Source organism: Massilia aurea, from assembly GCF_040790145.1.
Taxonomy (GTDB): domain Bacteria; phylum Pseudomonadota; class Gammaproteobacteria; order Burkholderiales; family Burkholderiaceae_D; genus Telluria; species Telluria aurea_C.
Map to the genome: position 1 here is coordinate 55,383 of NZ_JBFMMP010000013.1, position 57,671 is coordinate 113,053.

44 protein-coding genes (2 of these 44 cut by a window edge) are annotated in these 57,671 nt (G+C 65.3%); 24 read left to right on the plus strand and 20 right to left on the minus strand.

Going from position 1 to position 57,671, the window contains the following annotated elements:
- Window positions 1-667, minus strand: the 5' portion of a protein-coding gene (locus AB2N08_RS17150; protein WP_367612094.1) for a LysR family transcriptional regulator. The gene continues 230 nt to the left of window position 1, outside the view; the window shows 667 of its 897 coding nt (coding positions 1-667); it begins with the start codon at window positions 665-667; its stop codon lies off the left edge, out of view.
- A gap of 1 nt (window position 668) precedes the next feature.
- On the minus strand, window positions 669-2,432 hold the full coding sequence (locus AB2N08_RS17155) for a monovalent cation:proton antiporter-2 (CPA2) family protein (RefSeq protein ID WP_367612096.1): 1,764 nt from the start codon (window positions 2,430-2,432) through the stop codon (window positions 669-671).
- A gap of 248 nt (window positions 2,433-2,680) precedes the next feature.
- Between AB2N08_RS17155 and AB2N08_RS17160 the strand changes: the two genes are divergently transcribed.
- Entirely contained in the window at window positions 2,681-3,325 is a 645-nt protein-coding gene (locus tag AB2N08_RS17160) for a hydrolase (protein ID WP_367612098.1), read from the plus strand.
- On the opposite strand, the gene AB2N08_RS17165 is transcribed toward AB2N08_RS17160, so the two are convergent.
- Window positions 3,322-4,908 (minus strand): MutS-related protein, encoded by a 1,587-nt coding sequence (locus AB2N08_RS17165; protein ID WP_367612100.1) that lies wholly within the window; start codon window positions 4,906-4,908, stop codon window positions 3,322-3,324. The genes AB2N08_RS17160 and AB2N08_RS17165 overlap by 4 nt on opposite strands.
- A 221-nt stretch (window positions 4,909-5,129) precedes the next feature.
- On the opposite strand from AB2N08_RS17165, the gene AB2N08_RS17170 reads away from it, so the two are divergent.
- The 8 genes from AB2N08_RS17170 to AB2N08_RS17205 all read left to right on the plus strand — a co-directional run bounded on the left by AB2N08_RS17170 (window position 5,130) and on the right by AB2N08_RS17205 (window position 15,260).
- Window positions 5,130-6,902, plus strand: coding sequence for a YbhB/YbcL family Raf kinase inhibitor-like protein (locus AB2N08_RS17170; protein ID WP_367612102.1), 1,773 nt, complete (start codon window positions 5,130-5,132; stop codon window positions 6,900-6,902).
- Window positions 6,903-7,176: 274 nt separating this feature from the next.
- Complete coding sequence (locus tag AB2N08_RS17175) at window positions 7,177-8,442, plus strand: efflux RND transporter periplasmic adaptor subunit (RefSeq protein ID WP_367612104.1); 1,266 nt, start codon at window positions 7,177-7,179, stop codon at window positions 8,440-8,442.
- Between the two features lie 19 nt (window positions 8,443-8,461).
- Window positions 8,462-9,175, plus strand: a complete 714-nt coding sequence (locus AB2N08_RS17180) for an ABC transporter ATP-binding protein (RefSeq protein WP_367612106.1) — start codon at window positions 8,462-8,464, stop codon at window positions 9,173-9,175.
- A 9-nt stretch (window positions 9,176-9,184) separates the two neighbouring features.
- Window positions 9,185-10,492, plus strand: coding sequence for an ABC transporter permease (locus tag AB2N08_RS17185; protein WP_367612108.1), 1,308 nt, complete (start codon window positions 9,185-9,187; stop codon window positions 10,490-10,492).
- Between the two features lie 31 nt (window positions 10,493-10,523).
- Window positions 10,524-11,756, plus strand: a complete 1,233-nt coding sequence (locus AB2N08_RS17190) for an ABC transporter permease (RefSeq protein ID WP_367612110.1) — start codon at window positions 10,524-10,526, stop codon at window positions 11,754-11,756.
- A 29-nt stretch (window positions 11,757-11,785) separates the two neighbouring features.
- Window positions 11,786-13,117: a sigma-54-dependent transcriptional regulator gene (locus tag AB2N08_RS17195; protein WP_367612112.1), complete on the plus strand. Its 1,332-nt coding sequence runs from the start codon at window positions 11,786-11,788 to the stop codon at window positions 13,115-13,117.
- Window positions 13,114-14,454 (plus strand): sensor histidine kinase, encoded by a 1,341-nt coding sequence (locus tag AB2N08_RS17200; protein ID WP_367612116.1) that lies wholly within the window; start codon window positions 13,114-13,116, stop codon window positions 14,452-14,454. Before AB2N08_RS17195 ends, AB2N08_RS17200 begins: the two co-directional genes overlap by 4 nt.
- 32 nt (window positions 14,455-14,486) lie before the next feature.
- Window positions 14,487-15,260, plus strand: a complete 774-nt coding sequence (locus AB2N08_RS17205) for a spermidine synthase (RefSeq protein ID WP_367612118.1) — start codon at window positions 14,487-14,489, stop codon at window positions 15,258-15,260.
- Here AB2N08_RS17205 and AB2N08_RS17210 read toward each other — a convergent pair.
- Together AB2N08_RS17210 and AB2N08_RS17215 are read right to left on the minus strand one after the other, a co-directional pair.
- A complete protein-coding gene (locus tag AB2N08_RS17210) occupies window positions 15,229-15,714 on the minus strand; it encodes a hypothetical protein (protein WP_367612120.1) in 486 nt (161 codons plus the stop codon). The two genes, AB2N08_RS17205 and AB2N08_RS17210, sit on opposite strands and share 32 nt — an antisense overlap.
- A 1-nt stretch (window position 15,715) precedes the next feature.
- Window positions 15,716-15,913 (minus strand): hypothetical protein, encoded by a 198-nt coding sequence (locus AB2N08_RS17215; RefSeq protein WP_367612121.1) that lies wholly within the window; start codon window positions 15,911-15,913, stop codon window positions 15,716-15,718.
- Between the two features lie 376 nt (window positions 15,914-16,289).
- Between AB2N08_RS17215 and AB2N08_RS17220 the strand changes: the two genes are divergently transcribed.
- Entirely contained in the window at window positions 16,290-18,713 is a 2,424-nt protein-coding gene (locus AB2N08_RS17220) for a TonB-dependent receptor plug domain-containing protein (RefSeq protein WP_367612122.1), read from the plus strand.
- Here the strand turns inward: AB2N08_RS17220 and AB2N08_RS17225 are convergent.
- Window positions 18,701-19,789: a substrate-binding domain-containing protein gene (locus AB2N08_RS17225; protein ID WP_367612123.1), complete on the minus strand. Its 1,089-nt coding sequence runs from the start codon at window positions 19,787-19,789 to the stop codon at window positions 18,701-18,703. The two genes, AB2N08_RS17220 and AB2N08_RS17225, sit on opposite strands and share 13 nt — an antisense overlap.
- Window positions 19,790-19,917: 128 nt before the next feature.
- Here AB2N08_RS17225 and AB2N08_RS17230 point away from each other — a divergent pair, with 128 nt between their 5' ends.
- The 5 genes from AB2N08_RS17230 to AB2N08_RS17250 are packed head-to-tail and all read left to right on the plus strand — an operon-like array spanning window position 19,918 to window position 25,869.
- Entirely contained in the window at window positions 19,918-20,388 is a 471-nt protein-coding gene (locus AB2N08_RS17230; RefSeq protein ID WP_367612124.1) for a formate dehydrogenase subunit gamma, read from the plus strand.
- Window positions 20,385-21,944 carry a formate dehydrogenase beta subunit gene (locus tag AB2N08_RS17235; protein WP_367612125.1) on the plus strand — a complete coding sequence of 520 codons (1,560 nt, stop codon included), beginning with the start codon at window positions 20,385-20,387 and terminating at the stop codon, window positions 21,942-21,944. The genes AB2N08_RS17230 and AB2N08_RS17235 overlap by 4 nt, the downstream gene beginning before the upstream one ends.
- Window positions 21,945-21,953: 9 nt before the next feature.
- Window positions 21,954-24,791, plus strand: coding sequence for a formate dehydrogenase subunit alpha (gene fdhF / locus AB2N08_RS17240; protein WP_367612126.1), 2,838 nt, complete (start codon window positions 21,954-21,956; stop codon window positions 24,789-24,791).
- The gene (gene fdhD, locus AB2N08_RS17245) at window positions 24,788-25,618 is read left to right on the plus strand and encodes a formate dehydrogenase accessory sulfurtransferase FdhD (protein ID WP_367612127.1); all 831 of its coding nucleotides are present in this window, start codon (window positions 24,788-24,790) and stop codon (window positions 25,616-25,618) included. Before fdhF ends, fdhD begins: the two co-directional genes overlap by 4 nt.
- Window positions 25,615-25,869 (plus strand): formate dehydrogenase subunit delta, encoded by a 255-nt coding sequence (locus AB2N08_RS17250; RefSeq protein WP_367612128.1) that lies wholly within the window; start codon window positions 25,615-25,617, stop codon window positions 25,867-25,869. The genes fdhD and AB2N08_RS17250 overlap by 4 nt, the downstream gene beginning before the upstream one ends.
- A 277-nt stretch (window positions 25,870-26,146) precedes the next feature.
- On the opposite strand, the gene AB2N08_RS17255 is transcribed toward AB2N08_RS17250, so the two are convergent.
- The 10 genes from AB2N08_RS17255 to AB2N08_RS17300 form a co-directional block, all read right to left on the minus strand.
- Complete coding sequence (locus tag AB2N08_RS17255; protein ID WP_367612129.1) at window positions 26,147-27,682, minus strand: hypothetical protein; 1,536 nt, start codon at window positions 27,680-27,682, stop codon at window positions 26,147-26,149.
- On the minus strand, window positions 27,679-29,763 hold the full coding sequence (locus AB2N08_RS17260) for a hypothetical protein (protein ID WP_367612130.1): 2,085 nt from the start codon (window positions 29,761-29,763) through the stop codon (window positions 27,679-27,681). The genes AB2N08_RS17255 and AB2N08_RS17260 overlap by 4 nt, the downstream gene beginning before the upstream one ends.
- Window positions 29,747-30,730 carry a BatA domain-containing protein gene (locus AB2N08_RS17265; RefSeq protein ID WP_367612131.1) on the minus strand — a complete coding sequence of 328 codons (984 nt, stop codon included), beginning with the start codon at window positions 30,728-30,730 and terminating at the stop codon, window positions 29,747-29,749. Before AB2N08_RS17265 ends, AB2N08_RS17260 begins: the two co-directional genes overlap by 17 nt.
- 7 nt (window positions 30,731-30,737) lie before the next feature.
- Window positions 30,738-31,622, minus strand: coding sequence for a DUF58 domain-containing protein (locus AB2N08_RS17270; protein WP_367612132.1), 885 nt, complete (start codon window positions 31,620-31,622; stop codon window positions 30,738-30,740).
- Between the two features lie 14 nt (window positions 31,623-31,636).
- Window positions 31,637-32,641, minus strand: coding sequence for an AAA family ATPase (locus AB2N08_RS17275; protein ID WP_367612133.1), 1,005 nt, complete (start codon window positions 32,639-32,641; stop codon window positions 31,637-31,639).
- A 3-nt stretch (window positions 32,642-32,644) separates the two neighbouring features.
- The gene (locus AB2N08_RS17280; RefSeq protein ID WP_367612134.1) at window positions 32,645-33,268 is read right to left on the minus strand and encodes a DUF4159 domain-containing protein; all 624 of its coding nucleotides are present in this window, start codon (window positions 33,266-33,268) and stop codon (window positions 32,645-32,647) included.
- A gap of 15 nt (window positions 33,269-33,283) precedes the next feature.
- Window positions 33,284-34,621 carry a TldD/PmbA family protein gene (locus AB2N08_RS17285; RefSeq protein ID WP_367612135.1) on the minus strand — a complete coding sequence of 446 codons (1,338 nt, stop codon included), beginning with the start codon at window positions 34,619-34,621 and terminating at the stop codon, window positions 33,284-33,286.
- A gap of 10 nt (window positions 34,622-34,631) precedes the next feature.
- On the minus strand, window positions 34,632-36,269 hold the full coding sequence (locus tag AB2N08_RS17290) for a TldD/PmbA family protein (RefSeq protein WP_367612136.1): 1,638 nt from the start codon (window positions 36,267-36,269) through the stop codon (window positions 34,632-34,634).
- 158 nt (window positions 36,270-36,427) lie between these two features.
- Window positions 36,428-37,762: a TldD/PmbA family protein gene (locus AB2N08_RS17295; RefSeq protein WP_367612137.1), complete on the minus strand. Its 1,335-nt coding sequence runs from the start codon at window positions 37,760-37,762 to the stop codon at window positions 36,428-36,430.
- Window positions 37,763-37,775: 13 nt separating this feature from the next.
- The gene (locus AB2N08_RS17300) at window positions 37,776-39,410 is read right to left on the minus strand and encodes a TldD/PmbA family protein (RefSeq protein WP_367612138.1); all 1,635 of its coding nucleotides are present in this window, start codon (window positions 39,408-39,410) and stop codon (window positions 37,776-37,778) included.
- A 351-nt stretch (window positions 39,411-39,761) separates the two neighbouring features.
- On the opposite strand from AB2N08_RS17300, the gene AB2N08_RS17305 reads away from it, so the two are divergent.
- Both AB2N08_RS17305 and AB2N08_RS17310 read left to right on the plus strand, forming a co-directional pair.
- Window positions 39,762-40,547: a class I SAM-dependent methyltransferase gene (locus tag AB2N08_RS17305; protein WP_367612139.1), complete on the plus strand. Its 786-nt coding sequence runs from the start codon at window positions 39,762-39,764 to the stop codon at window positions 40,545-40,547.
- A gap of 105 nt (window positions 40,548-40,652) precedes the next feature.
- Complete coding sequence (locus tag AB2N08_RS17310; protein ID WP_367612140.1) at window positions 40,653-42,224, plus strand: S1C family serine protease; 1,572 nt, start codon at window positions 40,653-40,655, stop codon at window positions 42,222-42,224.
- A gap of 166 nt (window positions 42,225-42,390) precedes the next feature.
- Here the strand turns inward: AB2N08_RS17310 and AB2N08_RS17315 are convergent, their stop codons facing one another.
- From AB2N08_RS17315 to AB2N08_RS17325, 3 genes are all read right to left on the minus strand, one after another.
- Window positions 42,391-44,022 (minus strand): serine hydrolase, encoded by a 1,632-nt coding sequence (locus AB2N08_RS17315; protein ID WP_370662433.1) that lies wholly within the window; start codon window positions 44,020-44,022, stop codon window positions 42,391-42,393.
- Window positions 44,019-45,875 carry a M1 family metallopeptidase gene (locus AB2N08_RS17320; RefSeq protein WP_367612141.1) on the minus strand — a complete coding sequence of 619 codons (1,857 nt, stop codon included), beginning with the start codon at window positions 45,873-45,875 and terminating at the stop codon, window positions 44,019-44,021. Before AB2N08_RS17320 ends, AB2N08_RS17315 begins: the two co-directional genes overlap by 4 nt.
- 101 nt (window positions 45,876-45,976) lie before the next feature.
- A complete protein-coding gene (locus AB2N08_RS17325; protein ID WP_367612142.1) occupies window positions 45,977-47,587 on the minus strand; it encodes a CehA/McbA family metallohydrolase in 1,611 nt (536 codons plus the stop codon).
- Window positions 47,588-47,721: 134 nt separating this feature from the next.
- Here AB2N08_RS17325 and AB2N08_RS17330 point away from each other — a divergent pair, with 134 nt between their 5' ends.
- The 7 genes from AB2N08_RS17330 to AB2N08_RS17360 all read left to right on the plus strand — a co-directional run bounded on the left by AB2N08_RS17330 (window position 47,722) and on the right by AB2N08_RS17360 (window position 57,098).
- Window positions 47,722-48,663, plus strand: a complete 942-nt coding sequence (locus AB2N08_RS17330) for a LysR family transcriptional regulator (protein ID WP_367612143.1) — start codon at window positions 47,722-47,724, stop codon at window positions 48,661-48,663.
- A gap of 21 nt (window positions 48,664-48,684) precedes the next feature.
- The gene (locus AB2N08_RS17335) at window positions 48,685-49,089 is read left to right on the plus strand and encodes a RidA family protein (protein WP_367612144.1); all 405 of its coding nucleotides are present in this window, start codon (window positions 48,685-48,687) and stop codon (window positions 49,087-49,089) included.
- Window positions 49,090-49,288: 199 nt separating this feature from the next.
- Window positions 49,289-51,622, plus strand: coding sequence for a GH92 family glycosyl hydrolase (locus AB2N08_RS17340; protein ID WP_367612145.1), 2,334 nt, complete (start codon window positions 49,289-49,291; stop codon window positions 51,620-51,622).
- Window positions 51,623-51,635: 13 nt separating this feature from the next.
- Window positions 51,636-53,939 carry a GH92 family glycosyl hydrolase gene (locus tag AB2N08_RS17345; protein WP_367612146.1) on the plus strand — a complete coding sequence of 768 codons (2,304 nt, stop codon included), beginning with the start codon at window positions 51,636-51,638 and terminating at the stop codon, window positions 53,937-53,939.
- Window positions 53,940-53,941: 2 nt separating this feature from the next.
- Window positions 53,942-54,925 carry a LacI family DNA-binding transcriptional regulator gene (locus tag AB2N08_RS17350; protein WP_367612147.1) on the plus strand — a complete coding sequence of 328 codons (984 nt, stop codon included), beginning with the start codon at window positions 53,942-53,944 and terminating at the stop codon, window positions 54,923-54,925.
- Window positions 54,926-54,961: 36 nt separating this feature from the next.
- The gene (locus tag AB2N08_RS17355) at window positions 54,962-56,185 is read left to right on the plus strand and encodes an AGE family epimerase/isomerase (protein WP_367612148.1); all 1,224 of its coding nucleotides are present in this window, start codon (window positions 54,962-54,964) and stop codon (window positions 56,183-56,185) included.
- Window positions 56,178-57,098, plus strand: a complete 921-nt coding sequence (locus AB2N08_RS17360) for a carbohydrate kinase family protein (protein ID WP_367612149.1) — start codon at window positions 56,178-56,180, stop codon at window positions 57,096-57,098. The genes AB2N08_RS17355 and AB2N08_RS17360 overlap by 8 nt, the downstream gene beginning before the upstream one ends.
- A 1-nt stretch (window position 57,099) precedes the next feature.
- Here AB2N08_RS17360 and AB2N08_RS17365 read toward each other — a convergent pair whose 3' ends face one another.
- Window positions 57,100-57,671, minus strand: the 3' portion of a protein-coding gene (locus AB2N08_RS17365) for a GH36-type glycosyl hydrolase domain-containing protein (protein ID WP_367612150.1). Its footprint extends 7,678 nt past the window's final position; the window shows 572 of its 8,250 coding nt (coding positions 7,679-8,250); its start codon lies off the right edge, out of view — the gene reads right to left on this strand; the stop codon is at window positions 57,100-57,102.

The window sequence follows — 57,671 nt, forward strand, 5'->3', positions numbered from 1 at the left end:
CCGACACCAAGGCGGTGCCGTTGTCGGCCTTGAAGCGCCCGTGCGGGTGCAGCCAGGTGATGTTGTCGCCATCCATGAACGGCCAGGTTTCCGTGCCCTGCATCAGGGCCTCGTGGGTGAGGAATTCTTCCAGCGTTTCGGGCGTCCCGTTCGTTGCGATGTAGTCGGGGCTGGCCACCGCCGTTGCCGTCATCGGGCACACGCAGCGCGCCACCAAGTTGGAGTCCTGCAGGTAGCCGACCCGGATCGCGCAGTCGTAGCCTTCGGCGATCAGGTCGACGATATGGTCGCTGTAGCAGGTGTGGATGTGCAGCTTCGGATGGCGGCGCGCCATTTCGGCCAGCACCGGCGCAAAGTGCGTCGGGCCGAACGACAGCGGCGCCGCGATGCGCAGGCGCCCGCGCAGCGCGCCCTCGGGCAGCAGCATCTCCTTGGCCTGGTCGATTTCGGCGCAGACCCGGGCGGCATAGTCGCGAAACGTCACGCCGGCCTCGGTCAGCGCCGCGCCGCGCGTGGTGCGCGAGAGCAGCTGGACGCCCAGGTCGGCTTCCAGCCGGCCCAGGCGCCGGCTGACGATCGACTTCGATACGCCAAGGCGCAGGGCGGCAGGCGAGATGCCACCGGCATCGGCCACTTCGACGAACGTCTCGAGTTCTTCGATGTCCACGTCAAGCCCCCTTGCTTTTGACGTTCAGCGGTTCGGGAATCACGTGGCTGTACAGGCGGTCGCGCCCCGACATCTCGTCGCCCTGCACCTGCTCGGACAGCCGCTCGGCGTCGCGCTGGCGAATATCCTGCGCCGCTTCTTCGATGTCGACTTCCGCGACACCCACTGCGCGCAAGCCCTGTGCGCCCATCAGGTATGCCGATTCGACCGTCTCGCGGATCTGGAACTCGACACCGGCGCGGATCAGTTCCACCGAATGCCGGCGATCGAAGCTGCGTACCAGCAGCTTCGCCTGCGGGAATTCGTGCTGCGCCAGTTCGACGATGCGCAGCGCGGCCTTGGGGTCGTCGATGCAGATCATGATCGCATCGGCCTCGCCGGCGCCCGAGTGGCGCAGCGTGTCGAGCCGCGTGCCATCGCCAAAGTGCACCTTGAACCCATAGCGCTCGGCGTCGCGGATGCGGTCCGGATTCTCGTCGATGACGGCCAGCTTGATGCCGCTGGAGAGCAGCACCTGCGTCGCCATCTGGCCAAAGCGGCCGAAGCCGATCACCAGGATGCGGCCCTTGAGCTCGAGCGCCGCATCGACGCCGTCCATCGAGGCCTCGATGTGCAGGAAGCGGTCGGCGACGATCGTCAGGAACGGCGACGCCGTCATCGACAGGATGACCACGGTGGCGAACAAGGCGTTTTCGCGCGCATCGAGCACGCCGGCCGTGAGGGCCGCGGCGTACAGCACGAAGGCGAACTCGCCGCCCTGCAGGAACATCGACGTGCGGTGCAGGGCCGGGTGATTTGCGCTGCCGAACAGGCGCGCCACTGCATACACCATCACGCCCTTGGCGAGCATGAACGCGAGCAGCAGCGCCAGCAGCAACTGCCATTCGGCGGCCACGATGGCCAGGTCGAGCGACATGCCGACGGCCAAAAAGAACAGACCCATGAGCAGGCCGCGAAACGGCTCGATATCGCTTTCGATCTGGTGCCGGTAGCTCGAATTGGACAGCATCACGCCGGCCAAAAACGCGCCCATCGCCATCGACAGGCCGGCGTACGCCATCAAGAGCGCCGCGCACAGCACGACCAGCAGGGCGCCGGCGGTGAGCACTTCGCGGGTGCGGGCTTTGGCCAGCAGGGCGAAGAACGTGTTCAGGCCCCAGCGCGATACGGCCAGCAGCACGCTCAGCGCACCAAGGGCGATGAGCACCTTCGTCCAGCTGAACGCCTCTTGCGAGAGCGGCGACAAAAAGGCGACCACCGCCAGCAGCGGCACGATCATCAGGTCTTCGAACAGCAGGATGGCGACCGACTTCTGCCCTTCGGCGCCGGAGATTTCGCCGCGCTCCTGCAGCACCATCATGATGACGGCGGTGGACGACAGCACGAAGCCCGCCCCGGCCACGAAGGCGGCGGGCAGCGAGAAGCCGAAGCCGAGATACGCGGTCAGTGTCAGGGCGACGGTGGCCGCCGCAACCTGCGCCAGGCCCAGGCCGAAGATCTGGCCGCGCATGGCCCACAGCTTGGGCGGGCGCAGCTCGAGGCCGATCACGAACAGGAACATCACCACGCCCAGCTCGGAGATATGCAGGATGGACTCGGGATTTGTCAGCAGGCCCAGCGCCGATGGGCCGACCAGGATGCCGGCGGCGAAATAGCCGAGCACCGAGCCCAGGCCCAGTTTGCGGAACAACGGCACCGCAATGACGGCCACCCCCATCAGGATGACCATCGGTCCGATCATCTGCCCCATGCTCGTGTCAGCCATCAGTTTGTCTCTCTTTTTGCGTGTAAGCGTTCCGGCATGGTAGCCCCATCGTTGTCATTCTTGGTAGAAAGAGAATAACGCCACCGACGTCACCCTGGCTACCCCCGGATATACCGATCTGTGTTGCAAGAAGTGGAACGAGCGCCGTTGCCAATAGCGCGACACTGCCGGACGGGCGCCGCGACTACCGCTGCGAATGTGACGGGCGCAGACTCGTGATTCCACAACCACACCGGAGTATCCAGACCATGACCATTCGTAACGGCCTCAACTCACTGCTTCGCCCCGAAGACTCGGTACTCGTCCTGATCGACCATCAACCGTTCCAGCTCGCGAACCTGAACAGCCATGAGCCGCACATGGTCATCAACAACACGGTGGCCCTGGCCAAGATGGCCAAGGCCTTCAATGTGCCAACCATCCTGACGACCGTGGTCGCTGGCCGTGGCGGCAACCTGTTCCAGCAGATTATCGACGTCTTCCCGGACCAGGAAATCATCGACCGTACCTTCATCAATACCTGGGAAGACCCGAAGGTGGTGGACCTGGTCAAGGCCACCGGCCGCAAGCAGCTGGTCATGGCCGGCCTGTGGACCGAAATCTGCGTCGCCATGCCGGCGATCCAGGCCCTGGGCGAAGGCTGGGACGTCACCGTCATCACCGATGCCTGCGGTGGCGTGTCGGTCGAAGCGCACCAGGTAGCCATCCAGCGCATGATCGCCGCCGGCGCGAACATGATGACCTGGATGGCGCTGGCCGGCGAATGGCAACGCGACTGGGCCCGTGCGGATACCGCGACGCGCTTCACCGAAGTGCTCACGCAACACGGCGGCGGCAGCGGCATCGCCTATCTGTGGGAGCAGCAGCTGCTCAATACGCCGGTGGCAGGCTAAGGCGCACGCCGAGCCGGTGGCGCGCCTGCCGCCGGCTCCAGCATATGACTGCTCAACCAGCGCGCGACCTCCGCCGCCCGGCCCTCGATCTGCGCCCCGAAGCCCTGTGTCGCCAGCAGCGCGATCCCATTCGGGTTGCGCAGCACGCCCTGCTGCAGCACCGGCTGGCCGCTGGTCGTGTCGATGAAAACGGGGTCGAACCCCTCCTGCAGCAGCGGCGCGAGCACCAGATTGTGCGACGACACCAGCACCAGGTCGCGGCTTGACAACTGCTCGAGCACCGCCGCCGCAGCCGACACCGACTCGAGGTGATTCGTACCGCGAAACACTTCATCGATCAGGCACACGCCCGCCGGCTGGCCCGCCGCGTCGAGCAGTTCGCGCGCACGCCGCAACTCCGCCATGTACAGGCTCTCGCCACCGAGCAGAGAATCCTCGTTCTGCATGCTCGCGCGCACCGGCACCGCGGGCAGGCGCGCCCGCGTGGCATAACAAAAGCCGAACGCGCGCGCTGTGATCAGGTTCAGGCCGACCATGCGCAGGAAGGTGCTCTTGCCCGACGCGTTCTGGCCCGAGATGAACGCGCCGCGCCCCTGCAGCGCCAGCGACAGCGGCGCCGGCTGCGCCATCAGCGGATGCACGCCGCCATCGAGCAGCAGCTCGCGCGCCTCGCCCCGCTCGGTCCAGCACCAGCGCGGCATCGCGTTCAGGTGCCGCGCCAACGCCACGTCGGCTTCCAGGTCGGCGCACGCCAGGTAGCACTCGCGCAGAATAGCGCGCTGCTCGTGCACGATGCGCGCCGTCCGGAAATAATGCGCGATATTCCCGGCGGCGAACCAGTCGGCGTACTGCCTGCCACCCGGGATCATGCGCAGGGTGAATGGCCGGTCGAGGCGCACGTGCAAGCGCCCGGCGGCCGCGCGGGCGGCCACGAACGGTTCGGTCAGGGCCCCGCCGCTCTTGCCGAGCAAGCCAACAACCGCCAGCAGCGCACCGAGCGAACGGATGGTGGCGATCCAGCCCTCGACCTGCTGGTGATAGCGGATCTGCAGCGCCATCAGCGGCGCGAGCGCGGCCAGCGTCAGCACCCAGCCGAACGGCAGCGTGACCAGCGCGGCGACCGACGCCACCAGCAGCACCGGCAGCATCCACAGCCAGCGCGACCACCAGGGCGTGACGGGCGGCGCTTCACTGAACAGCAGCGCTGTCACGTCGACGTCGGCGTGGCGCAGCAGGCGCATGTGCGCGGCCAGCGCAGTCAGGTGCGCCGGGTCGTCGATCAGGGTTTGCAGGCGGGTGCGCTGGACGGCGCATGCGGCATCAATCACGCCCGCGCGCAGGCGTCGGTGCAGCATCTGGCGGCCGAAGATGCTGGTGTCGGGCGCCAGCTTGTCTTCGAACGATGGGAGCAGCAGATCGTCCCAGGTCTGGGTGTCGATGCTGGCCGGGTTGATCCCGTCCTGGTCGTGCAGACGCCGGATGTCCTGCGACGTGAAGAAGTGGTTCGGCGCCGGCGCGGTCGATGGCAACAGCGTGGAGACGGCGGAACGCCAAAGGTGATGCAGATGGTCGAACGACGACAAGGTCAGTCCTGAAAGAGCCGGCGGCGCCGGTTGCCAATCGAATATGCAGACGCCATGGCGAACTTGCAAGATAGAAAATATTCCGAGCGTGAAATTATGTCTTTTGCATAATCAAACGACGCTACCGTGAATGTTCGTTTCCCAACATACCGCCCCTGTAAACACTGGCACGATGCCCTTCGACCCTCTCGATAACAATGACCAAGAAAGGCAGGCCACTCATGAAACGCGCTTCGCTCGCCGCTGCACTGTGTCTGGTGTTCGGCGCCGCCGCCGCCCAGCAAGGCGACGGCACCCAGTTCTCCACCAAGATCAACGTCTGGAAGCCCAACAAGGTCGAAGCGACACCCGAACGCATCCGCGCCCTGAAGGCGCCGCCGGGCTTCACGGTGAGCGCGTTCGCCACCGGCCTGAAAAACGCGCGCATCATCGCGGTGGCGCCGAGCGGCGACATCTATGTGAGCCGGCGCGACCAGGGCGATGTGCTGCTGCTGCGCGACGCCGACAATGACGGCCGCGCCGACGGCGCACCGGTCACCGTGGCCAACCGCGCCGGCGCGCACGGCCTGGCGATCCGCGACAACAAGCTGTATCTGGTGACGGTGAAAGAGCTGTTCGTCGCCGACATCCAGAAGGATGGCCGCCTGGGCGAACTCAAGATGCTCATTGGCGACCTGCCCGACTCGGGCCAGCACCCGAACCGCACCATGGCCTTCGGCCCGGACGGCATGCTGTACCTCTCCGTGGGCAGCACCTGCAACACCTGCAACGAGAGCAATCCCGAAAACGCCACGCTGCTGCGCATTTCGCCCGACGGTAAATCGCGCACCATCTTCGCCAGCGGCCTGCGCAACCTGATCGGCTACGCCTGGCATCCAACCACGGGCGAACTATGGGGCTTCGACCATGGCATCGACTTCCTCGGCGACGACGTGCAGCCGGAAGAAATCAACAAGATCGAACTGGGTAAACAATATGGCTGGCCGCACGTCTACGGCGCCGGCGAGATCTACCCGCAAAGCACACCGGTGGGCGAGATCACCAAACAAGAGTGGAAGAAGCGCAGCACGCCGATGGTGCTGGGCTACACGGCCCACGCAGCGCCGATGCAGTGGGTGTTTGGCGCCGGCAGCGCGTTCCCGGCCGAATACCAGGGCGACGCGTTCGTGACGATGCGCGGCTCGTGGAACCGGGTGCCGGCGTCCGGTTACGAGATCGTGCGCGTGCGCTACCAGAACGGGCAGCCAACGAAGGTCGAACCGTTCGTCACGGGCTTTTTAACGGATGGCGGCAAGACCCATATCGCGCGGCCGGTCGGGCTGGCGATGGCAAAGGATGGTGCGCTCTTGATGGCCGACGATGCGAATGGCGTGATTTATCGGGTGGCCTATACGGGTGGCAAGGCGGGCATGCCGGCCAAAGCGCCTGCTGGCCCGATGGAAGCACAGGCCAGCAAGGGCAGCAATGTGCCGCTGGCGCTCAAGCGCCCCGAAACCGACACTAAGGGTCAGCTGACAGTGTCGTCACCCAGCTTTGCCGCCAACGGCACGATGCACGAGCGCTACACCGAATACGCCGACGGCATCTCGCCGGCGCTGTCGTGGCCAGCGGTGGCGGGTGCGAAGTCGTACGCGGTCATCATGGAAGACCCGGACGCCAAGCCGGCCTTGCCGTTCGTGCACTGGGTGATGTGGAACATCCCGGCGACGATCACCAGTGTGCCCGAAGGCGTGCAGGAACAGGCGCGCCTGTCGGATCCGGACGGCGTGCTGCAGGGCCGTACGACGCGCGGCTCGACCGGCTACTACGGACCCAAGCCGCCGGTGGGCGAGCCTGCGCACCGCTACCACTTCCAGGTCGTGGCGCTCGACACGATGCTGGACGTGCCGTTCGGCGCCGACCGCGATCAGGTGCTGGCCGCGATGAAGGGGCATGTACTGGCCAAGGGGGAGATCGTTGGCAAGTACGGGCAGAAGCAGAAGCCGCAGAAGTGAGGCAGAGTAATCAGCATCGTTAGCTTAAGCACGTCGTTCCCGCGGAAGCGGGAACCCAAGTTTGCACGCGTATCTGCTACGTTAAACGCTACAGGTACGCTGAGGACTTGGATTCCCGCCTCCGCGGGAATGACGTGCCAGCGACCTGTCCGCGGCCGCCCGGACGGACACTGCGGACAGCGGTGTCCGTCATTGCCTTGCTTATGAATCAATAACTTAACCCCTGGCACGGATCGTGCAATAACGACCATCACACCGTCGTTACTGGACCACCATGATCCGCGAACCATCCCAGCAGGACACCATCCTGACGCCGCCCCCGGCGCACAAACTCAAACGCCGCGCCTTGATGATCGGCGCGGCCGCCGCACTGGTCGCCGTCAGCGCCACCCTGTACGCCGCCTGGAACAACAGCGAACACTCGGTCTCGGCCAGCCGCATCCGCATTGCCGAAGTCGGGCGCGGCACGCTGGTGCGCGATGCCGCCGTCAACGGCCGCGTGGTCGCCGCCGTCAGCCCCACCCTGTATGCCACTGCCCCCGCCACCGTCAACCTGAAGGTCGCTGCCGGCGACACCGTCAAGAAGGGCGACGTGCTGGCGCTGCTCGAGTCGCCCGACCTGACCGACGCCCTCAAGCGCGAAGTGTCGACCTACGAGCAGCTCAAGGCCGAAGTGGCGCGCCAGCAGATCCTGTCGCGCAAGCAGAAACTGCTGGCGCAGCGCGAAGCCGACACCGCCGAGATCGACCGCCTGTCGGCCCAGCGCACGCTGGAACGCTACGACAGCGTGGGCACGGTCGGTATCATCGCCAAGATCGACTACCAGAAGGCCAAGGACGCCGTCAACTCGGCCGGCATCCGCGCCAGCCATGCCAAGCAGGCGGCGGTGCTCGAAGGCGACGACGTCGAACTGGCCATCAAGACCAAGACCAACGAACTCGAACGCCAGCGCCTGTCGATGGCCAACGCCCAGCGCCGCGTCGACGAGCTGACCGTGCGCGCGCCGGTCGATGGCTTCATCGGCACGCTCAATGTCCAGAACCGCATGGTGGTCGCCACCAACGCGCCGTTGATGACGCTGGTCGATCTGTCGCGCCTGGAAGTCGAACTCGAGGTGCCCGAAACCTACGCCGGCGACATGGGCCTGGGCATGAGCGCCGAGATCACCCTGCCCTCGGGCCGCGCCACCGGCAAGCTGTCGGCGCTGTCGCCCGAAGTGGTCAAGAACCAGGTGCTGGCGCGGGTGCGCTTCGATGGGGCGCAACCGAAAGGCCTGCGCCAGAGCCAGCGCATCAGCGCGCGCCTGTTGATCGAAGAAAAACCGAATGTGCTGATGGTGCAGCGTGGCCCGTTCGTCGAGAACGAGGGCGGGCGCCATGCCTACGTGATGCAGGACGGCGTCGCCGTGCGCACACCGATCCGGATCGGCGCCACCAGCATCTCGGCCGTCGAAATCATCGACGGCCTGAAGGCCGGCGACAAGGTGGTGGTCTCGGGCACCGATGCCTTCGACAATGCTGCGCGCGTTTCAATCAACTAATCACCCCAAGGAGCCCAATATGCTGCGCATGAATAATCTGAGCAAGGTGTACCGTACCCACATGATCGAAACGCACGCGCTGCGCGGCTTCGAAATCCACGTCAACCAGGGCGAATTCGTGACCGTGACCGGCCCGTCCGGCTCGGGCAAGACCAGCTTTCTGAACATCGCCGGCCTGCTCGAAGAATTCACGTCGGGCGAATTCATTCTCGACGGGGTCAACGTCAAAGGGCTGGACGACACCGCGCGCTCACGCCTGCGCAACGAAAAGCTCGGCTTCATCTTCCAGGGCTTCAACCTAATCCCCGACCTGAACCTGTTCGACAACGTGGACGTGCCTCTGCGCTACCGCGGCTTCAATGCGCGCGAGCGCAAGGAGCGCATCGAGGACGCCCTGACCAAGGTCGGCCTGGCCTCGCGCATGAAGCACTATCCAGCCGAATTGTCGGGCGGCCAGCAGCAGCGCGTGGCGATCGCACGCGCGCTGGCCGGCAGCCCAAAACTGCTGCTGGCCGATGAACCGACCGGTAACCTCGATACGCAGATGGCGCGCGGCGTGATGGAACTGCTCGAAGAAATCAACGCGGCCGGCACCACGATCCTGATGGTGACCCACGACCCCGAGCTGGCCGTGCGCACCCACCGCAACGTGCACATCATCGACGGCCAGGTCTCGGATCTGGTGCGGCGCGCGCCGTCGCTGGCGGATGCCGACACCGTCGTTTCGGCATAAGGAGCGAACATGTTCGGCTATTACTTCATGCTTGGCGTGCGCAGCCTGCGCCGCAATCCGTATCTCACCGCGCTGATGGTGCTCACGCTGGCGATCGGCGTGGCGGCCAGCGTGTCGACGCTGACGATCCTGCACATGATGTCGGGCGATCCGATTCCGGGCAAGAGCGCGCGCCTGTTCGTGCCGTTCATCGACAACGGCGGGCGTGACAGCTACGTCGCGGGGTCGGCGCCGGTCGACATGCAATCGACCTACCAGGATGCGATGAACCTGCTGCGCAACCCGCCGGCCGAACGCGGCGCCGCCATGTTCGGCACCGGCATTCCGGTCGAGCCGCCGCGCGCCGGCATGCCGGCGTTCCAGGCCTATGGCCTGGCGCCGACACGTGATTTCTTCGCCATGTTCGATGTGCCGTTCCGGCACGGCCAGCCGTGGAGCGTGGAGGACGAGGCGCGCGGCGCCAATGTGGTGGTCCTGAACCGCACCGTGGCCGAAAAACTGTTCGGCGACGCCAACCCGGTCGGGCAACGCCTGCGCATGGGCGGCGAACCGTTCACCGTGGTGGGCGTACTTGGTGACTGGAATCCGATGCCGCGCTACTACAAACTGATCGGAAGCGGCCCGGCCACCGGCGAAGAATTCATGATCCCGCTGGCCACGGCGGTGCGCAAGGAGCTGCAGCCTTACGGCAGCGTCAATTGCAGCCAGACCCGCGATCCGGGCTATGCCAGCCTACTGGCTTCGGAGTGCACCTGGATCCAGCTCTGGTTCGAGACCCGGTCTGGGGCCGAACGCGCAGACCTGCACGGCGCCCTCGAGAATTACGCCAGCGAGCAGCGCAAGCTGGGCCGCCTGCCGCGCCCCGCGCCCGTCGAGCTGTACGACGTGATGGCGTGGATGGAAAAGCAGAAGGTGGTGGGCAACGACACCAGGTTGTCGGCGTGGCTCGCCTTTGGTTTCCTGGCCCTGTGCCTGGTCAACACCGTCGGTCTGCTGCTGGCCAAGTTCTCGGTCCGCGCGCCCGAAGTGGGCGTGCGCCGCGCGCTGGGGGCATCGAAGCGCGACATCTTTCGCCAGTTCCTGATCGAGACCGGCGTCATCGGCCTGGCTGGCGGCGTACTGGGGCTGGCGCTGGCCATCGGCGCGCTGGCACTGATCGGCATGCAGAGCAAGGACGTGGCAGCGGTAGCGCGGATGGACTGGCAAATGCTGGCGCTGACCTTCGTGCTGTCGATTGCAGCCTCGATGCTTGCCGGCCTGCTGCCGACCTGGCGCGCCTGCCAGGTCACGCCAGCCATCCAGCTCAAATCGCAATGAACGTTCATCAAGCAACCAAGAGAGACTGAACATGGAAATCCGTCCCATCCTGTCGGCGCTCATGCGCAACAAGACCGGCCCTATCCTGGTGGCCATGCAGGTCGCCCTGAGCCTGGCGATCCTGGCCAATGCCCTGCACATCGTCAACGACCGGCGCGCAGTGGCGGCGCGCCCATCGGGCCTGCAGGACGAAGCCTCGACCTTCTATTTCTCGCTGCGTAACCTGAACCAGGACACGCCCGAGCAGATGCTCGCCGCGATCAAGCGCCAGGTCGAGGTGCTGCGCGCGGTACCGGGCATGGCGGCGGTGGCGCAGGTGTCACAGATGCCGATGTCGAACAGCGGCGGCACCACCAGCGTCGCCGCCGATCCGCGCCAGGCGCGCGAGAGTGGCTATGCGTCGACCTATTTCACGGGCGACTCGATGATCAGGGCGCTGGGCCTGCAACTGATCGAAGGGCGCGATTTTGCCGGCCCGGACATCCCCGAAGTGAACGAAACGACCAACGCCGAGATGCCGACGCAGATGATCGTCACCAGCGCCCTGGCCGCGAAGCTGTGGCCAGGCGTGCCGGCTGTGGGCAAGACCCTGTACTTCGGTACCGGCGACGGGGCCACCGGCGCCCGGGTAATCGGCGTCGTTGAGCGCCTGGCGAGCGCACACGCCGAAGTGGGCGAGCGCGGCGAGTTCTCGATGATCATGCCGGCGCGCCAGTATGGCCTCAACATGGCGATGTATGCAATGCGCAGCGAGCCGGGACAGCGCGACCGCGTGATGCAGGAGGCCGAGCGGGCCTTGCGCGCCTCGTCGGCCACGCCGATGATCATGCGCATCAAGACGGTCGATGGCGATCGCACGAGCCGCTACCGCGCCGACATGGCGCTCTCGTGGATGCTCCTCACGGTCAGCGCGCTGTTGCTGCTGGTAACCTGCAGCGGGATCGTCGGCATGGCCAGCCTGTGGGTAACCCAGCGCCGCAAGCAGATCGGCGTGCGGCGCGCGCTGGGCGCCCGCAAGATCGACATCCTGCGCTACTTCATCATCGAGAACGTGATGATCACCAGCGCCGGCGTGGTCGGTGGCGTGCTGCTGGGCGTGGGCCTGAACCAGCTGCTGGTCACCAAGCTCGAAATGGCGCGCCTGCCGGTGCCCTATCTGATCGGCGGCGCCGTCATGTTCTGGGTGATCGGCGTCCTGGCGGCGTATGGCCCGGCCTGGCGCGCGGCCAGCACCTCGCCGGCGCTGGCCACCCGCAGCCTGTGAGCACGCGCGCGGGTGCTATGCTGGCGGCCATGCCCACCGTTCTCATCATCGACGACAACGCCGCCGTCGCCATGGCGCTCGACGTGCTGTTCTCGCTGCACGATATCGCGGCGCTGCGCGCGTCTTCTCCCGAAGAAGGCCTGGCCCTGCTGGCGCGCGAGCCGGTCGACCTGGTCATCCAGGACATGAACTTCACGGCCGACACCACGTCGGGCGCAGAAGGCGTGGCGCTGTTTCGCGACATCCGCGCGCGTTATCCCGACCTGCCCGTGATCCTTCTCACCGCCTGGACGCACCTGGACGCGGCGGTCGACCTGATCAAGCTGGGTGCCGCCGACTACCTGCCCAAGCCGTGGAACGACGATCGCCTGCTGGCCAGCGTCAGTAACCTGATCGAACTGGGGCAAGCCAACCGCGCGCTGGGCAGCCGCCTGCAGCACGAACGCCGCGCGCGGCGCGAGCTGGAGCAAAATTTCGACCTGCGCGGCCTGGTGTGGCAAGACCCGGCCACCGAACGCGTGCTGCATCTGGCCTGCCAGGTCGCGCGCGCCGACGTGCCTGTATTGATTACGGGCCCGAACGGCACCGGCAAGGAACGCATCGCCGACATCATCAAGGCCAACTCGCAGGTGGCCGATGGCCCGTTCGTGGTGCTCAATTGCGGCGCGCTGCCGGCCGAACTGATCGAGGCTGAACTGTTCGGCGCCGATGCCGGCGCTTACACGGGCGCGTCGAAAGCCCGCGAAGGCAAGTTCGAAGCGGCCGACGGCGGCACGCTGTTTTTGGATGAAATCGGCAACCTGCCGCTGGCCGGGCAAATGAAGCTGCTGCGGGTGCTGGAAACAGGCCGCTTCGAGCGCCTTGGCTCGAACCGCGAGCGCCAGGTCAAGGTGCGCGTGATCAGCGCCACCAACGCCGACCTGGGCGCGATGATCCGCGCTGGCACCTTTCGCGAAGACCTGTTCTACCGCCTGAACGTGATCGAGCTGCGCCTGCCGCCGCTGGGCGCGCGCCCTGGCGACATCCTGCCGCTGGCGCGTGCTTTCCTCGCGCCCGGCAAACAGCTGCACCCGGCGAGCGAAGCGATGCTGATGGCGTACCCGTGGCCCGGCAATGTGCGCGAACTGAAAAACGTCATGGCGCGCGCCAGCCTGCTGTCGACTGGCGCCACCGTCATGGTGGCCGACCTGGGGCTGCCCGCAGCAATCGTGACGCCAGCCGAAGCGGAGCCCGACCGCGCGGCGATCGTGGCGGCATTGGCGCGCGCGGGCGGCGTGGTGGCGCAGGCTGCCCTCGAGCTTGGCCTGTCGCGCCAGGCGCTGTACCGCCGCATGGAGCGCCTGGGCATCGCGCGGCCATGAGCGAGGCCAGGTTTTCACTGGTCACGCGACTGTCGGCGCTGGTCGGCACCCTGCTCGCGCTGGCCGTGCTCGCCGCACTGATCCTGGATCACCTGCTGCCGGGTCAAACGCTGCTGGTGGCGGTACTCTGCCTGCTTGGCCTGGTGCCGCTCGCCGTCATCACGCTGCGCGCGCAGCTCCAGCCGGTGCTGTCGCTGTTCCGGGCATTGGAGGGCACCGTCGACAGCTACCGCGATGGCGACTTTTCTTGCAGCCTGCACTGGCCGCACAACGATGAACTCAGTGACCTGATCGCGGCCCACAACAACCTGGGCAACGTGTTGCGCGAGCAGCGCCTGGGCCTGGCCCAGCGCGAACTGCTGCTCGACTCGATGGTGCAGAACACCCCGGTGGCGATGTTGCTGGTGGCCGAATCCCGGTCGACCGGCGGCGCCATCGTGTTTGCCAATATCGCGGCGCGCCAACTGCTGACGCAAGGCCGCAAGCTTGAAGGGCACAGTTTGCAGACGGTGCTCGAAGGCGCCTCGGCGGCCCTGCGCGACGCGTTGGCGCGTGGTGGCGACGGCCTGTTTACCGCCGGCGAAGGCGAAGATGAAGAGGTGTATCACCTGGCGCGCAGCACGTTCACCTTGAATGGCCGGCGCCACGAACTGCTGCTGCTGCGCCACCTGACGGTGGAGTTGCGGCGCCAGGAAGTGCAAACCTGGAAAAAAGTCATCCGCGTGATCAGCCATGAATTGAACAACTCACTGGCGCCACTGGCCTCGCTCGCGCACTCCGGCGCCGAACTGGTACGGCGCGGCCAGCTCGAGCGCCTGCCGCAGATCCTGGAGACAATCGGCGAGCGCACGCGGCACCTGGAAAGCTTCATCTCCGGCTACGCGCGCTTTGCCAAGCTGCCGACGCCGCGCCTGGAAGCGTGCAGCTGGCTTGCCCTGGTCACGCGCCTGGCCGGCCAGGTACCGTTTGCCGTCGATGGCGAGCTGCCTTCGGACGCCGCCTGGATCGACGCCGCGCAGCTCGAACAGGCGCTGCTCAATCTGCTGAAGAACGCGCACGAATCAGGCTCCGCACCCGAGGATGTACAGCTGCAGGTGCGGCGCGTGCAGGACCACGTGCGCATCGACGTGATGGATCGCGGCAGCGGCATGAGCGACGCGGTGCTCACACACGCGCTGGTGCCGTTCTATTCCACCAAGCGCGCCGGCACCGGCCTGGGGCTGGCCCTGGCGCGCGAGATCGCCGAGGCGCACGGCGGGCGCATCCTGCTTGCCAATCGCGACGGCGGCGGCCTGGTCGTGACGCTGTTCCTGCCGGCGCTGCCACCTGCCAGCTGAAATCGCACCGGCGCCTCTGGTAACATCGCGCCATGTCTTCCACCGCCATCGATCCCCGCTTCGCCCAACCCGGCCATCCGCCCGCCACCATCGACGAATTCGAGGGCGTGCGCTTCCTGCACCTTGGCACCTCGTGGGTGCAGGGCGCAATGCGGCTGGCCAAGCCGGACGCGATCGAGCTCGAATACGTGCAGATGATGATGATGTGGACGCTGTTCCAGCACGCGCCGCGCCACATCGTGCAGCTTGGCCTGGGCAGCGCGGCGCTGACCAAGTTCACGTATGCGCGCTTTCCCGACGCGCGCGTGACGGCCGTCGAACTGAACCCCAACGTGATCGCGATCTGCCGCGCGCAGTTCGGCCTGCCCGAAAACGATGCGCGGCTGGACGTGCGCGAACAGAACGCGATGGACTTCGTACTCGACCCGGCCAACCACGGCAAGGTCGACGTGCTGCAGGTGGATTTGTATGACCAGGATGCGCGCGGCCCGGTGCTCGATTCGGAAGAGTTTTACCAGGGGTGCCTGGATTGCCTGGCGCCGGGCGGCGTCATGACGGCCAATGTCTTCGGCGACTTCAGCAACTACGACAAGAATTTCCTGAACATGGAACAGGTCTTCGACGCCGTGGTGTGGCTGCCCGAAGTACACGATGCGAACGTGGTGGTGGTGGCGTTCCGGGACGCCCCGCAGCTGGACTTTTCCGTGCTCTACGAGCGCGCCGGCGAGATCAAGCGACGCCTGAACCTGCCGGCCAAGAACTGGGTGAATGGTCTCAAGGAGTGGATGCGCGACCATCAAGGTTGATGTGATGGCGTGGCGTGGCCGGCTGGTGGCCTGCCACGCCCAGTTCGGACGCCGGCACCGGCGCGCCGAGCACCGCGAACACCGTGCCGCATGACTCGCGCTCGAGCGCCAGCACCGGGAATACCCGTTCCAGGTTGGCGTACTTGGCCCACGCGCCAGCGCCGCGCGACTGCGACGGCGGGATCGACATCGCGGCATAACCACGTGCGCCCCCCTCCATCGCGGCGATGCTGCGGCCACGCGCCGCCCGCACATCGTCGGGCACATCATCTGGCGCGTCGAGGCAGCGCACGCGCAGCTGCGCCCCCGGCAGCGGATGGTCGCTGATCTTCTGGTTGGGCGCGTGCCAGAGCTGCATCAGCACGATGCCGGTGGCGCTGTGGGCGTCCCACGCGCTCGCCAGGCTGCCGTAGTGCTCAAGGCCGTAGCGCTTGCAAAGCTGGGTGATATTCATGCTAATCGTTCCGTTGCCGTTGGCGCCGTTCCCCGATGCGCCGGGCGGCGGGATCCTGCATGGCGCGCAGCAGGATCGCTCGTGAGACATTGCAGCTTTCGAGATACACCAATCCTGCCGTGACGCCCCGCGTCTCGGCCAGGAACAACGCATATTCGGTTGCGAGCGCCGTGCGCTCGTCGGTTCGTCGCTGGATCATGGAGTGTTGCCTAAGGTGCTCGGCGGAAGTGCCCGCCTGTCGTCATGCCAATCTGGCATCAGTTCATGTCTATCGTAACGTGCCTGATACCGCGCACATTTGAAAAACTTGTTAAATAAGGTAACAATAAAACAATACTTTTCAAACATTATTTCTCAGCAAAAACTGCTTATGACTCAAGGCATTACGCGGATGTCGTGACAATGCGCTTCAGAATCCCAGGTCGTCGTTTTTGTGCCACGGATAATGGACAGAGGCACCTTCATATTTGCTTATTTCAAATGCTTCGTAGCCCGTATTTACAACCTATTGCTAGTATTAAATAACGCCCTGATAACAGGGCGATATAAAAAATCTTACTTGCAGAGGATCGAGGATGACGAAGAACACATTACCGAAGCGTGCACTGCTGGCGTCCGCCCTGATGGCGGCGCTATCCCCCGCCGGTGCCCAGGAAACCGATAGCACTATGTCGCAAGTCGTGGTGCTCGGCTCGCGCACACAGGCCAAAACGGCGCTCGACACCGCCGTACCGGTGGGCCTGATCAGCACCAGGGATATCCAGTCGGCCGGCACGCTTGAACTGGGCAAGGTGCTGCAAGACCTCGACCCGTCGTTCAACTTCACGTCGACCTTTGTCAGCGACGGCACCGATATCATCCGTCCGGCCACGCTGCGCGGCCTGGGTCCGGACCAGCTGCTGGTGCTCATCAACGGCAAGCGCCGCCACCAGCAGGCGCTGGTCAATGTGCAGCAGACGATCGGGCGCGGCTCGGCCGGCACCGACATCAACGCCATCCCGCTCTCGGCCATCCAGTCAATCGAGGTGCTGCGCGACGGCGCCGCCGCCCAGTACGGATCGGACGCCATCGCGGGCGTCATCAACATCATCCTCAAGAAGGGCGTGGGCAACGGCATCGTCAGCGCCAGCGCCGGTACCACCGACGAAGGCGACGGCGACACCTACTCGGCCAGCGCCAGCCGCGGCTTCGCGCTGGGCAGCGACGGCGGCTACCTGAACCTGTCGGTCGAGGCGCGCAAGCGCGACGAAACCAACCGCGCCGGCGTCGATTCGGCGCGCGTCGATCCACCGCGCGTGACCCAGCGCCTGGGCGACAGCAACGCCAAGGATTACTACCTGTGGATGAATTCCGCGCTGCCGACCGGCGGCGGCGGGCTGTATGCGTTTGGCGGCGCCTCGAAACGCAAGGGCGATTCGGGCGGTTTCTTCCGCCCGAGCGAAGACTCGCGCAACGTGCCGAGCGTGTACCCTGAAGGCTTCCTGCCGAATATCGTCACCACCGTGCAGGATGCCTCGCTCGCCGTCGGCTACCGCCACGATTTGACGAAGGACTGGAGCGTGGATGCGAGCGTGAACCACGGCCGCAGCCAGCTGCAGTTCCATGAACGGAACTCGATCAACGTCAGCTACTGGTACGAGACGGGCGACTCGCCGCGCGAAGCCGACACCGGCACGCTCAAGTTCGAGCAGACCACGTTCAATCTCGATTTCAAGGGCCCGGTGAATCTGCTGGGCGGCGAACTGTTCGTGGCCACCGGCTTCGAATGGCGCCGCGATAACTATGAGATCGAAGCGGGCGACCCGGTGTCGTACCAGTACGGCCGCACCAACAACCCCGCCATCATCATCCGCGACCAGAACGGCGGGATCGCGGCATCCGGCATCCAGGGCTTCCCCGGCTACACGCCATCGACGGCAGTGGACGAAGGCCGCCACAACACGGCGTACTACCTCGACCTGGAGCGAAAATTCGGCGCCGACGTGTCGGTTGGCGCGGCCGTGCGGCACGAGCGCTATTCGGACTTCGGCAACACCACCATCGGCAAGCTCAACGCGCGCTGGGACCCGAGCCGCACGTTCGGCCTGCGCGGCAGCGCGTCGACGGGCTTTCGCGCACCGGGCGTACAGCAGAAGTTCTACAGCTCGGTCTCGACCAACCTGAATTCGGCCGGCGTGCTGACCGAGACGCTGACAGCGCGCGAAGACAGCGCGGTCACGCGCGCCTTCGGCATCGCACCGCTGAAGGAAGAAACGTCGAAGAGCGCCAGCATCGGCGTGATCCTGCGGCCGACCACGAGCTTCTCGCTGACGGCCGACGTGTACCGCACCAAGATCGATGACCGCATCGTCTTCTCGAGCACGATTTCGCCAGAGTCGGGCGCCTGCGCGACGCCGGCGGCCTGCCCGATCCGCACGATCCTCGATCCGCTGCGCGTGGGGCAGGCGCAGTTCTTCACCAATGCGATCGATACGTCGACGACGGGCCTCGACGTGGTGGCGCAGCAGACCATACGCGGCCAGGGTTCGACGTTGATCTTGTCGGGGCAGCTGGGCTTCAACAAGACCGAAGTCAAGGCGCGCAATTCGCAATCGCCCGTGCTGACGGGCGCGCAGCTGTTCGACGATGCGCAGGTGACGCTGATCGAACGCGGGCAGCCGCGCAAGCACCACGTGGTGTCGGCCGACTATACGGCGGGCGCCTGGAACGTGACCGGCCGTGCCAATTATTTCGGCGAGGTACAGGGCCAGGGCTTCACGGCGCCGTTCGTGCAGACGTGGGAAGCAAAATGGATCGTCGATCTGACGGGCCGCTACACATTCAACAAGAGCCTGAGCCTGTCGGCGGGGATCAACAACCTGTTCGACACCTATCCGACCAAATGGGATCCGGTGCGCGCGGCGCCGTTCCCGCAGCTCGGCTTCACGTACTGCTGGGAGACGTGCCCGTTCGGCATGAACGGGCGCACGGCGTATGTAAAGGCCGACTACACGTTCTGATGGGCTGATGTCTGGAACAGCGCGTGCACGTCGAGCCGCGTGCCGGATCGTTCCGCTTCGTAGCCTGGCAGCGCCGCCAGCACCGCCTTGAACGCGGTGCTGGCCATGACATCCTGCGCCTTTGTCACCAGCGGCGCGTCGAGCAGCTTCTTGTCGCAGGCGAGGAAGTACTGCTCGCGGATGATCGGAATGAAATCGAGGTCGAAGCGCCGCGCCGCCGTCTCGACGCCGAAACTGACGTCGGCCATACCGCTTGCCACATACGCCGCCACCGCCGCATGGGTAAATTCGGCCACCGAGTTACCTGAAATTCTGGCGTGGTCGATCCCGGCCCTGGCCAGCAAAAGTTCGAGCAGCACGCGCGTGCCCGAGCCCTGCTGGCGATTCACGAAGCGAAGATCCGGCCGCACCAGGTCTGCCAACCCCGTGACGTGCTTCGGATTGCCTTTCGCGACAAAGATGCCCTGCGTGCGATACGCCAGGTGGATCAGCGCGTGGCGCGCCGGGTCGAGCCAGGCGCGGTACTTGGCCGCCGCCGCGTGCTCGAACTCGCCGACCGGCAGATGAAAGCCGGCCAGCTCGCATTCGCCGCGCGCCAGCGCCGCCACGGCCTCGGTGCTGCCGCGGTACTTGATGTCGACCGTGACGCCCTGCGCTTCCAGCTGCGCCACCAGCGCCGCCACCGCGAAGCCGTGCGAGGCCGTCAGGCGCAGCACCTGCACGTCGAGCGCCAGCACGCTGGCCAGCTCCTGCTGCAATTCGGAGGCAAGGCTGTCGAGTAGAGGCGTGAGCCGCGCAGCGATGCGGCGGTCGGCCCAGATCAGCTTTTCGGCCAGGGGCGAGAGCACCGTGCCCTGCCCGCGCACCTTGACCACCAGCTCCGCGCCGAACTGCGTGCTGAACTGCGTGAGCAGGCCCCACGCGTGGCGGTACGAGATGCGGCGCTGGGTGGCGGCCTTGCTGATGCTGCCCGATTCGCTCACCGCCGCCAGCAAGCCGAGCAAGGCGGGCAGCGCCGTGGGCCTGCCGGCGGCGTCGCGCAAGAACCAGTCGGGACGGATTTCAACCTTCATCATATGCAAAATCCTTCATATTGAAGACGTGCGAACCGGGTGCTAACCTGCTGTCAGTACGTGCAGTCTAGTCCATCGCAGTCGAGTCCAACCATATGTTCAGCAGAACATATGACACCGAAGGAACTGGCATGAACCATGCAGACCGTATCCGCGACATTCTCGACCTGTTCGGCCCCGGCCCGGGGCAAGACCAGTTGTTACCCGTCCTGCATGCGCTGCAAGACCAGCTGGGCTACGTGCCGCCCGAATCGGTCGACCTCATCGCCCAGGGCTTCAACCTGTCGCGCGCCGAGGTGCATGGCGTGGTCACCTTCTACCACTTCTTCCGCACCACGCCGCCGGCGCGCTGCACGGTGCAGATCTGCCGCGCCGAGTCGTGCCAGAGCATGGGGAGCGACGCGCTGCTGGCGCATGCCGAAGGCCGGCTGGGCTGCGGCCTGCACCAGCACAGCCTTGACGGCGCCTTCGCGCTCGAGCCGGTGTACTGCCTGGGCCAGTGCGCCACGTCGCCGACAATCATGATCAACAACGCGGTGCATGCACGCGTCACGCCGGCCCGCTTCGATGCGCTGCTCGCCAGCGCCACGGAGGCCGTATGACCGTGCGCATCTACGTCCCCGGCGATTCGGCCGCACTGGCGCTTGGCGCGCACGACGTCGCCCGGGCCATCGCCCTGGAGGCGGTGCAGCGCGGCATCGACGTCGAGATCGTCCGCAACGGCACGCGCGGCCTGCTGTATCTGGAGCCGCTCGTCGAAGTCGAGACGCCCGCCGGGCGCATCGGCTTCGGCCCGGTCGACGTCAGCGACGTGAAAACGCTGTTCGACGCCGGCTTCTACGCGGGCGGCTGCAGCCACCCGCTGGCGCACGGCATGGTCGAACAGATTCCGTACCTCGCGCGGCAAACGCGCCTGACGTTCGCGCGCAGCGGCGTCACCGATCCGCTGTCTCTCGCCGACTACGAAGCGCACGGCGGCTACCGCGGCCTGCGCAATGCCATCGGCATGACGCCGGCGGAGATCGTGGCGACGGTGACGGCGTCCGGCCTGCGCGGGCGCGGCGGCGCCGCCTTCCCCACCGGGATCAAATGGAACACCGTGCTCCGCGCGCCAGGCGCCGAAAAATACATCGTCTGCAATGCCGACGAAGGCGACTCGGGTACCTTCGCCGACCGCATCGTCATGGAGAGCGACCCGTTCGTGCTGGTCGAGGGCATGACGATCGCCGGCATGGCCGTGGGCGCCACGCGCGGCTTCATCTACGTGCGCAGCGAATACCCGCACTCGATCGACGCGCTGAACCACGCCATCGGCATCGCCCGGCTGCGCGGCTACCTCGGCGCCAACGTGCTGGGCTCCGGGCGCGCGTTCGAGCTCGCCGTGCGCAAGGGCGCCGGCGCCTACATCTGCGGCGAAGAAACCGCGCTGCTCGAGAGCATCGAGGGCAAGCGCGGCGTTGTCCGCGCGAAGCCGCCGCTACCCGCGCTGGCGGGCCTGTTCGGCAGGCCGACCGTCATCAACAACGTGCTGTCTCTCGCGGCGGTGCCGCTGATCCTCGACCAGGGCGCCCAGTTCTATCAAGACTTCGGCATGGGCCGCTCGCGCGGCACGCTGCCGGTGCAGCTGGCCGGGAATATCAAGAACGGCGGCCTGATCGAGCTGGCGTTCGGCGTCACGCTGCGCGAAATACTGTACGACTTCGGCGGCGGCAGCGCCTCGGGACGGCCGATCAAGGCGGTGCAGGTGGGTGGCCCGCTGGGCGCCTACCTGCCCGAAGCGCAATGGGACACGCCGCTCGATTACGAAGCGTTTGCCTCGCTGTGGGCGGTGCTGGGCCACGGAGGCATCGTCGTGCACGACGACCGCGCCGACATGGCCAAGCTGGCGCGCTATGCGATGGAATTCTGCGCCATCGAATCGTGCGGCAAATGCACGCCATGCCGCATCGGCGCGACCCGCGGGGTGGAAGTCATCGACAAGATACGAGAAGGCAGCGACCGCCCGCGGCAGGTGATCCTGCTGCGCTCTTTGTGCGACACGATGTTGAATGGTTCGCTGTGCGCGATGGGCGGCATGACACCGTACCCGGTGCTGTCTGCGCTGAACCACTTCCCGCAAGATTTCGGCCAGGTGGCCGGCAATGAACGCGCCGCATAGGAGATCACCATGATCGAAACCATCCTCACCCGTGACTTCGGGACGCCGATGTCCGTCGCTACCGCCATGATCACCTTGACCATCGACGGCTACAGCGTCACGGTCCCGGTGGGCACCTCGGTCATGCGCGCCGCCGCCGAAAACGCCATCAACATCCCCAAACTGTGCGCGACCGACAGCCTGGAGCCGTTCGGCTCGTGCCGCCTGTGCCTGGTGGAGATCGAAGGCCGGCGCGGCTATCCGGCATCGTGCACCACGCCGGCCGAAGCGGGCATGGTCGTGCGCACCCAGTCACCCAAGCTGCAAGAGGTGCGCAAGGGCGTGATGGAGCTGTACATCTCCGACCACCCGCTCGACTGCCTCACCTGCCCGGCCAACGGCAATTGCGAGCTGCAGGACATGGCCGGCGTGACGGGCCTGCGCGAGGTGCGCTACGGGTACGAGGGCGAGAATCACCTCAAGCTGGGCAAAGACGAATCGAATCCCTACTTCACCTTCGACTCATCGAAGTGCATCGTCTGCAACCGCTGCGTGCGCGCCTGCGAAGAAACCCAGGGCACGTTTGCGCTGACGATTTCCGGGCGCGGTTTCGATGCGCGCGTGTCGGCCGGCCAGGACCAATCATTCATGGAATCCGAATGCGTCTCGTGCGGCGCCTGCGTCGAAGCCTGCCCAACCGCGACACTCACCGAAAAATCCATCATCTGGCTCGGCCAGGCGGAGCACAGCATCACGACGACATGCGCGTATTGCGGCGTCGGTTGCTCGCTCAAGGCCGAGATGAAGGGTAATCAGGTGGTGCGCATGGTGCCGGCCAAGGATGGCAAGGCCAACGAAGGCCACGCGTGCGTCAAGGGCCGCTTCGCGTGGGGTTATGCCACCCACAAAGACCGCATCCTCAAGCCGATGATCCGCGCGAAGATCACCGATCCGTGGCAAGAGGTTTCCTGGGACGAGGCGCTCGATTACGCGGCATCCGAATTCAAGCGCATCCAGGCAAAGCACGGGCGCGATGCAATTGGCGGCATCGTCTCGTCGCGTTGCACGAACGAAGAAGGCTATCTGGTACAAAAGCTCGTGCGCGCTGCCTTCGGCAACAACAACGTCGACACGTGCGCCCGCGTTTGCCATTCGCCGACCGGCTTCGGCCTGAAACAGACGCTGGGCGAATCGGCCGGCACGCAAACCTTCAAGTCGGTCGAGCAATCCGATGTGATCCTGGTGATCGGCGCCAACCCCACCGACGGCCACCCGGTATTCGCCTCGCGCATGAAGAAGCGGCTGCGCCAGGGTGCGCGCCTGATCGTGATCGATCCGCGCCGCATCGACCTGGTCAAGTCGCCGCACGTACACGCTGACTATCACCTGCAACTGCGCCCGGGCTCGAACGTCGCGGTGCTCAGCGCGCTGGCCCACGTGATCGTCACCGAAGGCCTGCTGCATGAAGCGTTCATCGCCGAGCGTTGCGACGTGCGCGCGTTTGCGCAGTGGCGCGAATTCGTCGCGCTGCCGGCCAACTCGCCCGAGGCCACCTTCGAGATCACCGGGGTGCCGGCGCAGCAGGTGCGTGACGCCGCCCGCCTGTTCGCCACCGGCGGCAATGGCGCCATCTTCTATGGCCTGGGCGTGACCGAGCACGCGCAAGGCTCGACCGCCGTGATGGCGATCGCCAACCTGGCCATGGCCACCGGTAACGTCGGCCGCGAAGGCGTGGGCGTCAATCCGCTGCGCGGGCAAAACAACGTGCAGGGCTCGTGTGACATCGGCTCGTTCCCGCACGAGCTGCCCGGCTACCGGCACGTGTCCGACACCACCGTGCGCACGCTGTTCGAGCAGGCGTGGAACGTGCCGCTGCAGGCCGAACCGGGCCTGCGCATCCCGAACATGTTCGATGCGGCGCTCGACGGCAGCTTCATGGGCCTGTATTGCCAGGGCGAAGACATCGTCCAGTCCGACCCCAACACCCAGCACGTGACGTCCGCACTCGAAGCGATGGAGTGCATCGTCGTGCAGGACATCTTCCTGAACGAGACAGCAAAGTATGCCCACGTGCTGCTGCCGGGGTCCTCGTTCCTGGAGAAGGATGGCACCTTCACCAACGCCGAGCGCCGCATCTCGCGCGTGCGCAAGGTGATGCCGCCAAAGGCCGGCTACGCCGACTGGGAAGTGACGGTGCAGCTGTCGAACCGCCTGGGCTACCCGATGCATTACCGTCATCCGTCCGAGATCATGGATGAAATCGCGCTGCTCACGCCAACGTTCGCCGGCGTGAGCTACGCGCGGCTCGACCAGCTGGGCAGCATCCAGTGGCCGTGCAATGCGGATGCGCCGGATGGCACACCGACGATGCACGTCGACCAGTTCGTGCGCGGCAAGGGGCGCTTTATCATCACGCAATATGTGGCGACCGACGAAAAGGTGACGCGCAAATTCCCGCTGATCCTGACCACGGGCCGCATCCTGTCGCAATACAACGTCGGCGCCCAGACGCGCCGCACCGAGAACGTGCGCTGGCATGCCGAAGACCGGCTCGAGATCCACCCGCACGATGCGCAGGAACGGGGCATCAAGGATGGCGAGTGGGTCGGCATCCATAGCCGCGCCGGTGAAACCGTGCTGCGCGCGATGGTCACCGAGCGGATGCAGCCGGGTGTGGTGTACACGACGTTCCACTTCCCGGAATCGGGCGCGAATGTGATCACGACCGAAAATTCGGATTGGGCCACCAACTGCCCCGAGTACAAGGTGACGGCGGTGCAGGTGATGCCGGTGCAGCAGCAGTCGGAATGGCAGCTGGAGTACGCCCGGTTCAATGAGGCGCAGCTCGAGTTGGCGCAAGTGTCATGATCGACGAGCTCGATATCGCACTCACTGCGCCGACTGCGCGCATGGCGGTGAGGCAGCTGCGTGCGGGGGTCTGGTCTGATGCGGAGGACGACCTGGCCGAGGAAGTGCCGGTGGCGCTGGAGTACAACGGCGTGTCGCACGCGGTGATGCTGGCGACGCCGGCGGACATCGCTGAATTTGCGCTGGGGTTTTCGCTGAGCGAAGGGATTATCGGGTCGGTGCGTGAGTTTTACGACGTCGACATCTCGGAAAGCGCAGAGGGGATCACTGCGCGCATCGAAATTGCGAGCGGTGCGTTTGCGCGGTTGAAGGATCGGCGGCGCAGCATGGTGGGGCGGACTGGGTGCGGCTTGTGCGGCGTTGACAGCCTGGCGCAGGTGATCCGGCCGTTGGCTTGTGTGGGGCCGGCGCGGGCGCTGTCGGCTGGGGCGATACGGCGGGCACTGGCTGGGGTCAAGGGATTGCAACCGTTGAACCGTCAGACGGGCGCAATGCACGCCGCGTTGTGGTGCGATGCGCACGGCGTGCTGCGCGCCGGATTCGAGGACGTTGGCCGCCACAACGCACTGGATAAACTGATCGGCGCATTGGCCCGCGACGGGGTTGATCTAGCCGCCGGCTTCGCGTTGATCACCAGCCGCGCCAGTGTCGAGATGGTGCAGAAGGCGGCAACGGTGGGCATATCGGCGCTGGTAGCAATTTCGGCGCCGACAGCACTGGCAGCACGCACGGCGCAGGCTTGCGGCCTCACGCTGGTGGCGTTCGCGCGCGGTAACGACTTCGTCGCCTACGCGCACGGCGATAACATCGACATGGACGCAGCATGAACATCGAGAACCTGGTCACGATGGCCAACCAGATCGGCACCTTCTACGCGTCGTACCCAGACCAGCGAGAGGGCCGCACCGAGATCGCCAATCACCTGCAGCGCTACTGGGCGCCGCGCATGCGCGAACAGCTGTTTGCGCACATTGACGTCGAAGAGGGTGAGGGGCTGCATGCGATCGTGCTGGTGGCGATCATGGAGCATCGGCGGGATAAAGCGACGCCGCCACCGCCGGGTGGGGATGCGGGATGATCCAGCAATCCATTAAAAAAGAGCAACTTCAAACAGCGAGTGTCAGGTCTGACATTCGGACACGACCTCTTCAATAAACAGCGAGTGTCAGGTCTGACATTCGGACACGACCTCGTCAATAGCCGCTCATTTCGCTGTTGAAAGTGCAAAACCACCGTTCGTCTTCATGATCGATCTTGACGCAGATACTCCGCTTGTTTCGCTGACGTTTGCTAATGTCGAGGCCGTGTCCGAATGTCAGACCTGACACCGGCTTTTTTTGACACTGGCTTTTTCTTCAGCGCCGTTCCCGCCACCACAACGTCATCAATAAGGCGGTGAAGGCAAGCGCGAACGGCCACGATGGTATCGGGCGGGTTGGTCCATCTTCGGCTTTGATCTGCGACCGGGCCATGTAGTGTGCGGTTGCGTCGCGCGACTGTGCCGACTGCCATTGCGGCCAGTCGTTCGCGGCGTACACGTAGATCGCATTCGCACCGGCTTTCTGGTCTTGCATCTGCAGCCAGCCCGATTGTCGCGGCCAGAATGCTACGCATGATGTGTCAGTGCGATCCCCACGCCGTTGCCAGCCCAGCGATTGCTTCAAGTCCGGGAACGTAACCTGACCATCGACGCCACGTGCGCACACTTCCAGGCGCTGCCCTGTCAACGGCATCTCACCCGGGGCCAGCCATTCAGTCTGCTGCGCCTGTTCGACACCCACGCGGTCCAGCACACCCTGCCACCACAGCGTCAGCGCGCGCGGTTTGGCGATCGCGTGACGATGCCATTCCGTCACACCGAGCCAGGCGATGCGGCCTCTTTGCCAGTCGCGGGTCCAGACCATATTCTCGGAACCGGTCCACGGACCGGTATCGCGCGAAACCGGCAGCAGCGACGCCACCGGCATTTCCAGTGGCGCGTCGATCTTCGCACCCAACGGCTGCGCGCGCAGCGGCAGTTGCAGCGTCCGCGACCACACGCCTGGATCGTTCGCATTCCCGCCCAACACCAGCAGCGGCATGCCATCGGCGACGCGTCCTAACAAAGCCGTGCGTTCCCCCGCCGCCATCCTTTCAAAACGCACAGCATCGATCACCATCAAATTCGGCGACGCCATCTCTTCGCGCGGCGCTTCGGTGCGCGTGATCGCGCGGCCCAGCGTCACCTGCCAGTCGAGCAGCGCACCGCTGGTGGTCATCATGTCGTTCAGCACCCGCAGGTCGAACGACGGTGCGCTGAAGCGGCCAACGACTTTCAGCGGCGCCGGCTCGTGCACGATGAACGGAATCGGCCCTTCTGCAATCACCTTGTCCTTGGCATCGAGCAGCCGCGCCTTGAGTACCACGCGCTCGGCCACCGGCGGCATCCACTCCACGCGCAGGTCGCCATTGCCACGCGCCTGCGCGATGCTCTGCCCATTCTCGGCCAGCAGCTCCAACCGCGCGTCACCCTTGTCTTCACGCTTGATCGTCAGCGTGAACAGACGCCCCAGCGCCACCTGGCTCGGAAACTCCAGCCGCAGCGCCCCGCCCCGTGGTGCTTCCCAGCGCAACGGCCGTGCCGGGAGATCGTTCCATTCTGCCGCGCGCAGGCCATCGCCCGTCAAGGTCAGGCTGCTCACACCCTCCAGTGACGCCGGTGGCGCCGCCGGATCGATGGCCAGCGTGCGGCCTGCCTCGCCCGGCATGCGCAGCTCCATCGCGAACAGCCCCAGACTGCCCGCCGCCACGACAATCAGCAACGCATCGATCCACTGGCGCCGGCGCAGATACAGCCCGGCGCTGACGAGGCCCGTCAGTGCGATAACGGCGATGAGCCAATTCTGGTTCATGGTTTGACTGCTCCACCTGACTCGCGCCAGCTACGTGCAAACGCCGTATCGACGCTGGTCTTGGCCTGCAACAGCACCTGCCCCTCCCCTGCGCCTGCACGCAACCACGCGCGCAGCACCGGGCGACAAGCGATGCAGCCGTCGGCCACGTCCTGGATCGCGCGCTGCGCCGCCAGGCGCTGCTCGTCTTGACCAATACGCGTGCGCACCCAGTCATTCACGGTGCGCATCCACAGCGCCGGCAGTGCTGCCTCGCCAGAGAGCGCCCCCACCAGCGTGCGCAGGTCTTCCGGCAGCGGCGCTTCGTGATCCGCCTGCGTGCGGCGATAGCTCGCGGCGCCGTCCATCTCGCCCGTCATGCGCTTTTCTTCCTTGATTGGTGGCGGCGTGAACGCGGTCTTGTGCAGATAGATGCGCTCGGCCTGCTGCAGCTCCTTGATCGCTTCTAACGCCTTGTGTTCCGGCGCCAGCGCGCTTTTCGGCGTGATCGCGCGCAGCGATTTTTCGGCGTCCCACATCGCGACCAGTGCGCGGCGCAGGACCTTCTTGGTGCCTTCGTCGTACATCGTCGCGTTCTCGGCTTCGTCGTGCGCGTGGCCGTACGTTTCGAGGATCTGCTGTGTTTCATTGACGATGCCACCCTTGCGCTGATTCTGCTCGCCATGGTCATGGTCATGTCCACCCGGCGCGTGACCGTGGCCCTCGTGGCCTTCCTCTTCAGCGGGCGTCTCTGCGGCACTCGGGGCCTTCGCGGCTTCTTCGCCGAACAGCGTCGACTCTTCGCCCAGGAACTGGCCGTAACGACGGCGCAACTGCGCCTGGTCGTCGCCGATCCGCTCGCTGCGGTCGCGCACGTCGGCAGCCGCCATCTTCGTGCTGCGCATGTCGGCGATCAGCTGTTCGGTGTCGATGATGATCTGCCGCTGGCTGCGCAGCGACGCCGGCTTTACCAGCGACGGCATCGCGGCACTCTCTTCCTCGGCTTCCTGCTCCGGCGCCGGACGGCGCACGGTGTACGTTGGCGACTGCACCGTCTGCGCGCGGCCTGCGTTGTCCGTCGCGCGCACAAAAAAGTACAACTCGTCGCCCGGCTCCATGGCCAGTTCGCTCAACGCCCACTGCTTCGACCAGTTGCGCAGCTTTGGATTGTTCGATGCCGGCAGCGGCATTTCGCGGTCCGTGAAGCGCACGTTCTCGCCACTGCCCTGCGCCAGCGTCATGTGCAGCGTCGCGCGGCTGATGCGATAGTCGTCCTTCACCTGGACCGTCATCGTGGTGCTGGTCGCATTGTCGCGCAGATCCTGAATCATCTGCGTCGGCGCGCTGATGGTGATCTCGGGCGGCGCATCGGGAATCACGCGCAGCGTGTGGCGCGCGCCGCGCCAGCGCCACACCACCGATTCGGTCGCCGTCCAACGCGCGCATTGCTCGCCCGGCTCGAGCACCTCGCCATTGCCCAATTCGATCTTGTTGTTGCCGCCCGTGCCCCCGGTCAGGCACCACGTCACGACCGTCTGCTCCGGCACCTGCAAGTCGCGCGGTGCGGATTCGGATGCGGCCACGCCGGTGTAGGCGGGCGGCGCGAGCTTGATGTTCAGACCAGCCAGCGTGGCGGCCGTTGCGCTGCTGACTGGGCTTGGCGGCGTGATCGCGCCCTCTTCCGACGGCCGCGTTGTCGCATACCACACCATCGCCGCCAGTACCGCGCTCACCAGGATGATCGGCACGCCAATGGACACATGCTGGCGCGCGATCTGGCGCAGCTGCTGGCGCGTTACGGCTGCATCGAGCCGAGCGAACAGCCGTTGCTGCTGCAGGCGCGCGATCGGCGTATCGGCGGCGTCGAGCAGGGCCGCGCTATCCTCCATCTCGGGCACCGCGCCATCGAGCCATGCGGGCCATTCATACGCGACGCGGCGGCGCAGCTTGACCCAGTCCAGCGCGCACCAGCCAGCCCAGGCAAGCAAGCCGGGGCCGGACGGGATAGCCAGCCAGGGCAAGGCCCCGCCAATCCACAACGGCATGCGGCGCAGCTGGGCTGCGCGCCATACGCGCCTGGTGATCTCAACGCCTCCGTGCATGCGTGAGACTCCTTTCAATTACAAATAAGCCAACCAGGATGGCCAGCAGGATGTCGCGCAACGCGCCGCTCGGCTCGGGCGCATTGGCGCCTTTCGAGGCCGGGAACACTTGCGACGCCATCGTATAAGGACGCGGCCCGATGTGCAGGTGCTGCCAGGTGTCGAGCAGCGTGCGCGCGGCATCGACAGTCTGCGGCGGCCATGCGGGATGGTGCCACAGGCGGCCACGCGCGCTGTCGGCGTACTGCAAGCCATCGAGTGTGGGCGCTTTCGCCAGTTCAGGGAACGCCGCCGGGTTGGTCACCCACCACAGCGAGGCGCGCAGTGTCGCGGGCGGCGCCTCAGCACGGTCCCAGATGATCAGGTCGAGCGCGGCGCTAGGGGTGTCATCCACGACGATCTTTTCGACGCCGTCCTGCGCCGCGAACAGACGGCGCCAGGCTTGAGCGCGCTCGCTGGCGATGTACACGTGCCGCTCCGCCTTACTTGGCGCAGTCGGCTGCGTGCGCACCGTTACCTCGCGGCCGAACACCGGTTTCGCCGCGGGCATCGGCACGTCGCCCAGCACCAGCAGCCGTGCATCACTGGCCCATTCGCGCTCGTGCGTGTGCACCCAGCTCAAAACCCGCGCGGCCGGTAGCGTCACGCGTTCGGCCCCAACCAGTCCGGCCTGCGTGACTTCACGCTCGACCCAGGCGGAATCCGCGCCGTTCGCGACAACGACCGTATCGCCACGCCATGGATACACGGGATCGGCCAGCCAGGCGATCAGGCAAGCCAGCAACAGAAGGCGGGCCAAGAGCAAGAGCGGATCGCTCCAGCGCCACACGCGCGTCTGGCGCGGCTCGGTGCGCGGCAGGAAGCGCGCAGTGGCCATGAGCGCCGCCTGGTTCTGGACGCGCTTGCGCCGGTGCCACCAGATCGGCAGCAGCAAGATGGGTAAAGCGAACCACCAGAGTGCGTTCATATCGGTATTACCTCGATGGCCGGCGCAGCCAGCGCCGCAGCACGTCGCCGGGCGCCTGCTCGATCGCGGCCAGCGTCAGCGGCATGTCATTCTTGCGGCACTGCGCTGTCACCTGGTTGAAGTGTTCCATGCGGTTGCGGCGGTAGCCTTCCTTCAGATCGGCGCCAAAGCGGAACACACCTTCTTCGTGCTCCGGGTCGCGGTAGGCCTGCGTATCTGGAAAGCTGGCGTCGATCTCGGCCTGCGTCTGCAGGCACAGCACGCGTACGTCGTGGCGCATCTGGCGCAGCCGGGTCAGGGCCAGCGACAGCGGCGACGGCCAGTCGAGCAGGTCGCTCGCCGCGTAGATTGCGCTTGGCGATAAAGCAAAATGCAGGCTCGCCTTGAGCGTTGCCGCATCGGGAAGCTGACCAAGCGCAGAAACGCGTTGAAGCTGGGCCAGCACGCGCTGCAGGTGGCGCGGGCCGCGATTGGCCGGCGTGAACGTCACCTTGCCGTCGCTCAGGATGATCAGGCCGAACGCATCGCCCTGGCGCTGCGCGATGGCAGCGACGCAGGCCAGCAGCGTGCGCGCATAGGTCAGCTTATCGACGCCTTCCACGCTGCGGCTTGGCTCCGCCATCGACGCACTCGCGTCGAGAATGAGCCAGACCGCCACGTGGCTGTCGCGCTCCGCCTCGCGTACAAAATAGCGGTCGGCGCGCGCGGCCAGCTTCCAGTCGACGCGGCGCCACTCGTCGCCAGGCACATACGAACGGTACTCGGAGAACTCGACACCCGCGCCGCGTTCGCGCCCGGTGTGGATGCCGTGCCCAAGCCCGGCCAGCACGTGGCGGATCACGAGGTCGAGTTTTGTCGTGTGCGCGATCAGCGCCGTATTGGCTAACGACATTCTGCGCTCACCAATTACGACACCTTGATCTCGCGGTACAGCGCCTGCAGCACGTCGGCGATGGCGATGCCGTCCGCCTCGGCCTCGAAGTTGCGCAGCACGCGGTGCGCCAGCACCGGCAGCAGCATCGCGCCGATGTCATCTCGGGTTACTGCCAGCCTGCCCTGCATCAGCGCGCGCGCTTTCGATGCCAGCACCAGCGCCTGGCCGGCGCGCGGGCCGGCGCCCCAGCCGATATGCTTTTTCACTGCATCCACCGTCGTTTCGCTCGGGCGCGTGGCGCGTACCAGGCGCGTGGCGTAGCGCACCAGGTGCTCGCCGATCTCGATGTCGCGCACCAGCTGCTGCAGACGCAGCAAGGTCGCGACATCCATCACCGGTTCGGCGTCCTGCAAGCCGGCGTGCGTGGTGCGCGAGACCATCAGCACTTCTTCGTCCTCGGTCGGGTACACGACGTCGATGCGCAGCAGGAAGCGGTCCAGCTGCGCTTCGGGCAGCGGATAGGTGCCGGCCTGCTCGATCGGATTCTGCGTGGCCAGCACAAAAAATGGGCGCGGCAGCTTGTGGGTCTGGCCGGCGAACGTCACCGAGCGTTCCTGCATCGCCTCTAACAACGCCGATTGCGTCTTCGGCGGCGCGCGGTTGATCTCGTCGGCCAGCAGCACTTGCGTGAATACCGGACCTGGCTGGAAGCGGAACGCGCGCTGGCGCGTGGCCTGGTCTTCTTCGAGGATCTCGGTGCCGACGATATCCGACGGCATCAGGTCGGGCGTGAACTGCACGCGGCGAAACTGCATGTCGGTGGCCTGCGCCAGCGATTTCACGAGCAGGGTCTTGCCCAGTCCCGGCACGCCTTCGACCAGCGCGTGGCCGCCCGCCAGCAGGCACGTGACGAGCAGGTTGACGACGTCTTCCTGGCCGATGATCACGCGCGCCATGCTGGCTTTGAGTTCGCCCACTTTCGCCGTCAACGCGGCGATTTCCTGTTCATCCCAAGCTATTGAAGTACTTTCGGCCACTGATCATGCTCCCAACGCATATTGAATGATATTGACCGCAAAGCGGGTGTTGTCGACCGCCAGGAAACGCTTGTTGCGGAAGTCGTAATCCCACTCGCAGCCATAGTCCTTGTTCGAGTACAGAACGCGCACGCGCCCGCCAATCTCGATCGCCTTCAGGTATTCGTGCACCAGATCGTCGCCCCAGCCGTTGAGCTCCATGCCGGTGGTCGGCGGGCCGTCCTCGAACTTGAAGAAGCACGAGTACAACGGATGCGTATTCGGGATCTTCTTCATCGCGTTCAGGCCGAAGATCTTCGCCATCTCGGCCTCGAACGACTTGGCGAACAAGCCGTCGATGTCGTGGTTGCAGTCGTCGACAAAGACAAAACCGCCGCCGCGCACGTATTGTTCGAAGTTGCGCCGCTCTGCTGGCGTGAACTGCACCAGCTTGTGGCCGGCCAGGTAGCAGAACGGCGCCTGCAGCATCTTCGGGTCGGACAAGGCCACCATGCGTTCCGTCGTATCGACCCGCAACGTGGTGTACTCCACCAGGGAGTTCAGCACGTTGCTCGGCATGCGGACATCCACATCCCAGTTGCCCGATTCGTACATCAGGCGCGTGAAGTAGAAGTCAAAACTGGCCATGTCCGTGCCCTGCCGTCAGACCGCGTCCGACAGCGACGTGAAGTTGAAGTCGCGCACCTTCATTGGCGGCAGCACCATCTGGAACGGCACTTCGTCGCCACCGATGATCTGCGGCTTGCCCAGTTCGTCGATGTTATTCAGGATCGTGACCGGGCTTTCGTTGAAGCGGAAGTTCTTGAGCGGGTACTTGATCTTGCCGTTTTCGACGTAGAACGTGCCGTCGCGGGTCAGGCCCGTGAGCAGCAGCGACTGCGGATCGACCATGCGGATATACCAGGTGCGCGTGACGACGATGCCCTTCTTGGTCCCTTCGATCAGCTCTTCCAGCGACTTGGTGCCGCCGGCCATGATCATGTTGCCGTGGCCTGCGGTGGCGCGCTTGCCGGTCTTTTGCGCCCAGTAGCGCGAGTATTCCAGCGAGGCGATGCGGCCGTCCTTGATCATCTGGGTGCGTTCGCGCGGCAGCAGCGATTCGTTGTCCCATGGCGCGACCGGTACATCCTTGTCCCACGGGTCGGCCCACACATTGACCTGGCTGTCGAACAGCTTGTCGCCCAGGCGGTTGCCGCCGCCCTTCTTGGCCAGGAAGCTGCGGCCTTCGTCGGCCTGGCGCGCCGAGAACGCGCTGAACATATTGCCGAGGATTTCGGACGTCGCCGCCGGCTCCAGGATCACCGTGTAGCGGCCCGGCTCCAGCGAACGCGCTTCGACGGAGCGCAGCGCTTTCTCAATGGCGATCTCCGACGCTTCACGCGCATCGAAGCGCGCCGCATCGACTGCCGCGCGGGTGACCCAGCCCGAACCGCGACCATCTTCGGTGCGCGCGGTAAGGCTGAACGACAGGTCGGTAAAGTCCTGGTGGCCAAACACGCCGTTGGAATTGGCGATGGTCGAAAAACGCGTGCTGTCGGTGAAGAAGCCAGCGGTGACCAGTTTTTTTGCGCGCGCCATCTCGATGCTGGTGGCGGCGACCGAGGCCCGGAAGTCCGGGTCGATCGCGGCGGTGGCCGGCACGAAGGTGCTGGTCGCGCGGTATTCCTGCTTCGTAATCGCCGGCATGAACTCCGGGTTTTCCGGCGACAGGCGCGCCAGTTCTTCGGCGCGGCGCACGGCTTTTTCAAGCGACTTGTCGTCGAACTCGTTGACCATGGCGGTGCCGCTGCGTTTGCCGAAGGCCACGCGCACGACGAGCTGCATGTCTTCGGTCAGGCCGGCGGTCGAGACGCTGTTGCGCGCGAAGCGCACGTTGCCGACACGGCTGCCTTCGATCGACACGGTGCACTCGTCGGCTTTCGACATGGCGAGCACGCGGTCGGTGATGCGTTTTGCTTGTTCCTGATTGAGCGCTTTCATCTTGGTTTCCTCAGCCAATCTTGCGTGCGGTGTTGATGACATTGATGCCGTTGAAGCGCGTGGTGCTCGAACCGTGCGAGACCGCGCTCACCTGGCTTGGCTGGCCCTTGCCATCGAAGAAGGACCCGCCCATGCGCCAATCGCGCTCGTCGCAGATGCTCGAGCAGGCATTCCAGAATTCCTGGGTATTGGCCTGATACGCCACGTCTTCGAGCGGCGCGACGATCTTGCCGTTCTTGATCTCGTAGTACAGCGTGCCGCCAAACTGGAAGTTGTAGCGCTGCTGGTCGATCGAGTACGACCCGCGGCCCAGAATGTAGATGCCCTTCTTGACGTCGGCTACCATTTCGTCGGGCGTCAGGCGCGCCTTGCCCGGCTCGAGCGAGACGTTCGGCATGCGCTGGAATTGCACCGTGCTCCAGCTGTCGGCGTACGAGCAGCCGTGCGATTCCTTTTCGCCGATGATGTGGGCCTGGTCGCGTGTGGCCTGATAGTTCACCAGGATGCCGTTGCGGATGATGTCCCACTTCTTGGCCGGCACGCCTTCGTCGTCGTAGCCGATCAGGCCCAGCGAACCAGGCGTGGTGCGGTCCGCCACAAAATTGACGCGGTCGGCACCATATTTGAATTTCTTCGACTCCCACTTGTCGAGGCCCACGAAGCTGGTGCCGGCGTAGTTGGCTTCATAGCCGAGCACGCGGTCTAGCTCCGTCGGGTGGCCGACGTTTTCGTGGATGGTCAGGAACAGGTGGTCGGGGCTCAGTACCAGGTCGTACTTGCCCGGCTCGACCGACTTGGCCGACAGCTTTTCGCGCGCCTGCTTGCCGGCCAGGCGTGCATCTTCAATGATGTCGTAAGCGTTCTTGTACAAGGTCGTGACGCCACCGGCGGCGCGCACCTTGTTCTCGGCGCGCGCGTCGAAGTATTCATAGCCCATCGACGCCGGGGCGCCCAGGCCGCCGCGCGAACGGAACTTGCCGGTCTTCTTGTCAACGGCAGTGGCATTGATCGGCGCCCACAGACGGTGGATGTCCTGGTCGATGTACGAGCCGTCGGTGGAGGCAAAGTACTTTTGCTGGTTGATCTGGAACAGCGACGCGGTCATGAAGTTCGCGCCTGCATCCAGGCCGGCCTTGTTGGCGGCGATGAGCATGTCGGCTTTTTCCTTCACCGGCAGCGTGCGCCAATCCTTTTTCAGCGGCGTGGCCCACGATACTTCGCCGACGCCCTTGACCGGCGCCAGGCGCACCGGTTCGGTCTGCAGCCGGGCGTTGGCCTTGGCGATCGCCACGGCCTGGCGCGCAGCGGTTGCGACGCCGTCGACCGTCATGCTGTTGGTCGAGGCGAAGCCGTAGGCGCCGCCCGCGATCACGCGGATGCCGACGCCGCTCGATTCGGTGTTGTTGATGCTCTCGACGTTCAGGTCTTGCGCGATGATGAACTGGTTCAGGTAGCGGCCGATGCGCACGTCGCAGTAGGTCGCGCCGGCCTGCGTGGCCGCGTTCATCGCGGTGTCGGCCAGGGCTTTCTTGGCGCTGGCGGCCATGGGATTGAGCAGGTCTTCGGCCGCGATGGCGTTGCCGAAGACGGGAATGAGCATGGCGCCAGCAGTGCCGGCGCCGATATGCAGGAATTTTCGACGTTCCATGTGTTGTCCGTTCGCGTATACGTTTGCTGAGGCGCTTGTGTTAGCGCCTGCACGTCATTCCCGCGAAGGCGGGAACCTAAGTTTGCATGCGTCGTGGCGGCTCATGAAAACTTGGGTTCCCGCCTCCGCGGGAACGACGGTCTTGAGGCTGTTGGTACTTACACCGCGTCCGACAGTGACGTGAAGTTGAAGTCGCGGATCTTCATCGACGGGATCAGCATCGAGTAGCGCGCTTCATCCGCCCCGATCACTACCGGCTTGCCGATTTCCTCGATATTGTTCAGCATCGACACCGGGCTCTCGTTGAAACGGAAGTTCTTGATCGGGTGCTTGATCTTGCCGTTTTCAACGTAGAACGTGCCGTCGCGCGTCAGGCCCGTGAGCAGCACCGATTGCGGATCGACCATGCGGATATACCAGGTGCGCGTGACCAGCACGCCCTTCTTGGTGTTGGCGATCAGCTCTTCGGTCGTCTTGTTGGTGCCGGCCATGATGATGTTGCCGGCCGCGCCCACGGCGCGCTGGTTCTTCTGCTGCGCCCAGTAGCGCGAGTAGTTCAGCGCATTGATCTTGCCGTCCTTGACCAGGTCGGCGCGCTCGCGCGGCAGCATATTGTCGTCCCACGGCAGCACGGCGACATCCTTGTCCCACGGGTCGGACCAGATGTTGACCTGCTGGTCGAACAGCTTGTCGCCCAAACGATTCTTGCCGCCGGCTTTCGACAGGAAGCTGCGGCCTTCATCGGCGCGGCGCGCATCGAAGCCGTTCAGCATGAAGCTGAGCAGGTCGGACGTGGCGGCCGGTTCCATGATGACCGTGTAGCGGCCCGGCTCGAGCGCCTTGGCGTCGACCGAGCGCAGTGCCTTCTCGATCGCGATTTCAGCCGCTTCGCGTGGGTCGAACTTGGTGACGTCGCGCGCCGAGCGCTTGACCCAGCCCGAACCGCGGCCGTCTTCGGTGCGCACCGTCAGCGTGAAGTCGAGCGAGGTCGCGACCTGGTGGCCGAACAGGCCATTCGAGTTGGCGATGGTTTCAAAGCTGGTGCGGTCGGTGAAGAAGCCGGCCGAGACCAGGCCGCGCTTGCGGCAACCTTCGATGGCGTAGGCCGCAGCCTGCGCGCGGTATTCCGGATCGATGTCGGCGGTCTTCTGCACGAACGTATCCGATGGTTTATAGGCGGTCTTGGCGATGGCAGGAATAAATTCCGGATTGTCCGGCGCCAGGCGTGCCAGGTCTTCGGCGCGGCGCACCGCGCGCTCGATCGACTTGTCGTCGAATTCGTTGACGGTGGCGGTGCCCTGCTTTTTACCGAAGGCCACCTGCACCTGGATGCGGGTGTCGTCGGCCAGGCCGGCGGTGGAGACGGCATTGCGCGCGAAGCGGATATTGCCGATGCGGTTGCCCTCGATGTTGACGATGCACTCGTCGGCCTTGGTCAGCGACAGCACGCGGTCGGTGATGCGCTTGGTTTGTTCCTGAGTGAGAATGCTCATGTGCGTCCCTGCCTTAGCCGATCTTGCGAGCGGTGTTGATCACATTGATGCCATTGAAACGCGTGGTCGACGAACCATGCGAGACGATACTGATCTGCGGCGGCTGTCCTTTGCCGTCGAAGAACGAACCGCCCATGCGCCAGTCGCGCTCATCGCAGATGGCGCTGCAGGCGCCCCAGAATTCCTGGGTGTTCGACTGGTAGGCCACGTCTTCCAGCATCTGGCCGATCTTGCCGTCCTTGATTTCGTAGAACAGCTGGCCGCCGAACTGCGAGTTGTAGCGCTGCTGGTCGATCGAGAACGAACCGTCACCGACGATGTAGATGCCCTTCTTGATCCCCTTGACCATTTGGTCAGGCGTCAGCTTGGTCTTGCCCGGTGCGAGCGAGACGTTCGGCATGCGCTGGAACTGGACCGTGTTCCAGCCGTCCGCATACGAGCAGCCGTGCGATTCTTTTTCGCCGATGATGTGGGCCTGGTCGCGCGTGGCCTGAAAGTTGACCAGGATGCCGTCCTTGATGATGTCCCAGCGCTTCGACTGCACGCCTTCGTCGTCGAAACCAATGGCGCCGAGCGAGCCAGGCGTGGTCTTGTCGGCGAAGATGTTGACGATCGGCGCGCCGTACTTGAAGGTCTTCGATTGCAGCTTCTCGAGCGTGGCGAAGCTGGTGCCGGCGTAGTTGGCTTCGAAGCCCAGCACGCGATCGAGTTCGGTCGGGTGGCCGACGTTCTCGTGGATGGTCAGCCACAGGTGTTCGGGCGCGAGCATCAGGTCATACTTGCCCGGCTGGACCGACTTTGCGGTCAGCTTGCGCTTGGCGTCGCGGCCGGCGGCGCGGGCATCTTCGACGATGTCATACGAGTCGGTGTACAGCGTGGCGATGCCGCCGGCTGCCTTGATCTTGTGTTCGGGACGCGCATCGAAGTACTCGTAGCCTTTGCCCACCGGGGAACTGAGGCCGTCGCGCGAGCGGAACTTGCCGGTGGCCTTGTCGACGGCGGTGGCCGACAGCGGCGCCCACAGGCGATGCACGTCCTGGTCGATGTACGAGCCGTCGGTCGAGGCAAAGTACTTCTGCTGGTTCACCTGGAACAGCATCGACTGCATGAAGTTCGCGCCGCCTTCCATGCCGGCCTTGTTGGCGGCGATCAGCATGTCGGTCTTCTCGGCGATCGGCACGGTGCGCCAGTCCTTCTTGATCGGCGTGCTCCACGAAACGTCGCCCACGCCCTTGACTGGTGCGAGGCGCACCGGTTCGGTCTGCAGCTTGGCGTTGGCTTTGGCGATCGCCACGGCCTGGCGCGCGGCGTTGGCGATGCCGTCGGTCGACATGTCGGATGTCGCCGCGAAGCCGTAGGCGCCGTTCACGATCACGCGTACGCCAACCCCGGCGGACTCGGTGTTGGCCACGTTTTCGACGTTCAGGTCGCGCGTGGTGATGAACTGGTTGAGGTAGCGGCCGATGCGCACGTCGGCGTAGCTGGCGCCGGCCTTGGTGGCGGCATTGAGCGCAACGTCGGCCAGCGCCTTCTTGGCGGCCACCGGCATGCTGCTGGTGAGTTCTTCGGCAGCGATGGCGCGTCCGAAAGGCAGCAGCATCGACGCGGCTACACCGCTGCTGAGATTAAGAAAGGTACGGCGTTCCATGAGATCTCCTGAATAACCTTCGTCCGGGCAGCGGGTCCGCAAACAGCTCGGGCCGCTCTTGTAATTACAGCTCTTATGTTTTGGTTGTATGACAGATGAAACCGTGACAAACCGCGCAACCATAGCAGTAACTTAAGACTTTGAATAGGCAATTGTTGTGCCACCTCAATGCACAATTTTGTACGTACTTTGTGTAGCTTCTTTTCTTTCGCGCGAACCGTCATGACTGGCAAGAACGCTGCATGCATATGCATATGTGACGAATGCTTGACTGTGCGCCGTGCCTGCCGGATCATCAGCGCGGCGACGACGGCGCACCGCCGTCGTCAACCATCCTGGAGACCTCGCACGATGAAACGATTGATCCTGGCCGCGCTGCTGGCAACCGGCATGGCCGGCGCCGCCCACGCGGACGACGCCCTGAAATCCGCCATCGCCGGCGAACACCGCGCTGCCGCCAACAAGGCCCGCGACGCATTTCGCCACCCTTACGAAACCTTGAGCTTCTTCGGCATCAAGCCGACCATGACGGTCATCGAACTCTCCCCGGGCGGCGGCTGGTACACCGAGATCCTGGCGCCCTACCTGCGCGACAACGGCAAGCTGCTGGGCGCTGCCGGTTCGCCTGAATCCCGCGGCGGCAAGGCCTATCGCGACAAGCTGGCTGCCGACGCCAAGGTGTATGACAAGGTGATGCCGGTGGTATTCGAGCCGCCCACGCGTTTTGAGCTGGGCGCGCCGAACAGCGCCGACATGGTCGTCACCTTCCGCAACCTGCACAACTGGCTCGGTTCGGGCGACGAAGCCGTGGTCACCACGCTGAAAGAAGTGCACAAGGTCCTGAAGCCGAACGGCGTGCTGGGTGTGGTCGAGCACCGCCTGCCGGCCAAGATGACGCAGGATGCCAAAGCGTCGAGCGGCTACATGCACGAAGCGTATGTGATCCGCATGGCCGACCTGGCAGGCTTCAAGCTGGCAGCCAAGTCGGAAGTGAACGCCAATCCGAAGGACACCGCAGACCATGAAAAAGGCGTGTGGACGCTGCCGCCGGTGCTGGCCAACAAGGACAAGGATCGCGAGAAGTACATGGCGATCGGCGAGAGCGATCGCATGACGCTCAAGTTCGTGAAAAAATAAGCAGAGTGCATGACGGGGAAGGCCACGGTCTTCCCCGTAGGTTCTTTTGCAGCGGACGTGTATATTCTTCCGGTTGATATCCGCCTCGCGCAACCGAAGGAAACCATGAAGACTCTGCGATTTGCCGTTCTCGTGCTGGCCGTGTCCGGCGCGCTGCATGCCCAGGAAGTTGTGCCGCCAGAGGCACCGCCCACCACTGTCCCCACACCGGCCGTTCCCGCCGCCTCCCGCACCACCACGCCCGCCCCCGCCCTGCCTGCGGTCGAAAATTCGGTCGTGAAGATTTTCGCCACCGTGCGCCGCCCCGACCCGTACAAACCCTGGACCAAGTCTGCCCCCGCGGCCGTCACGGGTTCGGGCGTCATCATTGAGGGCAAGCGTATCCTGACCAATGCCCACGTGGTGGGCTACGCCAGCCAGGTCGAGGTGCAGGCCAGCCAGTCGGGCGACAAGGTGTCGGCCAAGGTCATCGCGCTGGCGCGCGGGCTCGATCTGGCGGTGCTGGAACTGGACGACCCGTCGTTCTTCGACAAGCGCCCGCCGGTGCCGCGTGCCGCCGTGCTGCCGGACGTGCGCCAGCAGGTGTTCGCTTACGGCTATCCGGTTGGCGGCAACTCGCTCTCGACCACCACCGGCATCATCTCGCGCGTTGAATTCGTCAACTACGGCGCCTTCAGCTCGGGCCTGCGCATCCAGATCGATGCGCCGATCAACCCGGGCAACAGCGGCGGCCCGGTGATCGCAGGCGAGCGCATGATCGGCTTGGCGTTCGCCAACGTGACCAATGCGCAGAGCATCGGCTACGTGATCCCGAACGAAGAGATCGAACTGTTCCTGCGCGACGTGGCCGACGGCGCCTACGACGGCAAGCCGCTCTTGCACGACAGCGTGCAGACACTGGAAAGCCCGGCGCTGCGCCAGTACCTCAAGCTCGATAAATCGGTGGAGGGCGCCGTTGTGCACCGGCCGTATCGCACTGATGCATCATGGCCGCTGAAGGAGTGGGACGTCATCACGCACATCGGCGAGCACGCGATCGATAATCAGGCGATGGTCAAGCTGGGCGCGAGCCTGCGCGTGCGCTTCCAGTACCGCATCCAGCAGGTGGCGAAGAACGGCAAGGTGCCGATGACGATCATCCGCGGCGGCAAGCCGATGAAGGTCGAGGTGCCGGCGACCGGTGCGCGGCCCTTGCTGATCCCGGATCTGGACGGCGGCTACCCGTCGTACTTCATCTACGGCCCGATCGTTTTCTCGCGCGCGACGAGTGAATTCATGGGCTTTGTCAGCGGCAGCGCGCCTGGCATGAATGCGTTTGCGTTCAACGCGAATCCTTTGGTGACGCAGCGCGGGGATTCGCCGACGCCGGAGCGCGAAGAGCTGGTGGTGATCAGCGCGCCATTCTTCCCGCACAAGCTGGTAAGCGGCTACAGCAACCGCTTTGGCTCGGTGGTGGAGTCGGTCAATGGCAAGCCGGTGCGCAGCCTGGCGCACCTGGTGGAAGTGCTGCGGGATCTGAAGGACGAGCAGATCGTGCTGAAGTTCGACCAGCGCTATGGCGAGACGATGATCTTGCCGCGCCAGGCGACGCTCGATGCGACCGAAGGCATCCTGTCGGACAACGGGGTCAGGTCGCAGGGGTCGGATGACATGATGAAGGTGTGGGGGCGTAAATAAGCTATCGCGGCTCATGCAGACTTGGGTTCCCGCCTTCGCGGGAACGACGTTTCAATCGACGTGGCCACGTCCCCCGCCCGTCATTCCCGCGAAGGCGGGAATCCCAGTCCGACGAGCAGCCAATACGATAAGAAACGCCCGCATACATCGCGGGCGTTTTTCATTCTTACTTCGCCTTCTTCACCGGCACAAACATCAAATCCTGGAAGTCATAACTGAAATCCGTCTCGGTCGACACGGGCTTCATGCGCAGCCGCTCGATCGAACCATCCGGCTCCAGCGAAAACGTCGCATACGCATCCGCGTTGAAGTTGCGCTCCTTCCAGCGCACGATGAAGGTATCGTGCTGGAAGTGCTCCATCTCGCCGGTCAGGTCGGGCGTGCGCGCGAATGACATCACCAGCTTGCTGCCGGCGCGTTTGATCGTCACCTTGCCGTACCAGGCGTCTTCGTACTCGCCTTCGTAATCCCGCAGCGCCAGCGACGGCTTCGACGCCTTCGCCCGACCGGTGCTTTCATTTTTCACGCGCACCGCTTCCTTCGCGCTCGCCTCGTTCGCCACGTCGGCGATGCGGCCGATCCAGTCGGTCGGCGCCACGCCCAGGTACCCGTCGAGCAGGCGGTATTGCAGCGCATTGAGCGACGGGCCGCTTTCGGCGTTGGTGAAGATCGCGATGCCCAGCTTCGCTTCCGGCACCAGCATCACGCGCGAATAAAAGCCCTGCAGCGCGCCGCCATGCATCGCCACCAGCTTGCCCTGGTAGTCGCGCAGCTGGAAGCCCAGGCCGTAGGCCATGAAGTTCGGCTTGGTCGCGGCCAGCGGCGGTTTCGGCTGGTTGATCACCATCGGCGTTTGCGCCGTCCACATCTCGCGCGCCTGTTTCTCGGACCACAGGCGCATTTCCTTGCCGTCGGCGCCGTTCGGCAGGCGGCCGCTGTCGAGTAGCACGTTCATCCAGCGCGCAATGTCTTCGGCGTTGGTGTTGATGCCCACCGCGCCAATCGCGTTCGCCACCGGCATCGGCTTGACCACGGCCGCCTTGCCATTGATCTTGCTGTGCGGGGCCGACACGTTCATGCCGGCCGTGTGCGCGGCCAGGCTCGTGGTGGTGGCGGTCATGCCAACCGGATCGAGGATCCATTCGCGCATCGTCGTGCCCCAGTCCTTGCCGGACTTTTGCGCGATGATCTTGCCGGCGACGATGTACAGCAGGTTGTCGTAGGCATAGCTGTTACGGAAGCTCGTCGCCGGCTTGATATAGCGAAGGTTGTGGATGATTTCATCCGTGGTGAAGGTGGTGGTCGGCCACCACATCAAGTCACCCGCGCCGAGCCCCAGGCCGCTGCGGTGCGTGAGCAGGTCGCGCACCGTCATCTCGGCCGTCACGTAGCTGTCGTACATGCGAAAGTCGGGCAGGTGCTTGATGACCGGGTCGTCCCAATTGAGCTTGCCCTGGTCGACCAGCATCGCCAGGCCGGCGGCGGTAAAGGCCTTGGAGTTCGAGGCGATCTCGAACAGCGTCTTGCCGTCAACCGGCGTGGGGTCGCCAAGTTTGCGTACGCCAAAGCCCTGCGCGACGACGACCTTGCCGTCCTTGACCACCGCAATGGCGATGCCCGGCACATCGAAGGTTTTCAACACGCGCGCGACGTCGGCTTCCAGGTTGTAGGCCGGGGCGGCGGCGGCAGTTGCCGGCGCCGCCGTCGTTTGCGCGACCGCCAGGCCGGCGCCGCAGAATGCGACCAGCACCGCGCCGGCGATGTGGTTCAGGATGCCCATGGAAGTACGCTTCATCATTGCTTGCCCATCGCTTTGTCGACGCTCGATTGCGTCTCGGGGTGATAGCGCTCGCGCGCCTTTTTATAGATACCTTCGGCCCAAGAACGGTCCTCAGGCGTCTGGCGCAGCGCGGCGTACAGCGGCACCACGAACTTCTGGCGGCCCACGCTCATCAGGAACGCTTCCATCTGCGGGCGCACCGCGCGGTAGCCGGCGTGCACCGACGCGCGGTAGAAGCGGAACGCCACTTCGTTGTTGGTCGACTTGGCCAGGCCGTAAGCGCGGTCGAGTTCCGCCAGTTTGGTAGCGTCAGCCTTCTTGTCGATATCGTTCAAGAACTTCATCCACTCGGCGGCGTTCCAGTCCTTCGCGTTCAGCTGCGCGGTCGATACAGTGCCCTCCGTCCAGCCGTCGATCGCGGCATTGAGCTTGGCCAGGCGCTGCGACACGGCGCGCTGGCCGCTGGCCGGGATGCCCGGGCCGTGGATCCACTCGTCGAGCTCCGCATCGGTCATGATGGTCGGGTTCTTCGCCAGCAGCTGCGTGCGCAGGAAGGCGATGAACTGTTCGTTCGTCACGCTCTGGAACGCGTGCTGGTCGAACCAGCTGCGCAGGAATACGTCGAACGCCGCGCGGCCGGCGCGCTGCTCGAGCGTGTGCAGGAACCAGGCGCCTTTCGGGTAGGCCAGCGACGTGTCCGGGTAGTCCGCAGCATCGGTGTCGGCCTGGCGCGAGACCAATGCCTGCTTGGCCGGCGGCAGATCCTTGAGCATTTCCAGCGCTTCTTCCTGCTCGAGCTGCAGGTTCATGAGCGCGACTTCCTTGCCGTAGATCTCCTCGAGGATGCGGGTGGTGACGTAGGTGGTAAAACCTTCGTTGAGCCACCAGTGCTTCCAGGTCGCGTTGGTCACCAGGTTGCCCGACCAGCTGTGCGCCAGTTCGTGCGCGACCAGGTCGACCAGGCTGCGGTCGCCCGCGATCATGGTCGGGGTCAGGAAGGTCAGGCGCGGATTTTCCATGCCGCCGATCGGGAACGACGGCGGCAGCACCAGCATGTCGTAACGCCCCCAGCGATACGGGCCGTACAGCTTCTCGGCCGCTTCGACCATTTTCTCGGTGTCGGCCAGTTCGTACTCGGCCGCCTTGATGCGCAGCGGCTCGGCGTAGACGCCCGTGCGGCCGCCCAGCGTGCGCGCTTCCAGCTCGCCGATGCCGATCGCCAGCAGGTACGACGGAATCGGCTGCGGCATCGTGAACTTCCAGCCGCCCTTGCCGGTGGCTTTCATGTCGTTATCGGCGCTCATCACCACGCGCAGGCCTTCCGGCGCCTCGATACGGGCGGTGTAGGTAAAGCGCACGGCCGGCGTGTCCTGGATCGGCACCCACGAGCGGGCATTGATCGCCTGCGACTGGCTGAACATGAACGGGTACTTGCCCGACATCGTCTGCACCGGTTGCAGCCATTGCAGCGCGGTGGCCGTCGGCGCGGTGCGGTAATGGATGCGTACCTTGGTCTGCCGGGCCGGCAGCTTGATCTGCAGCGGCTGGCCTTTCTCTTCGTCGAAGGTGCCGAGCGCGTAGTCGGCCTTGCGCCAGGCGCCTTTTGCATCCTGCGCTTCGATCTTCGAGATGGTCAGCTCGCGCGTGTCGAGGTCAAGCGTGGTGGCTTTCTTGTCGATCCAGTTCAGGGTCAGCTCGGCATAGCCGTCCAGGCTTTTCTTGGCAAAGTCGGCCTTCAGGTCGAGGTGCAGGGCGGTGGTCTTGACCTGGTCGTATTTGGCGTAGCTGAGTGGATCGAGCGCGAACGCGTAGGCGCTCCACGCGCCCAGGAAGGCTGCGGTGGTGGCGCGCAGCAGGGTGCTTTTGTTCATGGTCTCTCGCGGATAATGACAGCCCGGCCGGGCTGAAGGCGGGAGCAGAATAGCATGGCAGCAGGGTCAGCGAAAGCGCCCGGGAGCCGCGCGCCAGCGTATCAATACGCGGCCTGCGTGACCCAGACAGGTGCGGACCAGAGGACCTTGCCGTCGTCCTGCGTCACCTTCGCATAATAGAAGTGTTCTCCCGGCGCCGGCGTGAATGTCGTCTCGGCCTGTTCCGACATACGCGTGACCTCGCCATTGCGCCCCGGGACACCTTCCATGATCGCCACCACCGCCACCGCCTTGCCGCCTACGCTGGCGAAGTTCGCCTTCAAGGTCAGCGGGCCGCGGTTGGTGAACTGCTCGCCCATCACGTGGCCGTTGGCCGTCAAGACCAGCTGCGATTCCTTGTCCATCGTCGCGAACACGCGGCGCGCCCTGAGCGCCTCGACGAAACTTGCACGGTTCAAGCCCATGCCAGTCGGCAGCAGCACGCCGGTGCGGTTGGTATACGACGCGCCCCAGTTGGCGCAGTGGTTGTCCTGGTTCGTGCTGATGGCGAGCCGGTAACCGGCTTCCAGCAGGCGGTTGCACGCGCCCTCGAAATTGGTACGGCGGGTTTCGGTCTCGCTCACGTTGCCGGAGAACGCGCTGGTGTTCATTACCTCGCACAGGACCATCGCCACGCCGCCATCTTCGGTGTACGCGAGCGGCACGCCGTCGACCTGGAACTGGCCGGATGGCGCCGGATGGTTGAACTGGCCCACCCAGCCGCGCGTTCGCATCAGGGTGTACAGCGCCGCATAGTCGCCGCGCGGCGTGACGGTATCGGCGATCGGCTCGCCGTTGGCGTTGGTCTCCCAGCCAAGCAGCTCGTCGCTGTTGAAGATGTTGACATGGCCGCCGTTGTCGATCACGCCCCACTCGAGGCCATACAGCGCCAGGAAGCCGGGATGCTGCGCCCTGAACGTGCCGGCGGCCGCCAGCCCCACGCGGTACAGGGCTTTCGCGGCAGCCGGGTCGGCGTCCGGCGTGCTGCCCGAAGACCCATCGAACATGTGGTTGTGTTCCGACGCGACCAGGATGTCCAGGCCGCGCGCGTGGGCGTAAGCGAAGGCGTCGGCCGGGCCATGCGGCGCCGTTTGCGGGCGCTGCGCGCTCTTGCATGCGGCGACATCGGCGCCGCCGTCGCTGTGGTTGGTCTGGCTGTGCAGGTTCGCCAGGTAGACGGTGTAGGGCAGCGCGCCAGGGGCCGGCGCGGCGCTCGGCATGAACGCGCCCGGCAACGGCGCGAAAGCAGGCGTGGCCAGCGCGCGCGGCGCACCGACCGAGATCTCCCATTCCTGGTCGATCTCGTCATGCGCGTCACCCTCTACCGACGCGCGCAGGCGCACGCGGTAGATGCCTTCCGGCGCCGGCTTGGCGCCCAGGCGGCCCGACCAGGGTACCGGCACGATGATCTCGTCGGCGATCAGTAGCGCCCGGCCGCGCCACTGCAGCACGGTGCGAGCGCCAGGTGCGCGCAGGTCGAGGCGCCAGTCGACGCTGGCCGGATGGGCCAGGCCGGGGTACGCGAATGTCAGCGTGAACGTGCGCGCGGGCAGCGCGCCGGGGTGAAACGGCGCGTGCAACGATGCGTCGAATTCCTGGTGTTCGGAAGGCGTGGCATTGGCCAGGCTGCAGCACAATGACAGCGAAAGCAGGGGGAGGAATGGGGTTTTCATGATGTCAAGTTTGCAACTCCCCTACCCTGCCGCCTTGCGCCATGCGTGCTTCGCCTTGCCATCCTGACCACGCTTATTGATGAGTTTCAAGGAAGACAACTTGCGTGCGCACCGGGCGCCGGTTATGTTGCCGCATGATCGACAAACTCGATATCACCCACCTTCGCACGCTCGATGCGCTCGCGCGCTTTGCCACCATCTCGGCGGCGGCCGAGCACCTGGACGTGTCGCAGCAGGCGGTCAGCCTGCAACTGAAGAAAATCCGCACGATCCTGGGCGACCCGCTGTTCGTGCGCACCGGCCAGGGGATGGCGCCCACGCCGTATGCAAAACTGATCGCGCCGCATATCGCGCAGGTGCTGGCCGGCCTGCATGCGATTCCGCTGCCGTCGGCCGTGCGGCCGGAAACCACCGAGCGTACGCTGGTAATCTCGGGCACCGATTACACCCAGAAGGTGATCGTGGCCGACCTGGTGCGCGACCTGCGCAGCGCGGCGCCCAAGGTGAAGATCGCGGTGGTCGACCTTGAAGTGAGCGGCCTGACGCGCAAGCTGCACCAGGGCGAGATCGACGTGATCTTCACGGCCGAGGGCATCGCTGCGCCAGGCCTCGTGTCGATGCCGCTGTTCCTCGAGCAGTACCGCTGCGTGACCGGCAACCGCGCATTGGCCGACGCCGGATTGACGTCGCTGGCCGCACTGGTGGAGCACGACTTCATCATCACCAATCCGGGCGGGCACAGTTTTACGGGGTCAGCCGATGACTGGTTCGCGCGCCAGGGCTTGCAGCGGCGCGTGGTGGCGTCGGCGCCGTCGTTTTTCATGGCGCTCGAGTACCTGAAGGGATCGGACCTGGTCGCGTTCATCCCCGCGCGCCTGCTGCCGTGCGATGGCATCCACGAACTCGCGCTGCCGAAGTACCCGCCCGGCTACGGCGTGGTCGCGGCCTTTCACCCCACGGCGCAGAACGATTCGTTCATGATGTGGATGCTCGAGCGCGTCAAGGCGCGGCTTGTATCGGCTACAAGCGGCGCGCCATTGCCGCGCGGGGCGGGCCTGTCTATGCTTGAAGATTAACGTCACAAGCAAAGGACCTTCATGACCATCGAACGCATCAACCCACCTGCCCTGTACGACGGCACGCCGCACGGCCTGTCGCACGCCACGGTCGACCCTGACACCGGCCTGGTGTTCGTGTCCGGCCAGGTCGACTGGGACCAGGATTACCGGGTCAGGCACACCACGCTGGCCGAGCAGACCGAAGGCGCGGCGCGCAACCTGCTCACGGTGCTGGCGGCCGCCGGCTCGTCGGTCGAACAGATCCTGCACCTGCGCGTGTATGTGCGCGGCGAGATCGGCGAGCACCTCGAGACCGTCGCGCCGATCCTGGTGCAGCACCTGGGCTTCCCGCGCCCTGCCCTCACCGGCATCGGCGTGACGTCGCTGGCGTCACCCGACACGCTGATCGAAATCGAGGCCGTCGCGAAGGTCGTTCGTCGCTAGCTTGCTTCACTGTTTAGTAAACTCGCTAAACAGCCGAGTAAAACCCGGTAATGATTGCCGGGAAACCCGACTCCACATATAAGTTGCAAACAGGCTCGAGCGCGCGCGTCGATGACATCGTCCGCGCGCTAGAATGCCTCTGGCGCAGCGTATCAAGAACAGGCGGCGGGCTATCGCTCCCGCCACGTGTGGAGTCACCATGACAGCTCGTTTCAAGCCCTTTTCCGTTGCCGCGCTCGCGGCCCTGTTGTTTAGTGCGGCGCCGCTCCAGGCAGCCGAACCGGGTTCCCCGGCCGCGGCCGTGAACGTCTTCATCGGCACCGGCGGCGACGGCCACACCTTCCCCGGCGCCAGCCGCCCGTTCGGGATGGTGCAGCTCAGCCCCGACACCCAGCACCGCCACTTCCGCCAGAGTTATCCGTGGGCCGCCGGCTACAACCACGGCGACGGCTCGATCCTCGGCTTCTCGCACACGCACTTCTCGGGCAGCGGCCACTCGGACCTGGGCGACGTGCTCCTGATGCCGTACAGCGGCGAGACCAAGCTCGAACCGGGCTATCCGGAGCGGCCATTCTCGGGCTACCGCTCACGCTTCTCGCACGACCAGGAACAGGCCGAACCCGGCTACTACGCGGTGCGCCTGAAAGACCATGACGTCGACGTCGAACTGACCGCGAGCGAACGTGTCGGCCTGCACCGCTACAAATTCAAGGCGGGCGAGCCGGCCAAGGTGCTGCTCGACCTGCGCAGCAGCATCTACAACTACGACGACAAGAACCTGTGGTCGCGCCTGCGCATGCGCGACGCCACCACCGTCACCGGCATGCGCGAGACGCGCGGCTGGGCGCCGGGCCGCCAGCTGTATTTCGCGATCCGGTTCTCGCGCCCGATCGACACGCGCCAGCTGCTCAACCGCGAAGAAGCAATCGAGTACAAGGGCTTCGCCCAGCCAGGCAAGACGCCGGCCGACCGGGCGCTGGTCGAAGGCAAGGCGCTGATGGGCGACTTCAACTTCGGCGTACCGGAAGATGGCACGCTGCTGGTGAAGGTCGCGCTGTCACCCGTGAGCGAAGACAATGCCATCGCCAACCTGGCCGAGATGCCGGGCTGGGACTTCGACGCCGAACGCCGGCGCGCCGGCAAGGCCTGGGACGAGGCGCTGGGCGCCGTCAAGGTCGACGCACCGGCGTCGATGCGCACCCAGTTCTACACGGCGCTGTACCACACGATGCTGGCGCCCTCGCTGTTCATGGACCTCGACGGCAGCTACCGCGGCCCGGACAACGCGGTGCACAAGGCCAAGGGCTTCCGCTTCCACTCGACCTTCTCGCTGTGGGACACCTACCGCGCGCTGCACCCGCTGCTCACCATCGTCGCGCCCGAGCAGCGCAACGCCGACTTCGTCAATTCGCTGATCGCCTCGCAGCAGCACAGCCCCTACGGCGTGCTGCCGGTGTGGCAGTTCCACGGCCTGGAAACCTGGACCATGATCGGTTACCACGCCGTGCCCGTGATCGCCGACGCCTACATGAAAGGCATCCGCGGCTTCGACGCCGACAAGGCCCTGGCCGCGATGACCGCCAGCGCCGAATACGGCCCGTACGGCGGCCTGGAACATTATATGAAGCTGGGCTACGTGCCGATCGACCTGGAAAAGGAAGCGGCCTCCAAGACCGTCGAATACGCCTACGACGACTGGACCATCGCGCGCATGGCCGAGAAGATGGGCAAGAAGGACATCGCGGCGCGCTACTACAAGCGCGCCCAGAACTACCGCAATGTGTTCGACAAGGCCACGGGCTTCATCCGCGCCCGCAAATCCACCGGCGAATTCCGCACCCCGTTCAATCCGGAGCAGTCGAACTTCGGCAGCGACTACACCGAGGGCAGCGCGTGGCAGTATTCCTGGTATATGCCGCACGATAACGCGGGCCTGATCGGCTTCCTGGGTGGCGACGCCAGGCTGGTGGCGAAGATGGACGAAGTGTTCGACGCCAAGGTCGACGAGAACCTGTACGCCCACATGGAAGACATCTCGGGCCTGATCGGCCACTACGCCCACGGCAACGAGCCGTCGCACCACGTGGCCTACCTGTACAACTACGCCGGCGCGCCATGGCGCACGCAGGAACGCCTCGCCAACATCATGGCCACGCAGTACAGCGACAAGCCGGAAGGCCTGTCGGGCAACGACGATCTGGGCCAGATGTCGGCCTGGTTCGCGTTCACCGCGCTGGGCTTCTATCCGGTGGCGCCGGGCAGCAACGAGTACGTGATCGGCCGCCCGTTCCTCGACAAGGCCACCATGAACCTGCCGAACGGGAAGCGCTTCACCGTGCGCGCCGAGAACCTGTCCGCCACCAACGGCTACGTCGGCCGTGTGACGCTGAACGGCAAACCGCTCGCACGTACCTTCCTGCGCCATGAAGACATTACCGCCGGCGGAGAACTGGTGTTTACCATGCAGGCGACGCCGAACAAGGACTGGGGCACGGCCAAGGACGCGCGCCCTTACACGCAAACCAGGTATTGATCGGGAGCCGTCGATGAACATCCTGCGCTATGCCGCCACCGTTGTATTAACCTGCGTCGCGACCGGTGCCAGCGCGCAGACGGTCGACAAGGTCGACGACCCGGTGGAGTGGGTGAACACCCTGATGGGCACCGACAGCAAGATGGAACTGTCGAACGGGAACACCTATCCGGCGATCACGGTGCCATGGGGGATGAACCTGTGGACGCCGCAGACCGGCAAAATGGGCAACGGCTGGGCCTACACCTACGACGCCGACCAGATCCGCGGCTTCAAGCAGACGCACCAGCCGTCGCCGTGGATGAACGACTATGGCCAGTTCGCTGTCATGCCCGTCACCGGCAAAAAGCGCTTCAATCAGGACGAACGCGCATCGTGGTTCTCGCACCGGTCCGAAACCGCCAAGCCGTACTACTACAGCGTTTACCTGGCCGACTCGGACGTGACGACCGAGATCACGCCAACCGAGCGCGCCGTGCAGTTTCGCTTCACGTTCCCGAAGTCCGACGACAGCTACATCGTCGTCGATGCGTTCGACAAGGGCTCGTACGTCAAGATCCTGCCCGGCCAGCGGCGCGTGATCGGCTACAGCACCCGCTATGCGCGCGGCCCGCTGCCGAAGAACTTCCGCAATTATTTCGTGATCGAATTCGACCAGCCGTTCACGTCGACCGACACCTGGCAGGGCGACAAGCTGCAAGAGGGGCAACTGGAAACGGACGGCCTGCACAGCGGCGCCCTGCTCGGCTTCAAGACCAGCAAGGGCCAGAAGGTGCACATGCGCGTGGCCTCGTCGTTCATCAGCTTTGAACAGGCGGAGCTGAACCTGCGGCGCGAACTGGGCCAGGATGATTTCGACGCCACGCGCGCGAAAGCGAAAACGGCGTGGAACGCGGTGCTCGGCAAAATCAAGGTGGAAGGCGGCACGGTCGACCAGACCCGCACCTTCTATTCATCGCTGTACCGCACCGTGCAGTTCCCGAACAAACTGTACGAAATCGACGCGAACAATCAGCCGATCCACTGGAGCCCCTATACGGGCGAGGTGCTGCCGGGGCGGATGTTCGCCGGGACCGGCTTCTGGGACACGTTCCGCGCGCTGTACCCGTTCCTGAACCTGGTCTACCCGGCGATCAACCGCGAGATGCAGGAAGGCCTGGTCAACGCGTTCAAGGAAGGCGGCTGGCTGCCCGAGTGGTCCAGCCCCGGCTACGCCAACATCATGATCGGGAATAACTCGGCCTCGGTCGTGGCCGACGCCTGGATCAAGGGCGTGCGCGGTCAGGACATCGAGACGCTGTGGACGGCCCTGAAGCACGGCGCCAACAACGAAGGGCCGATGACGGCGGTGGGCCGCGCAGGCGTGAAGTACTACAACGAACTCGGTTACGTGCCGTACGACGTGGGCATCAACGAGAATGCCGCGCGCACGCTCGAATACGCGTACGACGACTTCACGATCTACCAGCTCGGCAAAGCGCTCGGCAAGCCTGCAAGCGAGATCGACATCTACGCCCAGCGCAGCATGAACTACAAGAAGCTGTTCGATCCCGAGTCGGGCCTGATGCGCGGGAAGAACCGCGACGGCAGCTTCCAGACGCCGTTCAACCCGTTCAAATGGGGCGACGCCTTCACCGAAGGGAATAGCTGGCATTACTCGTGGTCGGTGTTCCATGACGTGGCGGGCCTGGTCGACCTGATGGGCGGGCGCGACGCGTTCGTGAAGAAGCTCGATACCGTGTTCGACCTGCCGCCGATCTACGACGAGAGCTATTACAAGTCGGTGATCCACGAGATCCGCGAAATGCAGATCGCGAACATGGGCCAGTACGCGCACGGCAACCAGCCGATCCAGCACATGATCTACCTGTACAACTACGCGGGCGCGCCGTGGAAGGCCCAGTACTGGCTACGCGAGACGATGGACCGCATGTACGCGCCCACGCCCGACGGCTACTGCGGCGACGAAGACAATGGCCAGACCTCGGCCTGGTATGTGTTCTCGGCGCTCGGCTTTTATCCGGTCACGCCCGGCGTGAACCAGTACGTGGTCGGCACCCCGCTGTTCAAGAAAGCGACGGTCGAACTGGAAAAAGGCAAGCGCATCACGATCAATGCGAGCGGCGGCGGCCGTTATGTCGACAAGCTCAGCATCGGCAAACGCGCGATCGAGCGCAACTGGCTCGGGCACGACGAACTGACCAAAGGCGCCACGCTCGACTTCCGCATGTCGACCCAGCCGAACAAGACACGCGGCACGAAGCCGGATGACGCGCCGTACTCGTTCTCGCGCGACCCTCAGCGCCCCGGACAATAAGCATGGCCGTCACCATCCGCGACATCGCCCGCGCCACGGGTTACTCCATCGGCACGGTGTCGCGCGCGCTGAAGAACCAGGACGGCCTGACCGACAAGACGCGCACGCGCATCTGCGCCAAGGCGCGCGAACTCGGCTACGACTTCGGCAATCTGCGCCAGGGCGACATCCGCCGCGTCGCGTTTCTGCTGCACCGCCAGCACAATACGCAATCGGCCAGCCCGTTCTACCTGCCGGTGCTGCACGGCGCCGAGGATGCCTGCCGCAAGCGCGGCATCGCGCTGTCGTTCGTCATCGTCGGCCCGGCCGAACCGGTGCTCGATCTCGTGCGCCTGCACCAGCCGGACGCGCTGATGTGCGCCGGCTTTTTTGAGCCGGAACTGGTGGCCGCGCTGCGCGACACCGGCAAGCCCCTGGTGTTGCTCGACATGCGCCTGCCCGGCTACCGCTCGGTCAATCCCGACCACGCGCTGGGCGGCTACCTGGCCACGCGCCACCTGATCAAGCTGGGACGGCGCCGCATCGCCATGCTCACCGGCCCGCTGTCGCACCACAGCATCCTCGAGCGCTACCGGGGCTTTCGCCGCGCCCTGTTCGAGGCGCGCATGCTGGCCGATCCCGACCTCGAGATCCAGCTGCCCAGCATCGGCGATACGCAGGACAATCTGCACGCGGCGGTCGACGCCCTGCTCGCGCGCGAGCCACGGCCCGATGCGCTGTTCTGCTACAACGACAGTGCCGCGCTCACGGCCATGCGCCACTGCCTGGCGCGCGGCCTGAAGATCCCGCACGACATCGCGATCGTGGGCTTTGACGATATCAGCGCCGCCGCCGCCGCGATTCCGCCGCTCTCGAGCATCAATATCGACAAGGATCTGCTGGGCCGGATGGGCGTGGACCTCTTGATGAACAAGACCGCCACGTCCGGCCTCGAACAGACGCTCACGGTACGACTGATGGTCCGCGAGAGCAGCACCGACGATTGAACGACCCCTCATTTTTTCGCACTTTTTTTGCAATCCATGCCGACCCATCCCGACTTCTTCTCTGCCGACACGCTCACCAGGCATATCGCCGACACCATGGCGTTCTACTACCCGCGCTGCGTCGACGCCAGCGGTGGCTTCTACCACTACTTCAAGGACGACGGCGCGGTCTACGACGAGACGACGCGCCACCTGGTCTCGAGCACGCGCTTCGTCTACGTCTTCGCCAGCGCGTATCGCCACTTTGACAATCCGGACTACCAGGGCATGGTGCGCCATGGCGTGGACTTCCTGCGCCGCGTGCACCGCGACCCCGTCACGGGCGGCTACGCCTGGCAGCTCGAATGGCAGGATGGCCAGGCGCGCGTCATCGACGGCGACAACCACTGCTACGGCCTTGCCTTTGTCCTGCTGGCATACTCGCACGCCCTGATGGCCGGCGTGCTCGAAGCCCGCGCCTGGATCCATGAAACGTTCGCGCTGATGGAGCAGCAGTTCTGGGAAGCCGAACACGGGCTGTACGCCGACCAGGCCAGCGCCGACTGGTCGACCCTGGCGCCGTACCGCGGACAGAACGCCAATATGCATGCGTGCGAGGCACTGCTGGCGGCCTGGCGCGCCACTGGTCACACGCCGTTCCTGCACCGCGCCGAACTGCTGGCCTGGAACATCACCCAGCGCCAGGCGGCGCGCGCCAACAGCAAGATCTGGGAACACTACCGCCCGGACTGGACGCCAGACTGGGAATACAACCTGGACGACAAGGCCAATCTGTTCCGCCCGTGGGGCTATCAACCGGGCCACTTCACCGAATGGAGCAAGCTGCTGCTGCAGCTGGAAGTACATGCCGAGCTCCTGACCCGCGACCCGGTCTGGCTGCTGCCGACCGCGCGCGAGCTGTACGCCAGCGCCCTGCGCCACGCGACCGATCACGAGCACGGTGGCCTGCACTACGGCTTCGCGCCCGACGGCACGGTGTGCGATGCCGACAAATACTTCTGGGTGCAGGCCGAGACGCTGGCCGCCAGCGCCATGCTCGGCGCGCGCACGGGCGAATCCCAGTACTGGAACGACTACGAGCGCCTGTGGGCGTATAGCTGGGAGCATTTCGTCGACCACGAACACGGCGCCTGGTACCGCATCCTCCGCGCCGATAACAGCAAGTACTCGGACGAGAAGAGCCCCGCCGGCAAGGTCGATTACCACACCATGGGCGCCTGCTACGACATCATCCCGGCACTGGCGACGCGCCATGACTAGGCACGCGACCATCGTCTGCGCTGGCGAGGCGCTGACCGACCTGCTGCGCCAGGACGGCGACTTGTGGCGCAGCCACGTGGGTGGCTCGACCTGGAACGTGGCGCGCGCGCTGGCCGCGCTGGGCGCCGCCAGCGGTTTCGCCGGCGCCATCAGCCGCTGTGTATTCGGCGATGCGCTGTGGCGCGCCAGCGATGCTGCGGGCCTGGACCTGCGCTACCTGCAACGGGTCGACAAGTCGCCGCTGCTGGCGATCGTCCCGGACAGCACCCCGCCGCAATACTTCTTCATCGGCGACGATGCGGCCGATTTGTACTTCGATCCGAAGAAGATGCCATCCGCCTGGCCGCAAGAGGCGCAATGGATGCACTTCGGCGGCATCAGCCTGGCGCGCGGCGCGCTTGACCTCACGCTGATCGCCTTGGCCGAACAGGCGAAAGCGCACGGCCTGCGCATCAGCTACGACCCGAACTGGCGCAACCTGATGGGGCCCGCCTACGACGCGACGCTGCAGCGTATGAGCGAACTGGCCGACGTCATCAAGGTGTCCGACGAAGACCTGCGCGCGCTGTTTCGCAGCCACGACACGCTTGGCTCCCTGGGACGCCTGCGCGCGCTCAATCCGGCGGCGCTGGTCTTGCTCACGCGCGGCGCAGGTGGAGCGTCGCTGTATCGCGGGGCGCAAGCGTGGCACGCCAAGGCGCCGGCGATTGACGTCATCGACACGGTGGGTGCGGGCGATGCGGGGATGGCAGGGCTGATTTATTCGCTGCAGCAGTCGCCTGACGCGGGCATGGATGCGCATCTGGCGTTCGCGGTGGCGGCGGGGAGCACAGCGTGCCGGGTGGCAGGGGCGCATGCGCCGGGGTTGGCCGATGTGCAGGCGTTGTGTGACGGGGTGATCGTCACACGCTGAATCAAGCCTTCACGCCCGGCGTCCCCGCAATCCACAATTCCACCCGATGATCGCGCCGGTCATCCTGCAATTCGAACGTCCAGTCAGGACATGGCTGCCCATCGAGCAGCAAACCTTCCATCCCGTCCCCCGCGCGCACCGTGATCTCGTAGATCGCGCTGTGATAACGGTAGCGCAGGCGGAAACCATCCCAGCCCGGCGCCAGATGCGGCGTCAGGTGCAGGCGCGCGCCGTTGCGCTCCACGCCCAGCAGCGCCTCGATCGCGAGCAGCCAGGTGGCCCCGGCAGATGCGGTGTACACGCCGCCGATGGCGCGCCCGACATGCGGCGCGACCGTGCGGATGCCGCCGCCGAGGAAGTATGGCGGCGCTGCGCTGTCGACCGTGCGGACTGGCGCGTGCGGATCGAGCATGCCGGCCAGTTGCCAAGCGCGGCCGGTGTCACCCAGCCGCGCGAAGCCGGTCGCTGCCAGTGCGACCGCGCCGTGGTCCTGGCCCGGACTGGCCACGACGCGCTCGCTCCAGTGCCCATCGACCGCCGGATCGCACAGCAGCGTGACGCCGTGTGCATCGT

Coding starts and splice junctions, on each gene's coding strand:
- AB2N08_RS17330 (WP_367612143.1), top strand. CDS start 47,722: ATGATCGACAAACTCGATATCACCCACCTTCGCACGCTCGATGCGCTC.
- AB2N08_RS17225 (WP_367612123.1), bottom strand. CDS start 19,789: ATGATGAAGGTTGAAATCCGTCCCGACTGGTTCTTGCGCGACGCCGCC.
- AB2N08_RS17190 (WP_367612110.1), top strand. CDS start 10,524: ATGGAAATCCGTCCCATCCTGTCGGCGCTCATGCGCAACAAGACCGGC.
- AB2N08_RS17325 (WP_367612142.1), bottom strand. CDS start 47,587: ATGAAAACCCCATTCCTCCCCCTGCTTTCGCTGTCATTGTGCTGCAGC.
- AB2N08_RS17160 (WP_367612098.1), top strand. CDS start 2,681: ATGACCATTCGTAACGGCCTCAACTCACTGCTTCGCCCCGAAGACTCG.
- AB2N08_RS17155 (WP_367612096.1), bottom strand. CDS start 2,432: ATGGCTGACACGAGCATGGGGCAGATGATCGGACCGATGGTCATCCTG.
- AB2N08_RS17170 (WP_367612102.1), top strand. CDS start 5,130: ATGAAACGCGCTTCGCTCGCCGCTGCACTGTGTCTGGTGTTCGGCGCC.
- AB2N08_RS17280 (WP_367612134.1), bottom strand. CDS start 33,268: ATGGCCAGTTTTGACTTCTACTTCACGCGCCTGATGTACGAATCGGGC.
- fdhF (WP_367612126.1), top strand. CDS start 21,954: ATGATCGAAACCATCCTCACCCGTGACTTCGGGACGCCGATGTCCGTC.
- AB2N08_RS17270 (WP_367612132.1), bottom strand. CDS start 31,622: ATGTCGTTAGCCAATACGGCGCTGATCGCGCACACGACAAAACTCGAC.
- AB2N08_RS17175 (WP_367612104.1), top strand. CDS start 7,177: ATGATCCGCGAACCATCCCAGCAGGACACCATCCTGACGCCGCCCCCG.
- AB2N08_RS17320 (WP_367612141.1), bottom strand. CDS start 45,875: ATGAACAAAAGCACCCTGCTGCGCGCCACCACCGCAGCCTTCCTGGGC.
- AB2N08_RS17360 (WP_367612149.1), top strand. CDS start 56,178: ATGACTAGGCACGCGACCATCGTCTGCGCTGGCGAGGCGCTGACCGAC.
- AB2N08_RS17305 (WP_367612139.1), top strand. CDS start 39,762: ATGAAACGATTGATCCTGGCCGCGCTGCTGGCAACCGGCATGGCCGGC.
- AB2N08_RS17220 (WP_367612122.1), top strand. CDS start 16,290: ATGACGAAGAACACATTACCGAAGCGTGCACTGCTGGCGTCCGCCCTG.
- AB2N08_RS17250 (WP_367612128.1), top strand. CDS start 25,615: ATGAACATCGAGAACCTGGTCACGATGGCCAACCAGATCGGCACCTTC.
- AB2N08_RS17300 (WP_367612138.1), bottom strand. CDS start 39,410: ATGGAACGCCGTACCTTTCTTAATCTCAGCAGCGGTGTAGCCGCGTCG.
- AB2N08_RS17315 (WP_370662433.1), bottom strand. CDS start 44,022: ATGATGAAGCGTACTTCCATGGGCATCCTGAACCACATCGCCGGCGCG.
- AB2N08_RS17205 (WP_367612118.1), top strand. CDS start 14,487: ATGTCTTCCACCGCCATCGATCCCCGCTTCGCCCAACCCGGCCATCCG.
- AB2N08_RS17290 (WP_367612136.1), bottom strand. CDS start 36,269: ATGGAACGTCGAAAATTCCTGCATATCGGCGCCGGCACTGCTGGCGCC.
- AB2N08_RS17260 (WP_367612130.1), bottom strand. CDS start 29,763: ATGCACGGAGGCGTTGAGATCACCAGGCGCGTATGGCGCGCAGCCCAG.
- AB2N08_RS17295 (WP_367612137.1), bottom strand. CDS start 37,762: ATGAGCATTCTCACTCAGGAACAAACCAAGCGCATCACCGACCGCGTG.
- AB2N08_RS17350 (WP_367612147.1), top strand. CDS start 53,942: ATGGCCGTCACCATCCGCGACATCGCCCGCGCCACGGGTTACTCCATC.
- AB2N08_RS17265 (WP_367612131.1), bottom strand. CDS start 30,730: ATGAACGCACTCTGGTGGTTCGCTTTACCCATCTTGCTGCTGCCGATC.
- AB2N08_RS17210 (WP_367612120.1), bottom strand. CDS start 15,714: ATGAATATCACCCAGCTTTGCAAGCGCTACGGCCTTGAGCACTACGGC.
- AB2N08_RS17310 (WP_367612140.1), top strand. CDS start 40,653: ATGAAGACTCTGCGATTTGCCGTTCTCGTGCTGGCCGTGTCCGGCGCG.
- AB2N08_RS17215 (WP_367612121.1), bottom strand. CDS start 15,913: ATGATCCAGCGACGAACCGACGAGCGCACGGCGCTCGCAACCGAATAT.
- AB2N08_RS17200 (WP_367612116.1), top strand. CDS start 13,114: ATGAGCGAGGCCAGGTTTTCACTGGTCACGCGACTGTCGGCGCTGGTC.
- fdhD (WP_367612127.1), top strand. CDS start 24,788: ATGATCGACGAGCTCGATATCGCACTCACTGCGCCGACTGCGCGCATG.
- AB2N08_RS17230 (WP_367612124.1), top strand. CDS start 19,918: ATGAACCATGCAGACCGTATCCGCGACATTCTCGACCTGTTCGGCCCC.
- AB2N08_RS17195 (WP_367612112.1), top strand. CDS start 11,786: ATGCCCACCGTTCTCATCATCGACGACAACGCCGCCGTCGCCATGGCG.
- AB2N08_RS17285 (WP_367612135.1), bottom strand. CDS start 34,621: ATGAAAGCGCTCAATCAGGAACAAGCAAAACGCATCACCGACCGCGTG.
- AB2N08_RS17335 (WP_367612144.1), top strand. CDS start 48,685: ATGACCATCGAACGCATCAACCCACCTGCCCTGTACGACGGCACGCCG.
- AB2N08_RS17345 (WP_367612146.1), top strand. CDS start 51,636: ATGAACATCCTGCGCTATGCCGCCACCGTTGTATTAACCTGCGTCGCG.
- AB2N08_RS17180 (WP_367612106.1), top strand. CDS start 8,462: ATGCTGCGCATGAATAATCTGAGCAAGGTGTACCGTACCCACATGATC.
- AB2N08_RS17355 (WP_367612148.1), top strand. CDS start 54,962: ATGCCGACCCATCCCGACTTCTTCTCTGCCGACACGCTCACCAGGCAT.
- AB2N08_RS17340 (WP_367612145.1), top strand. CDS start 49,289: ATGACAGCTCGTTTCAAGCCCTTTTCCGTTGCCGCGCTCGCGGCCCTG.
- AB2N08_RS17185 (WP_367612108.1), top strand. CDS start 9,185: ATGTTCGGCTATTACTTCATGCTTGGCGTGCGCAGCCTGCGCCGCAAT.
- AB2N08_RS17235 (WP_367612125.1), top strand. CDS start 20,385: ATGACCGTGCGCATCTACGTCCCCGGCGATTCGGCCGCACTGGCGCTT.
- AB2N08_RS17255 (WP_367612129.1), bottom strand. CDS start 27,682: ATGAACCAGAATTGGCTCATCGCCGTTATCGCACTGACGGGCCTCGTC.